General features: G+C 42.1%; 48 protein-coding genes, 2 pseudogenes and 2 CRISPR repeat arrays (1 of these 52 running past the window's edge). Of the genes and pseudogenes, 8 read left to right on the plus strand and 42 right to left on the minus strand.

Annotation, left to right across the window (positions count from 1 at the left end; genetic code table 11):
• Positions 1-212 precede the first annotated feature (212 nt).
• The 6 genes from glf to AC5JM2_RS19755 all read right to left on the minus strand — a co-directional run bounded on the left by glf (position 213) and on the right by AC5JM2_RS19755 (position 7369).
• Positions 213-1334 carry a UDP-galactopyranose mutase gene (gene glf, locus AC5JM2_RS19730; RefSeq protein ID WP_495836548.1) on the minus strand — a complete coding sequence of 374 codons (1122 nt, stop codon included), beginning with the start codon at positions 1332-1334 and terminating at the stop codon, positions 213-215.
• A gap of 394 nt (positions 1335-1728) precedes the next feature.
• Positions 1729-2910, minus strand: a complete 1182-nt coding sequence (locus tag AC5JM2_RS19735) for a hypothetical protein (protein ID WP_495836549.1) — start codon at positions 2908-2910, stop codon at positions 1729-1731.
• A 117-nt stretch (positions 2911-3027) separates the two neighbouring features.
• Positions 3028-3984, minus strand: a complete 957-nt coding sequence (locus tag AC5JM2_RS19740; protein ID WP_495836550.1) for a glycosyltransferase family 2 protein — start codon at positions 3982-3984, stop codon at positions 3028-3030.
• Between the two features lie 41 nt (positions 3985-4025).
• On the minus strand, positions 4026-4637 hold the full coding sequence (locus tag AC5JM2_RS19745) for a serine acetyltransferase (RefSeq protein ID WP_495836551.1): 612 nt from the start codon (positions 4635-4637) through the stop codon (positions 4026-4028).
• Positions 4638-5000: 363 nt separating this feature from the next.
• Positions 5001-5924: an O-methyltransferase gene (locus tag AC5JM2_RS19750; RefSeq protein WP_495836552.1), complete on the minus strand. Its 924-nt coding sequence runs from the start codon at positions 5922-5924 to the stop codon at positions 5001-5003.
• A 380-nt stretch (positions 5925-6304) separates the two neighbouring features.
• Positions 6305-7369: a ParB N-terminal domain-containing protein gene (locus tag AC5JM2_RS19755; RefSeq protein WP_495836553.1), complete on the minus strand. Its 1065-nt coding sequence runs from the start codon at positions 7367-7369 to the stop codon at positions 6305-6307.
• Positions 7370-8425: 1056 nt separating this feature from the next.
• Here AC5JM2_RS19755 and AC5JM2_RS19760 point away from each other — a divergent pair.
• From AC5JM2_RS19760 to AC5JM2_RS19770, 3 genes are all read left to right on the plus strand, one after another.
• Positions 8426-9250, plus strand: a complete 825-nt coding sequence (locus tag AC5JM2_RS19760) for an ABC transporter permease (RefSeq protein ID WP_495836554.1) — start codon at positions 8426-8428, stop codon at positions 9248-9250.
• Positions 9251-9265: 15 nt separating this feature from the next.
• Complete coding sequence (locus tag AC5JM2_RS19765; RefSeq protein WP_495836555.1) at positions 9266-10567, plus strand: ABC transporter ATP-binding protein; 1302 nt, start codon at positions 9266-9268, stop codon at positions 10565-10567.
• A gap of 124 nt (positions 10568-10691) precedes the next feature.
• The gene (locus tag AC5JM2_RS19770; RefSeq protein ID WP_495836556.1) at positions 10692-12236 is read left to right on the plus strand and encodes a glycosyltransferase; all 1545 of its coding nucleotides are present in this window, start codon (positions 10692-10694) and stop codon (positions 12234-12236) included.
• Positions 12237-12761: 525 nt separating this feature from the next.
• Here the strand turns inward: AC5JM2_RS19770 and AC5JM2_RS19775 are convergent.
• From AC5JM2_RS19775 to AC5JM2_RS19805, 7 genes are all read right to left on the minus strand, one after another.
• Positions 12762-13796 (minus strand): amidohydrolase family protein, encoded by a 1035-nt coding sequence (locus AC5JM2_RS19775; RefSeq protein WP_495836557.1) that lies wholly within the window; start codon positions 13794-13796, stop codon positions 12762-12764.
• Positions 13797-13810: 14 nt separating this feature from the next.
• Positions 13811-14068 carry a hypothetical protein gene (locus AC5JM2_RS19780; RefSeq protein WP_495836558.1) on the minus strand — a complete coding sequence of 86 codons (258 nt, stop codon included), beginning with the start codon at positions 14066-14068 and terminating at the stop codon, positions 13811-13813.
• 63 nt (positions 14069-14131) lie between these two features.
• Positions 14132-14596: a nuclear transport factor 2 family protein gene (locus AC5JM2_RS19785; RefSeq protein ID WP_495836559.1), complete on the minus strand. Its 465-nt coding sequence runs from the start codon at positions 14594-14596 to the stop codon at positions 14132-14134.
• Between the two features lie 107 nt (positions 14597-14703).
• Positions 14704-16224: an aldehyde dehydrogenase family protein gene (locus tag AC5JM2_RS19790; RefSeq protein WP_495836560.1), complete on the minus strand. Its 1521-nt coding sequence runs from the start codon at positions 16222-16224 to the stop codon at positions 14704-14706.
• Positions 16225-16403: 179 nt separating this feature from the next.
• On the minus strand, positions 16404-16547 hold the full coding sequence (locus tag AC5JM2_RS19795) for a hypothetical protein (RefSeq protein WP_495836561.1): 144 nt from the start codon (positions 16545-16547) through the stop codon (positions 16404-16406).
• 90 nt (positions 16548-16637) lie between these two features.
• The gene (locus AC5JM2_RS19800) at positions 16638-17042 is read right to left on the minus strand and encodes a YybH family protein (protein ID WP_495836562.1); all 405 of its coding nucleotides are present in this window, start codon (positions 17040-17042) and stop codon (positions 16638-16640) included.
• A gap of 238 nt (positions 17043-17280) precedes the next feature.
• Positions 17281-17769, minus strand: coding sequence for a nuclear transport factor 2 family protein (locus tag AC5JM2_RS19805; RefSeq protein WP_495836563.1), 489 nt, complete (start codon positions 17767-17769; stop codon positions 17281-17283).
• A 287-nt stretch (positions 17770-18056) separates the two neighbouring features.
• Here AC5JM2_RS19805 and AC5JM2_RS19810 point away from each other — a divergent pair, with 287 nt between their 5' ends.
• Positions 18057-18938 carry a LysR family transcriptional regulator gene (locus tag AC5JM2_RS19810; RefSeq protein WP_495836564.1) on the plus strand — a complete coding sequence of 294 codons (882 nt, stop codon included), beginning with the start codon at positions 18057-18059 and terminating at the stop codon, positions 18936-18938.
• Between the two features lie 373 nt (positions 18939-19311).
• On the opposite strand, the pseudogene AC5JM2_RS19815 reads toward AC5JM2_RS19810, so the two are convergent.
• Positions 19312-19395: pseudogene (locus AC5JM2_RS19815) on the minus strand (hypothetical protein); the annotation flags it as partial.
• Positions 19396-19699: 304 nt separating this feature from the next.
• Here AC5JM2_RS19815 and AC5JM2_RS19820 point away from each other — a divergent pair.
• Positions 19700-21319: a glycosyltransferase family 39 protein gene (locus AC5JM2_RS19820; RefSeq protein WP_495836565.1), complete on the plus strand. Its 1620-nt coding sequence runs from the start codon at positions 19700-19702 to the stop codon at positions 21317-21319.
• Between the two features lie 185 nt (positions 21320-21504).
• Here AC5JM2_RS19820 and gap read toward each other — a convergent pair whose 3' ends face one another.
• From gap to AC5JM2_RS19945, 25 genes and pseudogenes are all read right to left on the minus strand, one after another.
• The gene (gene gap, locus AC5JM2_RS19825) at positions 21505-22554 is read right to left on the minus strand and encodes a type I glyceraldehyde-3-phosphate dehydrogenase (RefSeq protein WP_495836566.1); all 1050 of its coding nucleotides are present in this window, start codon (positions 22552-22554) and stop codon (positions 21505-21507) included.
• Positions 22555-23164: 610 nt separating this feature from the next.
• The gene (locus AC5JM2_RS19830; protein WP_495836567.1) at positions 23165-24163 is read right to left on the minus strand and encodes a chlorophyll a/b binding light-harvesting protein; all 999 of its coding nucleotides are present in this window, start codon (positions 24161-24163) and stop codon (positions 23165-23167) included.
• A gap of 142 nt (positions 24164-24305) precedes the next feature.
• Positions 24306-25355, minus strand: coding sequence for a chlorophyll a/b binding light-harvesting protein (locus AC5JM2_RS19835; protein WP_495836568.1), 1050 nt, complete (start codon positions 25353-25355; stop codon positions 24306-24308).
• A 27-nt stretch (positions 25356-25382) separates the two neighbouring features.
• Positions 25383-25622 (minus strand): annotated as a pseudogene (locus AC5JM2_RS19840) (hypothetical protein); the annotation flags it as partial.
• 342 nt (positions 25623-25964) lie between these two features.
• The gene (locus AC5JM2_RS19845; protein WP_495836569.1) at positions 25965-27620 is read right to left on the minus strand and encodes an RAMP superfamily CRISPR-associated protein; all 1656 of its coding nucleotides are present in this window, start codon (positions 27618-27620) and stop codon (positions 25965-25967) included.
• A gap of 12 nt (positions 27621-27632) precedes the next feature.
• Positions 27633-28001 carry a hypothetical protein gene (locus AC5JM2_RS19850; protein ID WP_495836570.1) on the minus strand — a complete coding sequence of 123 codons (369 nt, stop codon included), beginning with the start codon at positions 27999-28001 and terminating at the stop codon, positions 27633-27635.
• A 15-nt stretch (positions 28002-28016) separates the two neighbouring features.
• A complete protein-coding gene (locus AC5JM2_RS19855) occupies positions 28017-28874 on the minus strand; it encodes an RAMP superfamily CRISPR-associated protein (RefSeq protein ID WP_495836571.1) in 858 nt (285 codons plus the stop codon).
• Positions 28875-28897: 23 nt separating this feature from the next.
• Complete coding sequence (locus AC5JM2_RS19860) at positions 28898-30139, minus strand: type III-B CRISPR module-associated Cmr3 family protein (protein ID WP_495836572.1); 1242 nt, start codon at positions 30137-30139, stop codon at positions 28898-28900.
• Positions 30118-31929 carry a Cas10/Cmr2 second palm domain-containing protein gene (locus AC5JM2_RS19865; protein WP_495836573.1) on the minus strand — a complete coding sequence of 604 codons (1812 nt, stop codon included), beginning with the start codon at positions 31927-31929 and terminating at the stop codon, positions 30118-30120. Before AC5JM2_RS19865 ends, AC5JM2_RS19860 begins: the two co-directional genes overlap by 22 nt.
• A gap of 243 nt (positions 31930-32172) precedes the next feature.
• Positions 32173-33174, minus strand: a complete 1002-nt coding sequence (locus AC5JM2_RS19870; RefSeq protein WP_495836574.1) for a CRISPR-associated protein Csx3 — start codon at positions 33172-33174, stop codon at positions 32173-32175.
• Between the two features lie 375 nt (positions 33175-33549).
• Positions 33550-34890, minus strand: coding sequence for a HesA/MoeB/ThiF family protein (locus tag AC5JM2_RS19875; RefSeq protein ID WP_495836575.1), 1341 nt, complete (start codon positions 34888-34890; stop codon positions 33550-33552).
• A 172-nt stretch (positions 34891-35062) separates the two neighbouring features.
• Complete coding sequence (locus AC5JM2_RS19880) at positions 35063-35548, minus strand: hypothetical protein (RefSeq protein ID WP_495836576.1); 486 nt, start codon at positions 35546-35548, stop codon at positions 35063-35065.
• Positions 35549-35624: 76 nt separating this feature from the next.
• Positions 35625-35837, minus strand: a complete 213-nt coding sequence (locus AC5JM2_RS19885) for a hypothetical protein (protein ID WP_495836577.1) — start codon at positions 35835-35837, stop codon at positions 35625-35627.
• 320 nt (positions 35838-36157) lie between these two features.
• Entirely contained in the window at positions 36158-36577 is a 420-nt protein-coding gene (locus AC5JM2_RS19890) for a hypothetical protein (RefSeq protein ID WP_495836578.1), read from the minus strand.
• Between the two features lie 100 nt (positions 36578-36677).
• Positions 36678-37250, minus strand: coding sequence for a LabA-like NYN domain-containing protein (locus tag AC5JM2_RS19895; RefSeq protein ID WP_495836579.1), 573 nt, complete (start codon positions 37248-37250; stop codon positions 36678-36680).
• A 329-nt stretch (positions 37251-37579) separates the two neighbouring features.
• Positions 37580-37813 (minus strand): hypothetical protein, encoded by a 234-nt coding sequence (locus AC5JM2_RS19900; RefSeq protein WP_495836580.1) that lies wholly within the window; start codon positions 37811-37813, stop codon positions 37580-37582.
• A gap of 57 nt (positions 37814-37870) precedes the next feature.
• Entirely contained in the window at positions 37871-38092 is a 222-nt protein-coding gene (locus tag AC5JM2_RS19905; protein WP_495836581.1) for a hypothetical protein, read from the minus strand.
• A 6-nt stretch (positions 38093-38098) separates the two neighbouring features.
• A complete protein-coding gene (locus tag AC5JM2_RS19910) occupies positions 38099-38548 on the minus strand; it encodes a type II toxin-antitoxin system VapC family toxin (protein ID WP_495836582.1) in 450 nt (149 codons plus the stop codon).
• 217 nt (positions 38549-38765) lie between these two features.
• Positions 38766-40253: direct repeats of the CRISPR family, unit length 36 nt; unit sequence GTTTCCAACTAATCCGATTTAACCCAATCGGTAGGG.
• 218 nt (positions 40254-40471) lie between these two features.
• Positions 40472-40747, minus strand: coding sequence for a CRISPR-associated endonuclease Cas2 (cas2, locus tag AC5JM2_RS19915; protein WP_495836583.1), 276 nt, complete (start codon positions 40745-40747; stop codon positions 40472-40474).
• 179 nt (positions 40748-40926) lie between these two features.
• On the minus strand, positions 40927-42135 hold the full coding sequence (cas1, locus tag AC5JM2_RS19920; protein ID WP_495836584.1) for a CRISPR-associated endonuclease Cas1: 1209 nt from the start codon (positions 42133-42135) through the stop codon (positions 40927-40929).
• A 107-nt stretch (positions 42136-42242) separates the two neighbouring features.
• A complete protein-coding gene (locus AC5JM2_RS19925; protein WP_495836585.1) occupies positions 42243-43211 on the minus strand; it encodes a reverse transcriptase domain-containing protein in 969 nt (322 codons plus the stop codon).
• Positions 43204-43803 carry an HD domain-containing protein gene (locus AC5JM2_RS19930; RefSeq protein WP_495836586.1) on the minus strand — a complete coding sequence of 200 codons (600 nt, stop codon included), beginning with the start codon at positions 43801-43803 and terminating at the stop codon, positions 43204-43206. Before AC5JM2_RS19930 ends, AC5JM2_RS19925 begins: the two co-directional genes overlap by 8 nt.
• A gap of 32 nt (positions 43804-43835) precedes the next feature.
• Positions 43836-45491, minus strand: coding sequence for a TIGR03985 family CRISPR-associated protein (locus AC5JM2_RS19935; protein ID WP_495836587.1), 1656 nt, complete (start codon positions 45489-45491; stop codon positions 43836-43838).
• A gap of 16 nt (positions 45492-45507) precedes the next feature.
• Positions 45508-46567: a CRISPR direct-repeat array (repeat unit 36 nt; unit sequence GTTTCCAACTAATCCGATTTAACCCAATCGGTAGGG).
• 286 nt (positions 46568-46853) lie between these two features.
• Positions 46854-47498: a ribosome maturation factor RimM gene (gene rimM, locus AC5JM2_RS19940; RefSeq protein ID WP_495836588.1), complete on the minus strand. Its 645-nt coding sequence runs from the start codon at positions 47496-47498 to the stop codon at positions 46854-46856.
• Between the two features lie 6 nt (positions 47499-47504).
• A complete protein-coding gene (locus AC5JM2_RS19945) occupies positions 47505-48788 on the minus strand; it encodes a valine--pyruvate transaminase (RefSeq protein ID WP_495836589.1) in 1284 nt (427 codons plus the stop codon).
• Positions 48789-49041: 253 nt separating this feature from the next.
• Here AC5JM2_RS19945 and AC5JM2_RS19950 point away from each other — a divergent pair, with 253 nt between their 5' ends.
• The 3 genes from AC5JM2_RS19950 (at position 49042) to fghA (ending at position 52382) form a co-directional block, all read left to right on the plus strand.
• Positions 49042-50154: an S-(hydroxymethyl)glutathione dehydrogenase/class III alcohol dehydrogenase gene (locus tag AC5JM2_RS19950; RefSeq protein ID WP_495836590.1), complete on the plus strand. Its 1113-nt coding sequence runs from the start codon at positions 49042-49044 to the stop codon at positions 50152-50154.
• A 302-nt stretch (positions 50155-50456) separates the two neighbouring features.
• Positions 50457-51473, plus strand: a complete 1017-nt coding sequence (locus AC5JM2_RS19955) for a PDDEXK nuclease domain-containing protein (RefSeq protein ID WP_495836591.1) — start codon at positions 50457-50459, stop codon at positions 51471-51473.
• A gap of 63 nt (positions 51474-51536) precedes the next feature.
• Positions 51537-52382, plus strand: a complete 846-nt coding sequence (fghA, locus tag AC5JM2_RS19960) for an S-formylglutathione hydrolase (protein ID WP_495836592.1) — start codon at positions 51537-51539, stop codon at positions 52380-52382.
• Between the two features lie 26 nt (positions 52383-52408).
• Here the strand turns inward: fghA and AC5JM2_RS19965 are convergent, their stop codons facing one another.
• The 3 genes from AC5JM2_RS19965 to AC5JM2_RS19975 all read right to left on the minus strand — a co-directional run.
• On the minus strand, positions 52409-53905 hold the full coding sequence (locus AC5JM2_RS19965; protein WP_495836593.1) for a multicopper oxidase family protein: 1497 nt from the start codon (positions 53903-53905) through the stop codon (positions 52409-52411).
• 52 nt (positions 53906-53957) lie between these two features.
• Positions 53958-57170 carry a DUF4347 domain-containing protein gene (locus AC5JM2_RS19970; protein WP_495836594.1) on the minus strand — a complete coding sequence of 1071 codons (3213 nt, stop codon included), beginning with the start codon at positions 57168-57170 and terminating at the stop codon, positions 53958-53960.
• 230 nt (positions 57171-57400) lie between these two features.
• Positions 57401-57671, minus strand: the final stretch of a protein-coding gene (locus AC5JM2_RS19975) for an amino acid adenylation domain-containing protein (protein ID WP_495836595.1). It continues 6503 nt past the right edge of the window; only the last 271 of its 6774 coding nucleotides appear in the window; its start codon lies off the right edge, out of view — the gene reads right to left on this strand; the stop codon is at positions 57401-57403.

Genomic DNA, 57671 nt, shown 5'->3' on the forward strand with positions numbered 1-57671 from the left:
AGAAAGAATTAGAGACTAATCATTTGTATCAAGGATTTCGTGAAATGGTATAACAGGGCAAGGTGAGGTTTCGCCTGAATGATACCGTGTACACACCAGATCGTTTTCACCTCACCCTCGCTTGAATCGGCGCTAAAATCTTTCCCTCTCCTTAAAGGAGAGGGATGCCCGACAGGGCAGGGTGAGGTTTTGCGGGTGGGATGTTTCGGAATTTATAAGTGATTAAGCGAACTTGATATCAGTACCCGTTGAACAAGCTGGGAGTAGACTGTTAGTGCCTGAGCGACAACTTGATCCATATTGTAATACTTGTAGGTTGCCAACCGTCCCACGAAATGCACGCTTGGGGTTGCGTCAGCTAGTGCCTTGTATTGTTTGTAGATTTCAGCGTTTTCTGGGCGCGGTATGGGGTAGTAGGGATCTCCTTCCGCTTGCGGGTACTCGTAGACAATACTAGTTTTAAGGTGTTCCTGTCCCGTCAGGTACTTGAACTCAGTGACGCGGGTGTATGGATGTTCGTTGGGGTAATTTATCACTGGTGCAGGCTGATGCAGAGGTTTGTTTAGCGTTTCATGCTTGAACTCTAGGGAACGGTAGGGAAGTTTGCCATAGCGGTAATCGAAGAACTCGTCGATGGGACCTGTGTAGATCATTTCGCGGTAGGCGATTGCCTCTTGAATCTCGCGATAATCGGTGTTGAGCATAATCTTGATGTTGGGGTGAGACAACATCTTCTCAAACATCCGCGTATAACCATGTAGAGGCATTGCTTGATAAGTGTCTGTGAAATAGCGATCGTCGCGGTTTGTGCGGGTAGGTACACGGGCGGTGACTGATCTGTCGAGTTCCGATGGATCAAGTCCCCATTGCTTACGGGTGTAGCCACGGAAAAATTTCTCGTACAATTCTCGACCAACTTTGCTCACCACCACATCTTCAGAGGTGCGAATGTAGTCTTTTTGCTCAGCGACTGAAGCGAAGAACTCATCCAGTTGGAACGAGGTGAGATTCAATCCATATAACCGATTGACAGTATCAAGGTTAATCGGGATGGGCACAAGTTGACCATCTACGCTAGCCAGAACGCGGTGTTCGTAAGGTCGCCACTCGGTGAAGAAGGAAAGATACTCAAAGACTTCGCGGGAGTTGGTATGAAAGATGTGGGGACCGTATCTGTGTACGAGTATGCCTGAATCGTCGTAGTGGTCGTAGGCGTTGCCGCCAATATGAGGACGTTTGTCAACAATCAGAACCTTTTTTCCAGACTGACTTGCTAGTCTTTCGGCAAGGACGCTTCCTGCAAATCCTGCGCCAACAATTAAGTAATCAAACATTTAAATTCCACCTTTTTTGTATTTGGATATCTATAAGCACCAAGCAATGATTTGCAAGTTCAGATCAGCGTTTTGTGTTTAGAGAGAATAAAAAACCGCAGAGGCGCAGAGGACACAGAGGAAGAGATAGGCAGAGGGAAAGGGAAAATTTTCTGTATGAATGCAACGTGCATATCAACTTTTATTTGCCACGACTTACGCAAAAACTCTTCTTAACCTCTTTTCTATGCGCTAAGGCGCACGCTACGCGAACGTGTCCTTTGCGTTCTACCCTGCGGGAAGCCGCTCCGCGTCTATGTGGTTCGTTTTTCCATAACTTTGCGTAAGTCCTGAATGCAAATCATGAGTTACCGTAAACTCATGAAAATGCCCATTTCTCTTTCTTTTGAGAAAGTCAGTTGGCGATGGGGGGTGCTAAGGAAACTCGTGGAGTCCCACCTCCACCGACACTCTTCGGCGCGTTGTTATCGACGATGTAAAGTGCTTTAAATAATTTCATAAAGTCGTCGTAAAATTTCCCACCAGTAGTTTGGAAATCATAACCATAAGTGGCGCGGAATTCTTCAAGAACTCCTTTTTCTAGACATAAGTAATGTGCGTCCCAACCTGCATCATCAACAACGTAAGCACCATAGTCTTGTAACGCTCGAAACAGCTTTTGAGCTGCTGGTGTTTGCAGCTTTAATCTTGCGGCAGTGACATTGCGGGGAATTGCCAACAGCGTCCCTTGCACTAACTTGGGGTTAGTACCGTGATATTGATTGGCGGCTTTGCTATCGGCAATGTAGGCAGGCCAACGATATCCTGGAACAGCACGAGAGTAGTAAAGGTATTTTTCCCCCCAAAGAATAACTTTTAATGCATGGCGGATTGGTTGATTTTTTGTGAGTTCACCTTTGCGAATAGATCCACCAATAGAAGAGAGACCCGAACCGAGGTGTCCGCCTTTGATACCGTCGCCATAAATATCAACGCCACCCCAAGGGTTACGCCACCCATGAACAGATCCTCCTGCTGTACAGCGTGCTAGTGGTTCAAACTGCTCAAGAGTTTTACCATCGGGCATGAGAAAGGCTGAGGCGTTGTTGGGTGTATAATATGGCTGACTTGTGGCATCTGGAACAATTAAGTTGTCTGGCACAGGTAGTGAAATTCCCATAGATTGAGTGCCTGTACAGCGTCCAGGTCCAAAATTGCCAGGACTGTAAACTGGACGTTGGGGATCGCTTGTCTTGAGCTTGTAAAAGTATTCCTCATCTGCTAAAGCATTTTTTGCCTGTTGAATATTTGCTGGTCGATAAACTGCGCGGGAGCCAATCGGCATATTCCATATTGAATTGGATGCGAAAGGCCACAGCCATTTGTCGCGTTTGCCTTGAGTTGTGGTAGATTTGGCAATGTGGTTGGTGTTCTGACTCATACTCATAATGCCGCTGCTAGAACCATAACTTAGATACAACAGCAAGCTAACCAAAAATATCGTTAAGAAAACCCGCGTTACATTGCTTAAGTGACGCTTATTCTGCCCTAGTTGTCGTAAAAATCTCGTATACTTACGAGCTTTGTTGATCGTCAAGTGAGTATGCTCCTTTACTGCTAACAACAACTAGGATAGTTTGCCAATACGCAGGTCAAGTTATAAAGACCAGTGTTCGATATTTTGTAGTCACTTGATCCAAAAAGTGCGGTGTTGTTAGGTAAGACTTAATATGCGTCGGCGCAAAGCGTAAAGTAGCGACAGTATTTTAGTGTAAGCGTTAGAGCCGAACCATTGCAGCATTGCGATCGCCAAACTCAAGCGAAAGTACTCGCCCGAGAAACGTAGCGAAGGGAAGTGGGCGATCGCTTGTTCCTGAAAATGAATCGCCTTCTTGTAGTCTCTATTACCACTTTGTACGGCTTTCCAAGCTAAAAACATGTTGGCATGACCATAGCTTCGGCTTTTTAAATACAGTAGTTCGGGGGGTGCACAGCGGAATGCTTTCTCAATAATCATCTCAAAAGCTTCTTCCACCACTTGCCAGTTTTTGGTCATATTGTTTAGGTGCATTCGATAGTGCATTAAAGGTTCTTTGATTACTGCAAAGGGATAACGAGCAGCAATGCGAATCCACATATCCCAATCATCAATATTGCGTAAATTTGGGTCAAATCCCCCAACAGTGTCAAAACAACCACGACGAACCATGACTGAAGAGGAAGGTACTGTATTTTGTACAACTAGTTGTTTCCAGACATCACCTTCAGCATTTGAGATCATGACTCTACCTGTAGGCTGACTTTGTGCATCAATGACAGCCATCCAAGTATGCACCAAGCCTACTGTAGGATTATTTTCCAGACAACCCACTTGTTTTTCTAGCATGGTCGGCTCCCACAAATCATCAGCGTCCAAGAATGCTATATACTCTCCTTGAGCCTTAGCAATACCTTTGTTGCGTGCTAATGGTACGCCCTGATTTGTTTGGGAAATCAGTTTCACTCGTGGATCTACTAGCTGAGAAACCCATTCGACAATGTTGTCTGCGCTACCATCATTAATAATTAATACTTCAAAATCATTAAAGGTTTGCCTCAGAATACTCTCCACAGTTTCAGGGAGGTAGGTCATCGCATTATAAGCCGGAATAACAACAGAAACCTTGACCATTTTCGATATTCCTTAGCATTTTGCTAATCAAAAATAGTAAATTATTTATACAGACTATCGGTATTAGAGTGATTTGATACTGATGTCAGTTCTGAAGCTTGGTGTAATTCGTTGTTCATCAAAGATAAAGGGGTATTGAGTGTGCGAATAACTCTTGCTGGATTCCCTACAACGACGCTACGATTAGGAACGTCTTTCACCACAACAGAACCAGCTCCAATCACTGCATGATCGCCAACTGTAATCGCTCCAATAATCACAACATTGGAACCTATTTCTACGTTATTTCCAATTTTTGGAGAGCCACTGGGTGTACCATCTTGCAGCATCTTATTTCCAATAGTGGTTGAATGCCTCAAGGTACAATTCATACCTATTATCGTTTCATGATTGACGACCAAACCGTGAGAATGAAAGAGCTTTAAATTTTGTCCTACTTGTGTATCCCAAGGTAAGTCAACTCCTAATATCCACTCAATTAAAAACTGATATAAAATTCTATAAAACTTAGAAAAAAAAGGTAAGGGCAGATTACCAAGTATTTTTGTAGATCTAAACATCAATAAGATGAAACGTGACTTGGTGCTTGTTTCTTTATTTACTTGCCAATCTTGCAGTATCGAATTAAGAAAAATAATCATTACTGATGACATCTCCTTACTCCAATAATAGGGAGTTTAACCGTATTTGTAGACTTAAAATACCTAGTTCTAAAAAAGTAGAAATAAAAAAAACTTAAATCACAAGCTTTTCGCTCCTGCTTTTTGACAATATCTTCAGAGCCATCGTTTGGACAAATTTTTATCTGAAGGATGAAGTGTGAAATATTAAGTATTAGATGAAGTATATCGTATTTCATTCTTCATCCTTTAGACTTTAGACTTTATTCGGTCATGTATTATGACGTAGTTTTCAAAACATGATTTTTTGTCTATAACCTTACTTTTGTGTGAATATATGAACTTTAGAATTCTTTTTCTCAAGAAGTTGCCTCATGGCTTATCTTTAATTCTTTGCTAAATACCTACATTTGTCAGTTGACTTCGCAATAAAAGTGTTCTGTCTTCAGCCAATTTGCGAATAACAGCCATACCGTAATTAACTGGATTGGTTCTAATTTCGAGTAAATCAAAATGAGGAGACTTTTTAATGAATTTATCAATAATGTATCTTGGATCGTCCCAACCACAATATTTTGGGTTAATATCATGCAAAACGATATATCCACCAACTGAGACATGTGGATAAAAAAGCATAAAATCATTAAAACATCCTTCTACAGTGTGGTCTCCATCAATGAAGAGAAAATCAATAGGCTCACTGAGAAATTCATGAATTTTTTCTCCTACTTCTTTAGAATTCTTTTTATAAAACTTGACTTGATGTGAAAGTTGAGCAGCATCTACAGATTTCTGGGCGTATTCAAGGGGATTAGTTAAATATCCACGATGATGAGGTAGGAGTGGAATAATATCATTAAATAAATCAACCGAGTGAACAGTGCCTTGACTTCCTATTTGCTTTAAACCAGCAGCCAACCAAATTGTAGACACACCAGTAAAACAACCAATCTCTAAAATATTCTTCGGTGCAACATTACAAACTAAAGCTCTGAGAAAATCTCCTTGCTCTGGTGATATGGAGTCAGGGCAAGTAAATTTGTCTTGATACATTTTGACTAATGTAACCGCCCAAGGAGATGTGCAGTTTTTTAAATGTTCTGGTATTTCATAATATTGATATGAAATACCTAAAGATAGCCAAAGCTCATTTATAAAATTCTCAAAGTCATCTTTTTTGATATACACTTCACCATTTATGCTTTGTTGCTCAAGTTCTTTTTCTGTTAAAATTTTGATGATGTCCTCCTGTTCTACTTTCAACAATTGATATAGATCTTTGGAAGAAAATAAAACTTCTTTTTGTTGAGAAAAAATCATAATCAATATTTTTGTAATTATACTCATAATACATAGTGTACGAAAATATCTTGAATAGTCAACTTCTCCACTAAAATATTTACTTATCTTTATAGCTATTTTTAGAAAATTTAAAGTACTGTTTTTCTATTTATTTTTTCTAATCGTTGTTTATGACAGAAGAAATACAAAAATTAATTGTCAAATTGGTAATAATTGTTTGATATAGATTTTGGCAAATTCTCCAGTCATCTATGGATGTCTTCTCACATATTGTACCAATAAAACAATTGGAAAAAACCCCGTAAAACTTTACGAGGCTTAAGTTCGAGAGTTTATCGAGCAATGGGCTAAAATTGGTCTACAATCTGACAAAATTGGGTAAATTTGTCTTGGTTTAGCTATAATTGTGCATCTGCACAGGTGTATCTTTTTGTTTCTTGTGACTCTATGCCTACAACAGCATAACTCTTGTGAAAGTATTCCTGTTGGTTTCCCTCATTGAGCGCTTGTTTAGCTGCTTCAATGATTGTTTTGAGATGAAATTTACTCAGCCCATTGCTAGCAGATGTGGAGATGATTTTAGTCAACTGCTCTGGAGACAGATGTATGATTTCCATTGCAATTTTATTAATTATTATGTCTTGAAGGTTAATCGTTTCTGTTGAGGGCGTAGCGTAAGACTGATGTTCAAGTTGTTGGTGTACATTATTTAACGGTTGTTCTTTGAATAGCTGTACCTCCGACTCTTTAAAGCTGGAAGTTTGTTCATTATTAGCAAGGTACGTGCTACTATCAGGCTGCCCTACTAACACGTCAATTTGGTGATCACATTGACTTTGTTGAGGATTGTCTGTACATATAAGCACCCGTTCGCATTCGTCCTCCGAATGTTGCTTTGAAGATTCTGCAATATTTGTCGATGTCATTCCCTCGCCAATGTGAGTGGTGTCAAGTGTGTAAGTTTTTCCTTGGCGTTGTACAGTGCGTTTTTTGGTATCTGCGTTTTTATCGCAGATAGATTCACGCATTTGACGAACCATAAATTCGGAAACGCCACAACGTTTGGCAATCTCGCGATTACTCCAATGATTCCACTCCTCATCTTGTAGCATTATATTCACCGCACGGCGTTTATCTGCGTTAGTACGTCGTAAACCATGATTGGCATTGGCTCCCACTGAGTACAGCAAAGCGTCGCGGCGGTTACCCTGGTGTATTTCTACGGCAATCTCCTGACGCCCAGCTTTTTTAGTTGCATGCAGCCGATGGAAACCGTCTGCCAGCCAGTAGTTCTTGCCGTCGTAAAAGACTAAAATCGGGGGAAAGATGGCATCCGACGTTATCGCTTCCGCATATTCTGCAATGACATCCCAGTTGAGTTTGACGCGTGACTGAGTACCACCATTGATCAAAATGTCTGCAATCGGAAGGTACTCGACTGTTGGGATAGATATAGTCGTCATAACTATTGTGTTTTAGGAGCTTTAACAGACATGGGTGAATTCTAAGAGCTACCAATAAAAGCTAAAACCCAATTCTTTATCCACTGGAAAGTGACATATTTTTAAGCAACTCCCTGAATCCATAGAAAACCTTAAGTAACAATTACTTTGATCTTAGAGATTTTTCAATCCGCCTATTTATACACTTTTCTGTACTAATTTTACAATTCTATCTAATTGGATATAAGTGTAGGTAAAATTGAAAGTAATCTCAGATACTTTTTTTATTTGTCAAGATAACTTAATGCATATAAATTTTCAGACTTTCAAGATACTTTTCTCAAAAAAATGTTAGTTGTTTATCTAAAATACTTTCTAAAAACCAGGATTATTGCTGCCACTACTGTTTGCTCTGCGCAACGTTGCTCATGAAAAGTTTATAGTTAGGTTTTATCAGTTCACCGGACTCATAATACTAGCTTCTGTTTTCTTAGGAAAATTCTAATTTTTACCAAATTTGTGTGTTGAAAGTTTAATTATGCTATATACTCGGAACTAAGAGCTTTCAATATACTTAAGCATATCAATACTCTAGGCAAAGCTGCGGAGCTTATGGATACCCAAATTCACACAAGTAGCCAACTGGGGGCAATATCGAAAATTTTTCTCTGATACAGACTTTCGGTTATCTCTCTAGACTTGATACCTGTAAATCGACTGGTATAACTAACCATAATACCTTCCTTAAAGGAATGGCTCAAGGAAAGAGGATTAGCCTAAATCAGCCACCTTAACGAAATAAGTCATGTGGAGCAGAGATTTTACTTCTAGTGGTTTAATTTATGTCAGTATCAAGGTAGCTTTTTCATAAGGCTCTTGCATTAAGGTTTGAACCAAAAGTGTCAATGTCGTGTATGCGTCTAACACCTGTTTAATTGTTAGTTTAAATCATGATTTAATTACCCAAAGTCAAATCGGAAGTTTTGTGATGGCGTGTATAAACCATCTCAGGAATTTTTCCGCTTTGCAGAAGTCTAAATAGTGTTTACATAGCTAGCATCCAACAGTTATTTGTAAATGGATACTACAAAAACTCTTATCAAAGCCGGTCGAACTGAAAGCCTGTATTGGAAAGATTTGTGGCGCTATCGAGAGCTGTTTTACTTTCTAGCTTGGCGCGATATTTTGGTGCGGTATAAGCAGACTGTGATTGGGATTGCCTGGGCTTTGCTTCGACCATTTTTAGCAATGATTATTTCCACTGTGGTGTTTGGCAATCTCGCGAAGTTACCCTCGGAGGGTGTGCCATACCCAATTTTAGTATTTGCAGCAATGCTACCCTGGCAATTTTTTGCTAGCTCTTTAACAGAGTGCAGTCTCAGCTTGATCCATAGTAGTCACCTCATTTCTAAAGTTTACTTCCCTCGCTTGATTGTGCCAGTCAGCTCAGTGATTGTTAGCTTTGTAGATTTTCTTATTTCTGGCATCATCCTGTTAGGATTGATGGCTTGGTATGACTTTGTACCTGATTGGCGTATCTTGACGCTACCGTTGTTTATTCTGATTGCCTTTGCAGTGGCGATTGGAGGGGGGCTTTGGTTAGGAGCGCTGAATGTCAAGTACCGTGATTTCCGCCATATTGTACCGTTTCTTGTGCAGTTTGGCTTTTATGTATCTCCAGTCGCTTATAGTAGCAGCGTGATATCGGAAAAGTGGCGCTTACTCTACTCTTTAAATCCAATGGTAGGGGTGATTGATGGCTTTCGTTGGGCAATTTTGAGCGGGCAGTCAAAACTCTACTTGCCGGGATTCATTCTATCTATGGGATTGGCTTCTCTGCTTCTTGCCAGTGGTATTTGGTACTTCCGTAAAACCGAACGCACGTTTGCAGATGTTATTTAAGTAGGGAGTGAGAGTATGTCTGATAATGTAGTCCAGGTTGAAAATTTAGGCAAGAAATATACAATTAGCCACCAAAAGCGGGGAGCTAACAGTACTTTGCGGGATGCGATCGCCACTAGCAGCAAAGCCATCAGTCGTAAACTCCTAACACCCTTTGGCAAAAAAATACCCAACCCAACTCATGAGGAATTTTGGGCGTTAAAGAATGTTTCTTTTGATATTAAGCAGGGCGAAGTTGTTGGCATTATCGGTCGCAATGGGGCAGGAAAATCAACTCTTTTAAAGATTTTAAGCCGAATTACTGAACCCACAACAGGACAAATTTTAATTACCGGAAGAGTTGCAAGTTTGTTGGAAGTGGGAACAGGTTTTCACCAAGAATTAACAGGACGAGAAAACATTTTCCTGAACGGTGCTATTTTGGGTATGAGCAAGGCTGAGATTAAAAAGAAGTTTGATGAAATTGTATCTTTTGCGGAAGTCGAGAAGTTTTTAGATACTCCTGTAAAGCATTATTCATCTGGGATGTACGTACGCCTTGCTTTTGCCATAGCAGCACACCTAGAACCAGAAATTTTGATTGTGGACGAAGTACTAGCAGTGGGGGATGTGCAATTTCAAAAGAAATGTCTGGGAAAGATGGGTAACGTAGCGAAGGAAGGGCGAACTATTTTATTCGTGACTCATAACATGAGTATGGTGGAATCTTTGTGCGATCGCGGAATTCTTCTTGAACAAGGCACACTGTGTGTAGATGGGACTTCAGAAGAAGCTGTTAGGGTTTACCTAGAAAAGTCTTACAGTCTGGCTCAAGAGTTACCCTTAAACCAGAGAAGAGATCGCACTGGTTCTGGAAGAGTCAGAGTTTCTAGTTTTAGAATATTGAATGAAAAAGGTCATGAAGAGCAAGTTTTACAATCTGGAAAAAATTACTATTTTGAAGTAGGATACTCAAACTATATAGGAAAGCGTCTAAGTAATGTAGTTGTAAGTATTGCTTTCGCCGATGAAAGAGGTACCTTTGACTTGTTATTAAGGAGTAATTTCACCAACAATTATCTGACTCTTGATTCTGATCAAGGTTATATTCTTTGTGGCATAGGAAATTTGCCTTTAGTGAATGGCTTGTATCTAGTTTCGATATATCTATCACATGCAGATAGTGAAACGCTAGATGATATTCAAGAAGCTGTATCTGTGGTTGTAGATGGAGGTGACTTTTTTGGTACTGGTAATCCTGGTTTGCCAAACTTCTGTAAGTTTTTAGTTAAAGCAGACTGGTCTACATCACACGCTCATTTATTCTCCCATATGTAATTTTATTTTCATAAACTAAACATTCTGTTTACAAGTACGAACAGAATAAAACAAGATTGAAATATTTTTTCCTGTCATTTCAATATTAGCTTTATCAAGCTGACTTTCATTACTGGAGGCTAAGATGTCATACAAAATTCTTTATTACAATTGGGATCCTTACTTTGGAAAACCATCTTTAGGGGGAGGTGTATCAATATACTGCCGGAGTTTGATTGACTATTTTAGTCAACAAAGTGACTATGAAGTGAATTTTCTTTATAGTGGAGTTGACTACACCTTTTTCGGAAAACAACCTTACATTAAACAGGTTAGTAACAGTCGTCATCCTAGTGTTCCAACCTTTTCAATAGTTAATTCTCCTGTTTTCTCCCCTTCTCACTTTTATTTTCATAACCCTATAGGAAATGTTGAAAATCCTGAGTTAGAAAAATACTTTCAACAGTTTTTAACAGAACATGGACTTTTTCAAATTATTCACTTTCATAACTTGGAAGGATTAACTGCTACTTGCCTTAAGATAGCTAAAGAGAGCGGCGCTCGGGTGGTATTTAGCTTACATAACTATTGGTCGGTTTGCCCTCAAGTTAATTTATGGAAATTAGAAAGTAGCCCATGCTCAAATTATCTTGAAGGAAGAGCTTGTGTTTCCTGCCTAGACACAAAAATACATGTAGATTTAGAACTGACTCTTAGAAAACTAAATCATTTAGGAAGCTTGCTAGGTCAGGATCAGCAATCACTTCCTGTGGCTGTAGCTAAAAAAATTTACAGGGGGATCTACAGCCAAATTTGGTATCAAGTAATAACTCGTACAAAATCTCCCTTGAACAAACCTCTTGAGATGAGTAGTACAGATATGCCTCGACAAGCCGATTTGTACCGCTATCGGCGAGAGGAAATCGTTTCTCTTATAAACCGCTATGTTGATGTAGCACTGTCTGTTTCTGAGCGAACCACTTCCATTTATAACCAATACGGAGTTAACCCAGCTCTATTGACGACAAAATATATAGGCAGCCAATCGGCTCAGTTTCAAGTACCACCCAGCAACCCAGCAGCCTACACCCAAGGGCAGCCCTTTAAATTAATCTACATGGGACCAGCAAGAAGAGATAAAGGATTCTACTTCTTGTTAGAAGAACTACGTTCTTTACCACAGGAAGAATTGAGTTCGCTTGAGTTGGTTGTAGCAAGCCGAATTTATGATTCGGTCGAGTTGGGAGCGTCAATTGAGCAGAAAGGACGGTTGTTATCTCTGGCTCAATCTCTTCACCGTTTCCGTTTCTACCCTGGGTACAAATACGAGAATATTCCCAGTATGTTGGATGGAATCCACTTGGGAGTTGTGCCATCACAATGGGAAGATAATCTCCCACAAGTTACTTTTGAACTCATCGCCTGTCGCGTGCCAGTACTCTGCTCAAATCGAGGAGGTGCACAGGAGTTTGTTCGCCATCCAGCTTTCATTTTTGACCCTTCAAAACAAGGAGACTTCGAGTACAAACTCCGTACTATTCGAGAGAACCCGCACTTACTCACCGAGTTTTGGCAAGAGGCGCGACCAGTCAAAACAGTAGAACAGCATTTTCATGAATTAAACGAAGTTTATCAGACGGACATCGAAAAATCGCTTTCTCTTGTTGGCGCGAGTTTTAGTGCTGATTAATGATAGTTATAGCAGTCCTAAATCCTGAGCCGCTGCGGGCACGCTACAAAGAACGTGAACAACAAGATTTCCGACAACTTTTGCGAAGTCGGAAATCTGAGGATGCAGAATTTATGCGCTAGCTCCTGCGGAACCGCTACGCGATCGCGCAGGCACTTTCACACAAATCAAATAGGATTGCTATATCAGTAACCACTAACAACTGATAACTGTTAAGCTCGACTTTATCCATTTTCCAGCAACGCGCTAACATACGCTAAAACCCTCATCCAACCTAGACTTTGACTTTTTCGATCTCGACAAAATTAGTGATAGATGAAAAAGTTTTTGCCACAAAGCTACAACTTTTGCCAGATAACAAGGTTTACGCTGCTTAATTGGATAAAGTCGAGTTAAGAGGATGTTTGGAAAGTCAAAGCTGGTCAAAAATCATGCGAGTCGTCGAACCATAATACGTATCATCGCAATATCTTGGGTTAGTTCTGTCGGCGAGATGTGACAGTTACGTTGTGTTTACCTAAGCTGTCAGGAGCCGAAGCCAGCTGCGACCCGTTCGGGGAGAGAATTGAGGTTCAAACAGAACAGCTTGTTCGCGTTTTCACGACCGACCTTCAGCTTTGTGGCGTTCTCAAGCCGCATGTCGTCGAACCACCGGCCCCCCATGTCCATCTGCTCATAAGGGTAATCCACGGAGAAGAGCACTCGGTCCTCGCCCATCTGCTCAATGGCTTCCAAAAACGGCTTGGTGTGGAAGTGACCGCTCGTGGTAATCCAAAAGTTGTTGCCAAAATAGTAGCTCGCGCGCCGCTTCGCCTTGGAGCCTTTCTCACCTTCGCGCTGCTCATCGAGGCGATGCTGCATGCGCGGCAGCATGAAGGGGAGACCTTCTCCCAGGTGACCCAGGATCACCTGCAAATTGGGGTACTCGTCGAAGAGTCCGCTCAGCATCAAGCGAATGGCGTGGCTGGCGGTCTCGTAAGCGAAAGCCCAGGCGGAGCCAACCAATTCAGGGTAGCCCTTGATCGCGCGGGTTTGACTAGGCAGCGGTTCGCGTGGATGTAGATACACTGGGACGAGGAGCTTGGAGACGCGCTCCCAGAACACCCGCACCGGCTCCTCGTCCAGGTATTGGACGTGTTCGTCAGAGCCGATGTTCGAGTAACCGTTGATCAAAGCCCCCTTGAGTCCTAGTTCGCTCACAGCCCGCTCCAGTTCGTCTGCGGCACCCTTCGGATCCTGAAGTGCCACCGCCGCAAAGGAGGCAAACCGCCCAGGGTATTTCTTGATGAAAGAGTGCGCGTAGTCGTTCGCAGACCGCGCCAGCTCGGTGGCTTGCTTCGGATCGATGACCCCCTGCACGCCAGGCGAGGTGAGCGACATGATGCAAAGCTCGATGCCAGCGCGATCCATCTCAGCGATGCAGAGTTCAGGAGCGAGCAGGCGACGCTCGATGTCCTGAGCGTAAGCGCGGCCATTTCGACCCTCCTCGCCCTTGGCATCCCAGTGCTTGTTGTTCAACTTTGTAGAGAAGTGTTCTTCGAGTGCGATTTTGCCTTCCATGTTTTTCTCCTTGGTTAGTGATTGGTTGTTGTTTGTCGCAGCGTTATTTCTCCCCCTGTTTTGGCTACATGGTGAAGGTGTATGGGATGATCTTCTCGATGACGGTATAAAGCGTGGCGTTGCAAAGTCGCCACGCTAGGGTCGGCGGAGTAGGTGAAAGCCCCGCTCGGTCCACTGTCTTTGCCGGGAATGGACGGTGAAGCCAGTGCGACAGTCGGACAGACGGCAACAAGTAGCGAGGCGACTGCGACGCGGGTGGAGAATTCGAGCATAACGGCATCTTTGGATTGACCGAGCGGCGGCGGTGAGGCGTAAGCAGATCGGGAAGGGGGCGCTTAGACCTCGATTTCTCCACCTGCGGGGTTACTCTGGAACTTCCATGTGCCGCTTGAGCGGAAGGTCGAACCTGTGCCAAAGGTGTCCTCCATGTACTGCATGTAAGTGACCAAGCCATTCTTCACCTTCGCCAGGACAGAGAAGGGAGAGATGAACGTTTTATCGAGTTTCACCGAATGGACGGTGAAGCTGCCGAAGACAGCCACGTTCTCGCCCTCGCCGAAGATCTGCTGGATATCGAACTCCTCGATGGTCCAAAAGGTGTTGACATCCTGGAAAGTTTTGAGGATAGCTGCCTGGCCATCTTTGTGCGTGCCCGCCCAAGGCATGAGCTTTTTCAGGTCGGGATTATCGTAGCTGAGCGACACGTAGATGGCGTCGGGGGAGACAAGCCGATTGACGACCTCAGGGTTGGTGGGGTCTTTGAGGAGTTCCTGAACGATTTCTACGGGTGTACTTGACATATGTACTTTGTATGTGATCAGAAAATTTTAGTTGAGAAATTTTGTAACTGAATTAAATCGTTGTGAGGCTTATTTACGAAGACCTCAAGACTCGGGTTAAAGCTCAACTATTGGACAGAAATGCCAACACCTGGGATTATTCCTGAGTTGAAGGCGATATGTTTGTACTCTAGGAATTCATCGATCGCTGTCAAACCATTCAGTCTGCCATTACCGCTGCGCTTGAATCCGCCTTCTTCAAACTCGTCCCAAACGATCGCCCAATCGTTGATCCAGATGGTGCCCGCGTCTATCTCTCGGGCGACGCGCAGTGGACGGTCAACATCCCGAGTCCAAATGCTCGCGGCCAAGCCATACTCGCTGTCGTTTGCGAGCTGCACCGCTTCTGCCTCAGTATCGAAGATCTGCATGGTGAGGACTGGACCGAAGACCTCTTCTTGAACAATCGTCATTTTCGGATCGCTGACTTCAAGCAGGGTCGGACGGTAAAATGCACCGCTAGCTAGTGGACCTTCGACAATTGGACCTCCGCGTACAAGCACCTTAGCGCCCGCTGCGATCGCCTCCTCCACCATCTTGTCAACACGAGCGACGTTCGGCTTATCAATGAGAGGTCCCATATCACTGGACGGATCAGACGCAGGTCCTGTCTTAACGTTCTTCAGTCGCTGGCTGATAAGCGTGCGAAACCGATCAGCAACAGCACGCTGTACCAACAGGCGAGAACCCGTCATGCAGAACTGACCCGCGAAGGTCGTGAGTGCCTTCTCAACCTTTGGTGCAGCCGCCTCCAGATCGGCATCCTCGAAGATGATCATCGGCGTCTTACCACCAAGCTCGGTCTGAAACAGCTTGAGCGTCGAAGCCCCTGTTGCGGAAATTGCTTTCCCTGTCTTCGTGCTTCCCGTAAAGCTGATCACACGAATATCCTTTGACTCCATGAGAAAGGACGATCCACCTCTCCCTTTGCTTTCGCTGAAAACGTTGATGACGCCTTTTGGCAAGTCGGCAGCCTCAGCAAGTACTTTACTAAAGAGATAGTTGATCTGCGCTGTGTTACCGGGCAATTTGAGCACAGTGGTGACGCCAGCAGCGAGAGCAGGTGTCAGAGAACGCACGGTGAGCACGAGCGGTGAATTAAACGGTGCCACGATTCCAGCTACGCCGATAGCAGACCGGGTGACAACCGAGAGGTGTCCTGGCAAAACTTCCAAAGCCCGTCCGTAATTCGTCAGAACGACAGATGCCCAGTAGCGAAACTTGCTGGGAATCATGTCAACTTCAAACGCTGCTTCGGCATGGATTTTGCCGTTTTCGAGCGAGAGAATCTCGATCAGATCCTCTCGCCTTGCTTCAAAGCGGTCTGCTATCTGATTCAAAACTCGCGCACGCAGAGCGCGATTGTCCTTCCAGTCTAATTCCCGAAAAGCCTGCACCGCCGCGTTGGTCGCTTGAACCGCCTCTTCGCGCCCGCCATCCGCATAAGTGCCAATGACCTTACCTGTCGCTGGATCAATGCTATCAGTATGCTTCTCCGAATCGACCCACTCGCCATTAATCCAGTTCAATGCTGGCGTCCGCAGGTCGATGTTCATTGTTGAGTTTTTCTTGTCCGTCGTTGTTGACATAGTAGCCGCTTTTTCCTTTTCTTCTCGATAACTAAATCCCTACTTGGAGTCAAAACCCGACACATTTTGACCTTGTTCGGTTAGTTGGTGGTACCGTCTTCATCCCATCATGTTCATAATTTCATACCCCTTTATTTGTTCGCATTGCCATGTTGAATGAGCCGAACCTCATCCCTGATTTAGACTAATCGTTTTATTCCCTGATAGTCTTGCTCAACTCGATTATTCAGATACTTATTCTGCGCGGCATGGATATGATGAAACAAAGCCGTAAAACCGACGATCAGCGATCGCAATAGCAATGCAAAGATGTAGACACGCATTGTAGAAGGAGTAGAACCGAACTGAAGCTACCACAGCCTTTGAAGATGTCTCGCGTCCCCTCACCAATAGTAAGTCCTCTGCTTGTGTAGCTACTGAACTCCCTGCTCCGGCTGTGTCGTAAAGGTATAGAGAATGATCTTCCAATCACCAGACTCTTTGCTAAGCACGAAGATCTCCCTATTGAAGTCCAGTTTTGTCGAACCGTCCTTAAGGTTCATTTCCGTCTGCCCTTGGGGATGATGGGTTCGCACGATCGCTATCGATCCATGGATGTCCACCGCGTCGTACTGGAAGTCTGTCGTAAACTTCGTCTCTTGGAATAGCTTTTTGTACGGTTCTTCCATTGCCGCGACACCGACGACCGTAGCTTTGTTGTTCCACTCAGCGATGGCATTCGGAGCGAAAAGCGTCCGGATGGTATCGAAGTCAGAGTTATTCAAGGCTGTCTGGTAGGTTTCCACGACATGCTTCGCGCGTCGCTGTACAGCAGCCACACTCGCCGTCTTCGAGTACGTGAAAGCTCCGCTCGGTCCACCGTCCTTGCCTCCTTGTGCACTCGCATAGCTACTGACGGACGTTAGAACGAGAAGGATAGCTACTACCATTCGCTTGTGCATTGAGTCTCCTTATTGCTTTGCATTTTGAGTCAAGAGCGACCGTCGTGCGTGAACTTCGCATTTGCTAGAACACCGATTCAGTAATCGGAATCATGACGATACAAAAGTCTGACTATCAGGACGCTTTGAAGGTGATGTCTGCCTGATCGAGGAAGGGCTGGAACAAGTCTACCGGCCAGTTGGGATCGCTCTTGGAGGTGCGCTCTAGACACTTCCATACGCCATCGCGACGTTCAAAGATGTCGTCGTAGGTACCACTCGAAACGGTTCCGACGTGTTCAGCCTTCCAGGACACGAACCATCGCCAGTGCGCTTCGGCCCTGTCACCCGAGCCGGAAATTTCAAACGCGCCCATAGAGTGGAACCACTTGTCCATCGGAAAGACGCTGTGTGCGTAGTCGAACATCTGCTTCATGCCCTCAAAACCCTCGAAGGTTGAAGTACGTAGATCGTAGACGTGGAATTTAGCCTCTGGCCAGTAAAGGCGGTTATAGAGGTCGGCCTGCTCGCGCCCCCAACCCTTGTCGATGCACCGCTGATGCATGTTGAGCTGCTCGAAGATAGTAAAGCGATCAATCACCGTGAGTTCGTTGTTCTGAGACATTGAAGTTCTCCTCTACGTTGAAATTCTTGCGGGCGGTCGATGAGTTGATAGTGTTCTAGATTTGTTGTTAAAACTCCTGAAACGTCCAATGCATAAATTCTTCAGGCGAAGAGCAACAAATATAGAACACCACCCTTTGTTGGTTCAGTCATAGCTATCTCCTTGCCTAGTTAGTTGATAGTACCTTGTTCATCTCATCATATTTATTTCTCATTTGTTGAACAAGTATCATTTTATTGATAGTATGTTTCTTCTTAGTAAACTTTAGAACCACGATGGACACGTTAATGAGTATGAAAGTGTTGCGTCAAGTGGTGGAATCGGGAAGTTTTGTGGCAGCCGCTGAGCGGCTCAATTTATCCACAGCCATGATCAGCAAGCATGTGAAGCACTTGGAGCGAAACCTTGGCGCACGTTTGTTAAATCGAAGCAGCCGACACTTAAGCCTAACCGAAGCAGGAAAAATCTATTACGAGCAATGCCGGGAAATGCTTGATAACTTGGAAATGGTGGAGGCAGCAGTGAGGCGATCAGCCGTCGTCGCGCGTGGCGTACTCAAGATCACCGCCCCGGTTTGGTTCGCCAACCCGTTGTTTACCAAAGCCTTGGCGGAATACCGCTTTCGCTATCCAGACGTTTTGCTGGATCTGAATCTGAATGATCGGATGGTGAACTTAGTGGAAGAGGGATTTGACTTGGCGTTACGTGTCACGCATGATCAGCCCCGTTCTTCACTGCTCACGCGACGCATTTGCCCCATTAAATTCATGTTGGTCGGCTCACCAGACTATTTGCGAAGAAATGGACACCCAAAAACCCCCAACGAACTGTCAAAGCATGCAGCCATCAGCTATTATTACTCGCAGTTTGCTGATGAGATGTTCTTTGATGGTCCCAACGGACGGCAGACGGTCAAACTAGCAGTCTCGATCCGCTCCAACAACACCATTATGGAGTATCAAGCGACTTTAGCCAGCATGGGGTTGGCGGTTTTGCCAGAGTGGTTGGTTGAAGATGATCTTACCAGCCATCGATTGGAGGTGGTGAAGCTGGACTACACCTTGTTAACCGCATCCCTTTATGCTGTTTACACGAGTCGGCAATACCTATCACCCAAAATAAGGACTTTCGTAGATTTTCTAGCTGAGTATTTTTCTGGCGTTGCATAATGGCAGTATGATTGAACTCTCTGCATAGAGCCAAATCACAAGGTGTTAGCATAAGCGAAATGATTGAAATATGGATAAGAAGCTTTGACGCTGAATAAATTCAGCACGTCGTATTTCCGCCCCGATTTAAAAATACGGGGCTACCATACTCCCACATGAATCACCGTGTGATTCATTGAGTAGAAATCAAACCCAAAACAAAGGGTTCTGAAGGATTAGTCGCAAGGTAATAAACCTTGACAACTGAAATGAAGCGGCAGAGCACCTTTTGAAAAGATGGAAAATCGCCCTGCACCTATCCCTGTTTGGAGTCTTTTACAAGAAATTAATGCTACCAGGAAGAATGGTTGAGTCGATGGGTGATATTATCCACGGCAGTTTTAAAAGTCAAATCGACTACCGAAACATCAGGGGTAGGAACCCGAAATGCCATGCCAGTCAACTTGCCCATAATTTGAATTCTGGAGATAAGAGAAATTTTTTCTTTATTAAATCTCCCTGAAGTTTCCAAGAGCGCGGGGAACCCGCGCTCTTGGAATTTCTCTGCGGATTTAATCCGTGGGGATATTCTGCGTTGGTGCGTTCTGCGTCCTTCTTAAGCTTCTTCTGTCCAAGTTGCCGTCAAAAACCGTATATTTACGACGCCCGTATCTTGTAAATAAAGCTACATTTGACTCAATATCTCTCTTTAATAACTGAAAAAACAGATAAAGTCTGTATTTTCAATCACTACTTTATGAAAGAATGAGAAGGTCAAATTGATGTATAACAAGGTCCTTCCTCCAACTTGGTTACGGTTTTTACTCATCGTTTTATTAATACTGGGCGTATTTTTTCGCTTCGTCAATCTTGACCGAAAAATCTACTGGTATGATGAGACTTTTACCTCATTACGGATTTTTGGCTACACAATGTCAGAAGTGGTGGAGCAAGTTTGCAATGGTAAAGAAATTGGCGTTGAAGATTTACAGAAGTATCAGCATCCCACTCCTGAAAAAACCTTAACAGATACTCTTAAATCTTTAGCAGTAGAAGACCCTCAGCATCCACCACTATATTACGTAATCACGCGATTTTGGGTGCAATGGTTTGGCGGTTCAGTAGCGGTAATAAGAAGTTTATCTGCCCTGAGTAGCTTGCTGGCGTTTCCGTGCATCTACTGGTTATGTCTAGAATTATTTGATTCGTCGCTCGTGGGATGGGTAGCAATTGCACTGATAGCTGTGTCGCCATTTCATGTGTTATACGCACAGGAAGCGCGAGAGTATAGTTTGTGGACTTCGACAATTTTGCTATCAAGCGCAACACTATTACGAGCAATGCGACTAAAAACAAAGCTCAGTTGGGTAATGTATGCAGTTACTGTGGTATTAGGACTGTATACATTTCTGTTTTCTGGGTTGGTAACAATTGCTCATGGTATCTATGTAGTTGCAACTGAAAAGTTTCGATTCACTAAGACGGTTATTGCTTATCTGCTTGCGTCTTTATTAGGGTTTTTAGCCTTCATACCCTGGCTTTTGGTTATTATTATTAATTTTGCACAAGCTAGTACTACAACAAGCTGGACATCTGATGCAGCAGTCTCCCAGTTAACTTTAATGAAAAACTGGATTATTAACCTTAGTTATTTTTTCTTAGATTTTGGCTACGATTTAGGCAGTTACGATCATGATCCTAGATTAAAATTTATAACAAAATTATTGATTCCTTTTGTCTTAATTTTGGTAGGATATTCGATTTATTTTCTTTGTCTTAAAACTCCAAAGCGGGTTTGGTTGTTTGTCTTAACATTGATTGGTGTGACAGCGCTACCTTTAGCAATACCAGATTTAATTTTTGGAGGGGTGCGATCGCAGACTCCTCGGTATTTAATCCCTTTCTATTTAGGTATTCAGCTAGCTGTTGCTTACCTCCTAGCCACTCAAATTATTCCCGTCTCTGTTAACATCTGGAAACAAAAGCTCTGGCAGGTAGTTATGGTTGTGCTGCTTACATCTGGAGTCCTATCCTGTGTAAGTAGTTCTGAAGCAAAAACTTGGTGGCTTAAGTACCAAAATATTTATACTCCCCAAGTGGTTGAGGTCATCAACAAAGCTAACCAACCACTTGTGATGAGTTCCTGTCAAGGAAGTTGGTCTCTTCTGGCTGATAAATTCTCTCTGATTGACCAAATTGATCCAAAAGTACGCTTTGAATTGATCAATAAATCAAAGGTACCGCAAATTCCTAATAATTTCAGGGATGTGTTTCTATACAATCCTTCCCACAATTCTTTCCTCCAAGCAGTGCGATCTAAGCTTGAGAACGAGCAACATTACAAGATAGAGGAGAATATTTACCCTAAGAAGTTAGAGCTTTGGAAATTAGTAAAAAAATAGCATTTTCATAAGTGAATTACCCTTGTTTGCGCGAGTCCTAGTGCTGATTAGACCAATGCGCAAAAGTGAGATTTTACGAGGTTCTGTTAAGAGTTAAGCGTTCCCTACTTATGTAAGAAGTCCATTAATGATAGTTATCAGTAACCAGTAACAACTGATAACTGATAACTGTTAACTGTTAACTGTTAAGCTACAGTAGCAAGTACACGCTCCAACAGACCTTCTTTCTGTGCGATCGACAACATGAGGTCAATAACACGATTCGAGTAACCCCACTCGTTGTCATACCAAGCAACAACCTTAAAGAAGTTAGAGTTGAGTTCAATACCAGCACCAGCATCAAAGATACTAGAACGAACATCGCCCTGAAAATCTGTGGAAACAACTTCGTCTTCTGTGTAGCCTAAAATACCTTTAAGCTCTCCTTGCGAAGCTTGCTTCATAGCAGCACAAATGTCTTTGTAGCTAGTAGCTTTGGCAGTTTTAAAGGTTAAATCGACTACCGAAACATCAGGGGTAGGAACCCGAAATGCCATACCAGTCAACTTACCTTTTAACTCTGGCAAAACAAGTGCTACCGCTTTTGCTGCGCCTGTAGAGGAAGGAATAATATTCTGCGCCGCACCGCGACCTCCTCGCCAGTCCTTTTTACTCGGACCGTCTACAGTAGGTTGAGTGGCGGTCATGGCGTGAACTGTGGTCATCAGCCCTTCGGTTAACCCAAAGTTATCGTTGATGACTTTAGCAACAGGAGCCAAACAGTTTGTGGTACAGCTGGCATTGGAAACGATGGTGTCTTTTGCGGGGTCAAACAGGTGATGATTAACACCTACCAGTAAAGTAGGAACTCGGTCTGGATCTTTGGTGGGAGCTGAAATGATAACCCGCTTTGCTCCTGCTTTGAGGTGGTTTGCAGCTCCTTCATGGTTAGTGAAAAGACCTGTAGATTCAACTACATAATCTGCACCCAATTTACCCCAGGGCAATTCTGCTGGATTCCTGATTGATACACAAGGAATGAAGTGTCCATTGACAACGATACCATCATCCTTTGCCTCAACACTGCCCTTATAGGTTCCATGAGTTGAGTCGTACTTTAGTAGGTAAGCGAGATTATCCGGTGGTACCAAGTCGTTAATTCCGACAAACTCGATGTTGGGGTTGTCGATCCCAGCGCGAAACACAAGACGCCCGATACGACCAAATCCATTAATACCAACTTTTAGCCTAGTCAAGATGAAACCTCCTGTTATCGGAGACTAAACAAAGGGAGAAAGTCAAAAGAAATTATCTTTTACTCTTTACTTCCTAATCCTGACAGTCCCGGTACGCTAAGGCGTATTTACTTGGCATCTTTTAAGATTTTTGCTATTTACACAGCTTTCTGGGTCGCTTTTGGTTAGCATTACAACAATCGGTCTTTGGTTCAAAGTCAAGACAGCCGAGTGCTTCTAGGGAACATGCTTTGACTGGGTGAACTGTGCACTTGAGGCGGTAGTCATTGGTAAAATATTCACAACCAGAGCAAGGAATTTGGTGCAAAGTTTTGAGATGACTTGCTCCTGTTTTCAAAGTTATCCAGACATTCCAAATCAAGAACATCAGAATGGCCCATCCCGAGACAGCGCAAAAAAGTGTAAGCATAATTGTAAAGCCCCAAAAATAACCTTAAAAAATTGCCCGCAGCCAACTCCTGGTAACTACAGGCATGAAACATTTATTTAGCTGTAGTTGAGAAAAATTCCATTAAGGTCACGCTTGACCAAAACGCGCGGGTGTAGGGGTAGTCTAAAATCACCTTGGTATCAGAGCAAGCACTGATTTATTCCCTACACCTTTAGATCCTTACACCCTTTGTTCTTGACGCGATCGCCCCTTGGGCGGCTCCCCTTGGGAGCATCGCCAATAGTGCCAAACAAAACCTGAAAATGCCAATACACCCAAAAAGAACTGGATATCTGCCGAACCAAGACGGTCTGTTCCGTAAAACTCTGACGGAAAAACTGTCGTGTTATACCCAACAAACACGGCAGAAATGAAACCCATCAAAGCCAAACCTAGTAAACTGTAGGAAAGAATTTCTTCACCATTTGCAATTGGGAAAATTCGCCGAACCCAACCAAAAGGTGCCACAACAATGTGCCACGCACCACCCGCAATTAAAATTAAACTTATCCAAATGTGACCACCGATAACATCTTCTAAGTTGTCAACACTTGCCATTCCTAAAAGTGTCCTGGTGCTATCTTTTATGCCAACTAAGTAGCCGAAGATTGTCTTTGGATCAAGAGTAGGATTGGTAATCAGGCGGACATTTCCAATGTTGGTGTCATAAATTCCACCAAAAAACATTGCTTTGAGCACCAGTAGCAATGCACCAAAACCTAGAAAAATCAGATGATGACCTAAGATGAAACCCAATTTCTTGGGATCGTTCCATTCATAATGAAATTTTGCTGCCCGTCCTCCAGCATCCTTCAAGATAGCTGGGGCGCGAAACACATGAAAAAGTCCCCCTGCGCCCAAAACAGCAGATGCGACTAAATGCAACATTCCAATGACAAAGTAAGGATAAGTATCGACAACTTCACCCCCAGCACCTACTCCCCAACCTAAAGTTGCCAAGTGGGGTAACAAAGTGAGTCCCTGCTCATACATTGGTATGCCTGGGATAAACCGTACCACTTCTAATATGGTCGTTGATCCTACCCAAAACATAATCAAGCCTGTGTGAGCCACGTGAGCGCCCAAAAGCAGACCAGATAAGTCAATTAAACGAGCATTGCCAATTAACCAGGGGGAATCTGTGTATGCTGCAAAGGTTTTATCAGTAGAAATTGCCACAATTAAATTCCTTTGTGAACATTCTGAGATTTTGGGAATCTAAATGACTGGTGTCTGACCCAAAAATTACCTGTTGAAGTGAAGTAAGGTGGGCATGGGCAATGCCCACCAGTACTACCAAAATCTTACAATCTATAAAGTTTTACGATTCGCTGCGAACAGTATCACTACCAACAGCATTTAATGCTTTTTCAACTTGTTTGAAGTCAACGCCAATGGCTCGCAGTGCGTGCCACAGATGTCCTTGCAAGAAGAAGAAAGCTAAGAAGAAGTGGGCGTTTGCCAACCAAGCACGAGATGTGTAAGCGCCATTCGCCAACTTGACGCTATCGGCAAAATAGGGTGTTACACCAAACTTGAGTTCTAAAACAGGACCGTAAAATTCCACGGGATAGGCTAAGGTGTTCACTGCACAAAAGTAAGCTGCAACAAATCCTGCTAAGGCAATACCACCCAAAGAGTAGGAAAGAATGGCTTCACCAGAGAAGATTAAAAGCTTCTTCGCCCAAGCAAAAGGCTCTGTGAGGATGTGCCAAATACCTCCACCAATGAGCATAAAACCCACATATATATGACCGCCAACTAAATCTTCTAAGTTGTTAACGCTGGCAAAGTGGGTTTGATAGCCGTAGATAACAAATGGGTTGAGGGTAGGCTCACTCACCAGTCGGACATCATGAATTGTGGAGTCGTAGAGTCCTCCCCAGAACATTGCTTTGCCCACGAGTAGTAAAGCCCCTACTCCCAAGAAAATCAAGTGATGTCCTAAGATAAAGCTGAGTTTTTTGGGATCATCCCATTCAAAGTGAAATTTACGAGCGCGACCAGAGGCGTCTTTCAAGTTCCGAGGACCTTTGAAGGTATGGAAGAGGGCACCTGCACCTAAAACAGCAGATGAGATCAGGTGCAAAACCCCAATCACGAAATAGGGGTAAGTATTCACTACCTGACCACCTTCTCCCACACCAAAGCCTAAAGTCGCTAAGTGGGGCAGCAAAATCAGCCCTTGCTCACCCATCGGTACCGCAGGGTTATATCGAGAGAGTTCAAACCAAGTAAATGCACCCGCCCAGAGAGTTGTTAGTGCAGCTTGCGCCACATGTGCGCCGATAAATAAGCCAGAGAGATTGGCAAAGCGAGCGTTACCAGCCCACCAGTCATATTTGACGTTTCGATTACCGTATGTTTGCATTGCTTTTATCTTGATAAGTTGTTGCTACTAATCATCAATTTTGTTGATTGCCAGTTGGCTTTTGAGTTGAGGAAAGGGTTTCCCGCTCTCGATCGCGACTGGCTCACCACCTAACTGGCGTGAGCCAGTTAGGCTTACCAGGTGCGGCAAAAAGAGAATCAAGCCCTGCTCGTACATGGGTTGTGCAGTATTGAAGCGAGCCAGTTCAAACAAGGTTATCGCTCCTGCCCATAAGACAAATCTTGCCTGCATGAGCACATCCGCAGCTAAAAGTCTTCCTCAGAGGTTGGTTAACCAGGTATTCGCTGACCACCAAGGAATCAACATAGGAGTTTGAACAGCCATGTTAGTCATGACTTTCTCTCCTGAAAAATTGTCAAAACAACTGGAATACGCATCAAGGTTAATGAAGAATAATCTCAATAATCGTTGGGTCTATCGTATCAGACTTCTTGGAAATTATTCTCAAAAATATCTGTGAAATTTTGTAAATTTATAACCTGAGATTCTCATCTTTGTTAACAAAACGACAAATTAGCCCATCACACAACACCCTCAAAAAGCTAGTTTTGAAGGTATTGTGTGATGAAAATAGAGATTTCCAGATGGCTATTTGGGTTCTTGTCCCCAAGATAATTGTAGCCCTCTGTGTTTTAGACTATTAATGAAGGGTATGAGTTGATCTCGCCAAGGAGTGCGATCACCATGAAACACTGTGACAATTTCTAAGTATTTATTTCCGTTAATAGGTAGCATTCGATGCCAGACAGAACTGACAAATTCCAGTTTACTCTTTTTATTTTCGTCTCTACTGGGGTTTCTACCTCCAATGGCTGGAGTATGTTTAAAAGGGTCTTGATGAAATAGTTCAATAGCTTGAGATTGAGCAACGACCTGGCTGTAAATAGCTACTCTTTGAGGATGCCATGCTTCTCGCCATTCTCCGAGAAATATAGGAGAATCTATAGAAAGGTATTGCTGGCAGTTCTTATAAAGTTTTTCAAGAAAATCAGTTAAATTCTGTCTACTATTGATAGGTTCAAAACTTGTACATGTGCCAATCCAGTGACAACCAATAGCAAAGTTATTTTGGTGATAACTCCGGAAAAAATGTTCATGAGATACCCGACGCCAAGTTTTTCCAAAACCACCCATAACATAAGCGAATTGAACAACTTGTTGAAGAAAAAGTTTATTTTTTGGGGCATATATATGCACAATACCTTGTGTGCTATAGGTTGGATTTTTTCCTCCTGAGTTATGGTGAGGTTTGCGTTGTTGCTCCCAAAAAATCTTTACTTCTCCTAAATTATCAGAACTACCAAATAATTCATCTGTTTTTTGTTTCACAAGTTGTTCATCATGACACACTCCTGCGAAAAGACGACTAACATGGCTTCTTAATGAGGCTTTAAAAATATTAGGTCTAAATTCTGATTTTCCCTGTCCTTGAGGTTCGTTACCAAACCAATTTCTAGGTAAATCAACCTTTCCTTTAAGTAATGTCGAACTGACACCAGAACCACTCAAACTTAAATGAATAGTTTCGGGAAAAGTCACAAAGTCTGGTTTTCCAGAAATACCATAACCATTGCTGGTTTTTCCTCCAATTCCTTGCTTTAAGGCTGTTTCCAGCAATTTTTTAACTTCTTGCCAATCAATTTTCCTATCGCTATTGTTATCGTTACTACTAAATTCAAAAACTAAAGTTGGTTCAAACAAACTAATAAAAGTGTTAGCGTTGGTTGTTTCTTGTCTTTCTACTTGCTTTTCTTGTTGAGGATGAGCAATATCTAAAATAGTGTAACAAGTTTCAGATAATCGCTCTCCATTTCGTATAATAGGAAATCGTACTTTCCCTGTCCAATCGCCAATTGGATAAGCACCATTAAATCGTAAACATCCTGGTTTGTCTGGACTTCCGCAGTAGAAAAGTTTGTCTTCATCATTACAAACACGACGAAATAATCCTTTAAGACTACTTCCGGAAATAAAAGGAATTCCCTTTTTTCCAAATGGAGGACGTTGAATACTATCATCTTGTCCACTATTTGTAAAAACTCGATAGGGAAATTTGATTCTTATTCGATAAGTTGAACCGATAATACCTTCTGGTTTAGAAACAAGGGAATGCTGATAAACATTTCCATTTCCTTCTGGATCTATCCATTCTTTTAACCACTCATCTCTGTCTTCAGTTTTAGGAACAAATTGTAATTGACAACGTTCTTCCCATTGTGCGCGGTACATTCTTGGAACTTCCATAAAATCTCCAATTTAAAGTATATTTTTATAGCGTTGTGTCCACCAAACTAGGGAATCACAAAGTTGAGTTAAAACGGCTAAGGCTATTTGTTGCTCTTCACGGGATAATTTCCATAACTCCTCTTTTTTTGGATCGATACTGTTATGTTTGGGGATATCAATATCTGCACATGCTAGAATTTCTACTAGTTTGTCCCAAGTTTCCTTCCAAAAAGCTGCTTTTTGTGGTTCTTTTTCTAAACGTAAACCTTCTCCCCAAAATCTTTCTAGTCCATAAGCAACTGCTGTCCGCATTTTGTGAGATTCTTTGATCGATTCTTGAGTTTGTTTTTTAATCAGTTGTCGAGCAATATCATCTAAGCCATAAAACTGCCATGCCATAATCAATTCTCCTTCTTAGTTAAAGTATTCACCGGTTAAAGTTACTTGACATCGACCAAATCCAATTGATTCTAATCCGCCAAAGTACAATTCTTGCGACCAATTTTTAGGAGTATATTTTGATTGTTCCCATTTACTTTCGTCTAATCCCAATTGCCAATAACCAGAATTGTTTTCTTGTTCTCTAACAGCCACAGGAAAAACTAAAATGCTACTTTCTGGTAAAGCCTCAACGTTAAAAAAGCCTTTGTCATCAGCAATTTTTTCTTCACATTTTAAACGGACTCGACTCTGATGATAGAGTGCCATTTCGTGAATAATTCCTATGTCATTATCATCTACGACTACTAAATTTATCGGCGAATCTTGTAAGCTTTGAGGGGTCGGAATCCACTGTGATAAATTATCAACTTGTTGCAATCTGTCGAGAAAACCTAAATTAAAAAATAGGACACTACGACGGTTTTGTAGTTGGACTTGATAGGGTCTAGGTAAGTTATCGGTAGATGGAGTTTTAGTAATTTTCTGGTAGCGACGTAGTAAGCGAGGACAAGTGACCCAAACAATAGGCTGACCAGGACAAAATACAGGAAGCCAAACCAGAGATGCGTATTCAAATTTGATGAAAGCTTCAGTAGTACTATTGGGATTATTTGGTTTTGCTTCGTGTCCGTAAAAGTGATTAGCTAAATCTTGATTGTGCGATCGCATATCCGCCCTAAACCTACCCCGAATCGAACTCCCAGGTATTATCCCCGTCTTAGTAAACTGGTCGCGGAAAATCAGGTTTAAGTTACCTGTTTCTTCCCCCGCACTCGCTCCAACGTGCAGAGGTGCTAAAGTTTCAATAATCCCGTATGCTTTTTGGTACATTTATATAACTCCAAATTCACTCATTAGTTAATTGCACTTGGTAAAGGTAGTGCTAACCCACATCCCCAGCGTTTGAAAGAGGGACCTTCTTTAGGGAACCAGCTATCATCCCACTCTTGCCAAGATTTTTTTATTGGTTCTTTCAACACGTAAACAGTACCTGCAGGAACAGCATAACGTCCGCGAGACAAGAGTTTAGGCGGTTGAGAGTGCTGTATTTTGTCAGAATTCTCTTGCTGTTCTTCTTGCAACTGTTGATTCTCACGATTTCCCAAACGGTGACGCAAGGGTATAGGACGTTCTGTGATTAAACCTTCTAGTGACCAAACTTTTCTCTCGTTGCTTTCTGGATTTTCTTGTTCGTATTTTTGCTTATTACCTTTTTCCAAATAAACAGGTTCTCGTTTAGATAAGCGATTGGAACCCCAAACTGCAGGTGTAATTAATGCAAAACTGCGTCCCACATGTTGGTTGAGTAAATCTTGGACAGTATCGGACAAGTCAAGACAACGAACATCCACCATGTGTCCCTCTCCTCCAAAGCGATACCAATCATCTTTGAGTTTGGTATTGGAAAGGTATACTAAACAAGCATCAGGATTTAGTTGCACGGCATTTTCTAAAAACAAACTACCGCGTTCTAAATCTTGATCAACTCTGCGTTCATCTTCTTTGAGTCGGGGGTGTAGGTGGGGAGTATATTCCCAAGGAGAAAACTCAACCGCAATTTCCACAGGTGGACTAGGTAAACCAAATTGAATTAATTTCCAATCTTGAATTGCAACCCAACTTCCCTTGTCAAACTTACCAGATACACAGGGCAGCCAAGAACCTAAACTTTCTTCGTTATCGTTTTGTTCTTGACTTTTGTGCCATTTTAGTTGTTGTGTCACTGTACCATTTTTGACCAATCGATTGAAAGGAGGACGTTTGGTCATGCGGCTTTTTATCAAGCAATTGAAAGGAGTAGGAACGTAAAAGTTCTGTGGATTTTCACTCCAAGCCCAAAATGGACCTGCGAGTTGTAAATTCTTGAGGTATTTTTCATCGCCTTTATAGTATGCTGCAAATAATCCGGATAAAGCCGCAGCACTAGGGGGAAAACTACTTCCTGAACGTCCGACTAAGTTTTCTGGTGATAGGAATTTCCCAGCACTACCGTAGAGAAAACCTAAAGGTTCGATGACTATCAAATATTTGAATGCAGGACGAGAAGAATTGTTTGATGATGTAGAGTCTTTTTCTACTGTTTCGATTCCTGACATAGGTGAAATCCCACTTTGGCAAGGTTAATAATCCAGTCGTTTATAGCTTTGTTGACTTTGGTCTGATTTAACTCACCAGTCTCGGTATTATTTGTGGTGTAAGGAAGGCGATCGCCTAAAATTCCCGTTTTGATGAGTTTCTTATCTGCATCGTACTTATTCCACCACTTCTCTGGTTTCAGTTTGTCTGTCTGGGTGGGAAAATATATCTCGAACAAACCCGAAGCAATATCTATACTGTTATCGTCACCCTTATCGTCAAAGGCGTGACGTGATTCCAGAACTGCGACATCGTTATATATATGCGTCCAGTTTGGTTTCTCTTGATTGTCTTCTCTATCCCGATAACTCGACAACAAACCCGCTTCTAAAAGCCACCAAGGACACACCCATTCTAAGTGATTACCGTTATTAAACAAAACCCGAAAAGCAATCCGATCTCTTCCATTGCTTTTCGCTGATTTTTCAGCTAAACGACAATGTTGGAGGACATCGCGTTGTGGAATATCGGGACCAGCCCAGACAAAACCAACGCTGACAGTAATTTTCTTTTTTTCCTCTGACTCAACTTTGCCCTCATTCCAAGTATCAGTTTTAAATCTAGAGAAAAAATTCACACAATCGACTGCATATTTTCTGTTATAAAATACACCTAAAAAATCATCACCCCCTGCGTAAACAACACGCCAGTTCGCAATTGTTTTACTTTCGGGTAACTTTTTAAAGTCATCACCCCATTTCCTCATTTCCGTACTAAACTTTGTAATTTCCTCCGCTTCTGTATCTTTATTTGCAAAACTTTTCAGGTATTCAGCAGCTTTATCACCATCTCCTTGAAACCAACCAGTCCAAAATTTTTCTTGCTGTGTTTGTTCACCAGTGCGCTTGTTCTTGTTAAGTCGGCTTAAGTCGGTAAAGCTAGTGGGTTTTAGGTCTTCTGATAGCCGTTTTATTTGCTGAGAAAGGCTTTTAAAAATTACCCCATTATTTCCAAAAAACTGTTTGAGTCGTTCAGTTAATCTGTCAGTAATTTCTTTATGAGTAATCAGTCGCTTGATTAATTCTGGAACACTCAATTCTTCATCTGGATCGATAAAAGATTCCCCGTACTCTTTGCTACGTTCGCTGATTTTCTCGTCAGGAACTTTTAAGCCAACTGACTTTATGAACGATTCTCCTAGTTTCTCACTAAGTGCTTCGTAGAAGGCTGTGATCTCTTTTTTTTCTTGTTGGTAATTGTATTGACGAGGGTCGGAATTTTTACCGAGTCTGGGGTAGGCGATCGCATCCGCACCAGAAAGTGTAGAACTCTCACCCTGCCAGTTTATCCCAGTCCAATCACGCCAATATTTTTTATTATTTAAGCGCTGACGAACATCGCTAATGCTTTCATTAGGTTTTCCTTGAACCCAGAAAAATTCCCATGCATATTTTGTCCACAAACTCCAACTTCTTTTCCAAGATGTATATTCCCATTCACCCTTAACATTCTCCTTAACCCACTTACGACAAGTTTCTGTGACACATTCCCAAGCGGTATCAAAGGCTGATTTTGCATCCTCTTCTGGGAAATTGCCTTCAATAATAATCTGGTTGGGCATTCCTTGGGTCATATTTGGTAAAGCTGGAGAAATAACTCTACAGCCTTTACTTTCGGCAGCATTACAAATCATCCAAGATAAATAAGACAGCAGATAGGAACTCCCATATAAATCTCGCAACTTCCGCGATTTCTCGATAAATCCCTGCACAGGGGCAAAGGTAATGACTGTGTAAATTTTGTGAGTCATATTCAATAAAAAATAGCTGCCTTTTCCTTACTGAATTCTAATCATGGTAAATTTTGTCATACTGAATTTGTCAAGTCTGCAAATCTTCTTGTCTTGTCAAACAAGCTCAAAGCAAATATTCTAGCAAAGACAAAAAAAACGTACCAGTAAATACCCATATCTGATAAAGTTTTTTATAACACAGTTATGGATACGCTACCTTAAGGATTCTTTCCGATATGACGATGTAAACTTTAACAAACCTTAACATTTAGTCAAATGAATCAAGACATCAGCCAGTGCTTTTATCATTGGACGAGTAGATAAATCCTCTGCGCGTTCTAACCGATGAACGCTACCCGTCAGTAATGGTGCTGTTTCTAGCAGTTCGTTGGTGTTTTGCTTCCAGTCGTCAGCGAGAATAACCTCGTCTTCAGTTGCATCTAACTGGCTGTGAATCTTTGCAACGATTTTGAGATTTAATTTTTGACAAAATTCTTCCCACTCTGCAAACTTGGTTGTATCACCTGCAAGGATAACTGCGTGGGATGCTGGCTGCATGATTGTCTCATTTTCTGGGGTGATTTTCCCACCAACATCAACAATGTTAATTAACTGGTTAGCATTTTTGACCCATTGAGCGGCTTCTTGTGCAAATTCTGGGGTAACATTAGATCTCTGACAGTATTTGTTATCGGTCGCTAATTCCTGATTTTGTTCGTAAGTTTTTTGATACCATGAGCCTTCTCCATCGGGACAAGCGGTAATAACATAGGGATAAGGTGCGCCCAATGTACCTAAAATTGACTGTTTTAAACCTTCGCGTAAACAGGATTTGCCTGATTGTGGTGGTCCGCACAAGACTACTTTGATAGGTGATCGCTCGTTTTGGGATTCTTTTGTTTCAACCAAATCTCCCACTTTAAATTCTGGGGAACCGTGTGCAGAAGTGACTATATAGGTTTTGTATCTGATAGCACCTGTTGGTGTACCTATTTTACTACCTAGTTTCGGATCGAGGACGGCAACTATTTCATATAAATGCACGAGTTTGTGAGAGAGAACATAGGCAACGGGGACAGATTGCGCACCGTCAATTAAAATACGTTTGCCTCCAGTAATTTGTCCGGAATCAATCATTTGGTTTAAGACTTCTAGGGCATCTTTAATGATGCGATCGCCCTGTGCAGGTAAAGTCCGATTAAACCCTACTCGCAATACCTCACCTTCTAGCGTCATTTGGTAGCTGTACATATTATTCTGCATTGACCGTGTTCCTTTAGCAACAGCTTTAACAGTTATCAGTTATCAGTTATCAGTTACCAGTTATCACTGTTTACTGTTCACTGTTCACTGTTCACTGATTTAATATGGCATGGGAGTGGAATAGGCGTTTTCCACTTTGGTTGTCCCCCTTCTCCTTAATAAGGAGAGGGGTCAATACGGTTCGGTTAACGTTTTAAGATTTTGAAGATCCCCCCAACCCCTTAAAAAGGGGGGCTTATAACCCTCTTTTACCCCCTTTTTAAGGGGGTCGCCGCAGGCGGGGGGATCTTAACCGAACCGTATTGGGAGAGGGGTGCCCGTAAGGGCGGGGGTGAGGTGTAAGTCATGAATACAACACGCGTAACCACCTTCTACTTAAGAACAAAAGTAACAATCATCAGTCCGGAAATATTTAGTATTCGTTTTGCGCCAATCACTACCAGGAAACTCATAAATCCAGTCAATCCCGGAATCTACATTTAAAAAACCACTCACCATCCCGTGAATCACACCAACACCCGTACTTGCACAGATACTGTTTAGCCAAAAAACCGCTGGATCATTCACACCCTCTAAATAACCCGCACCCGCAGCCATTTGATGAATATCAGAAGGTGCAGACTCTAAAGCCGCCAGTTGCAGATTGATAATATTACCGCACATCAAACACCAACCACCTCCCAGAGGAGGAACAGTCACTCTGCAATACATTCGTGGTGTTTTGTCTGGTTTCACATCAATATGAGTACCCAGACATACCAAAGGACGCATATATTTCAACGCCAATTCTTGAGCAGTTTTTCGAGAAAGATGATTGTCTGTTGCAACCACAATTAAATCGCAAGTTGCTATTTCTGGTTTCGCTAATTCACTTTCAATTGAGGTTGGTATTGTTTTAACACAAGAACCTTCACGGTAAATTCTTTTGATAAGATGCTTGACATAATGCACTTTATGCCATTGTTGTTCTACCATTTCTTGTGTAGCACCAGGCATTCGGTTGAGATTCACTGTTTCTAATTTATCGGGGTCGATTAATACCCAATTTTTCACACCCAAACGCCCTAATAATTCTGCAAAAATTGAACCAATACCGCCACAACCAATTAATGCTACTTTAAGCTGATTCAATTGCTTTTGATTCGCTTCTCCAAAGATTTGTTGACGGGCAAACATTAAATCTGTATTATCCATTATCTCTCTATTTTCCGAGATATGAAACAAGGAATGACATAATTTCACACTCTCAAACTTTTTTCCTTTTCTATCCCAAATCCTGAATTGACAAGATTGTAAATCCTCGTCAAATACACCCGAAATCAAGCGAGGTTTTTTAGGAAAATCAGAAGTAAGAAACCGTGCATATTCCGACTCATAGCGGTCATCAATACAGGAAAAATCAGGGATGTCTTGACCTGCATGAGTATGAATGTGAATGACATCTAAACCTTCTTGAAGATGATTTTCTAGTAAATATGAATGAAAGTGCTGTTTTAATACCAATCCATTCATCGATTGATGTTCGTAGCAGTCAGAAGAAGGAACAACCCAAGTTTTCGGAATATAGCGGATTTTGTTTTTGAAAACTTGATGACGCTGACAAAAGAAAAAACCAATGACTTCTTCGTTAAACATGCGAGACTTGAGCATAGAATCACGAAATTCAGACCACATTTTTGGTGGTATATGCAGAGAAACTTCAGCAGATGTTTTCATATTTTTGAATTTTGTAAGCCCAAAGGCATATTTTGAATTCGAGCATATGGCGGTTTTCTGTAAGGTGGGCATTGCTCACGAATCTTTCAAGTGTTGATCATGTAGACTTTTTTGAGCAATGCCCACCCTACGATTTGTGGTCTATTCATATGAAAACCGCTGTAAGCAAGGGTCAATCTTCACTATTAATCGCGTGACGTGCTGTGACAAACAAAGTCGCAAGATTATGACCTTTTTCAGGATTATGACTAGGTCTCCAAGAATTCGACCATACATCCTGATTAAATCCTCCTCCTAATCCCACACAATACCAATACCATCCTTGTTCACTTAAAAACGGCGCACCATAATAACTCTGTCTGGTAAAGTGATGATCTCCCTCTCCCACCGAATTCCACGGATAATTTAGATAACAACCAATAGGAGGAAGTCGTGGATAATCTGATGGTAATAAAAACAAAATATCTGTGTTAGAAACAGTGAACTTTTTTGAAGATAAAGGCATTCCTTTGATAAGAACAGCCGTATATTTGATGTCGCCAACTGTTTTGCTACCAACAATGACTTTTTTGGCGACTTTTTCTAACAGCTTGAGTTCTTCTATGATTCTCGTACTCGGCTGAAAACCCGATTTATCTTGGCTAATTGTAACTGTCATACTTCACCTTTCAAATAGTCATCAGTTATGAGTCATCATTTTTTTTGATAACTGTTCACTGTTCACTGTTCACTGTTCACTGTTCACTGCATTGCCCTTTCACAATTTTGGGCACAGTCCAAACCTTTGAACCTTCTTTGAGTGCTTCGTTATTTTTTAGAGGACGAGTACCACTAAAACCCTCTTCCATCACATCATCCTGACCAATTTCTGGCAGTTTTTTTCTTAGCTCTTCTACAGTTGTACCTTCTGGTAAATCAACCAGTTTGCCATTAATAATTGCTCTCATTCAATTTCCTCAATGTCTTTTCACGAATTTGATTGATTGGTAGAGATATAACCGTCGCTTCGCTCCAATTCAAAAATCAAATAGGATTTCTATAGAAGCGAAGAGGTTATGCAATACGGTTCGGTTAAGGAGGTTATCTCAAAGGAGATCCCCCCAACCCACGCCAGGTGCTACAAGTCGGCAGAGCCGCCCAACGCACTGGCTCCCCTTAAAAAGGGGGGCTATGTTACCCATTTACCCCCTTTTTAAGGGGGTCGCCGCAGGCGGGGGGATCTTATCCGAACCGTATTGAGAGGTTATGTGTCAAGTTTCTACATGAGTCAATGTTTTTTATCCCTAATATAATGTTGTTGACTTGAAGCAAAATCTAACTCTGTAGATTCTGTATGTTGTTGAGACTGATGGTTGTTATATTCAGGTAGATGATTTGTGCTAAACATAAACGACAAGCCTACCAAACCGACAACACTGCTAATCTTGATAAATAGCAACTGTTTAGTTTGCTTTGATGTCATCTCCTCAAAAAAGCCAATTCTTTTATCAAGATTTTGTAAATAGAATTTAGCACTATTTACCTCCTGATTTACCTTTTGCAAATATTGTATGTAGTCTTGTCTGCTAAGATCAGTCACTTGAGATTCTAAAAACTCACAACGTCGAATTATTGTTTCAGTCTTTTGTGTCAGTTCCTCTAACTGACTTTGTTCTTGATTAATTAACTTGCCATTCACTGTGTTCATAAATAAGTCCTTTGTTTTTACACTTATCAGTTTCATCATTTGGTAACGCTTCCTCCACGATATGTCCTTGCTAACTAAACCACGAGCACGCTCAAATTCATTAATCAAAAACATTAGAACTACCTATCCTGTAAAAATTTTGGTTAGTATCATGCTGGTCAAATTTATCAAATACCTCAGTTAAATCGACCACACTATTAGCGGAATTTTTTAACTCACTTCCTAGAGATTGTTCGACTGAAGCAACCTCAACTCGCATTCCCCTTCTTCTGAGTTTTTCTGCTAAATAAGCAAAATCAGAATCTCCTGTCACCAAAACAACAATATCTGGTTTAACTTCTAAAGCCAATTCAATGGCATCCATCGCCATCACAACATCAACATTATTCTCGTATTCATCTCCCTTAGATTTACCTTCTTTAGTCACAATTAAGAAACCATTACTTCTTGCCCAGTAGATAAATTTTTCTTTGCTTTTGCGCTGTTCCTCAAACCTTTCTTTTGCAGGAGGTAAACCAAGATAAATCACCATATCTATTAGTTCTCTCCCCTCTTTTGGATCTGCTAAATATTCCCGCACTTTATGCCAGTTGATTTTGCGATTAAAATTTTGTGCTGCCATAAAGGTGTTATCGCCATCCGCAAGAATCATGACTCGACGAACATTTCCCATACACTCTCACCATTTCTTTTGGGTTTGTGTTTTCTTATTTATGATTAAAACTCATGGGTGGAAAGTGCTATTTCCTCTTTCCTCAGATTCCCGACAACTTCGCCAAAGTTGTCGGGAATCTTGTCTTGTTCGTATGCCCCGCATGGGAATGCCTAAAAGGACGCTTAGTTCGCGTGCAAAAAACCCGGTTTCTTCAAGAAACCGGGTTTCTGTCCGGGTGCTTAAGTGTTATGCGTAACTAATATCAAATTATTTGCTAAAGCGATCGCCGCAATTTGTAAATCATATATTTATTAAGCGAATGCAAACATTTGAATCGAGAAGATAGGTCAAAACAATGGCTCTCTGGTTTCAAATTCTCCTTGTTCTGGTCTTTGTAGCGGTTCTCCCACCCAACCGCCGATGACTTCTTCAAAAAAACCAGGCATCCAGCCCTGTTGTTGTGGTGTAACTTTTTGAATTGTTACCGTAACTTCGATTTCTGTATCTGCCAATTCTACTGGAATATCAAGATGTAATACTCTATCAGAGCCTACACGCGAACGTATTTTGATACTTTTCATAACACTTTATCTTTTTGAGAGTCAGAGGAAGCAAAGATGCTCGTCAAATCGTTGCAGTTACGATGCTTGGCTTGGCTTACTGCGTTCAATCTCATTGCAAATGTCCGCAACCGTCATATTTCCAAACAGTTGCTCTTTCACCTTCAGATAATCGACAGGCTGCGACATTGTTTCTCGAATGAAGAACGCAGCCTTCCCAATTCCCAAACGTTCAACCAACGCTTGAATCGCTTCACACCTAATTTCATCATTCTTAGGCACAGATATTGCTTGAGTCATAGTTCTTTAAGGCTCCTGATTTTCTGATTTAATTAAAGCCACAGCCAACTCAGTCGGAGTTTTCATCGCAACTGTGCCGCTATACTTCTTAATGATTCTGTCATCACAAGTAACGAAACAGTCTGCCCCTACTACTTCCGCACAGGCAAGATGTAGCGCGTCTACCCCTTTGATTCTATCGCGAGCCTCTATGTCCTGGGCTGCTGTTGTTACGGCGTTGGAGATTTCCTGAAAGTACTTTGCTTTCTGAAGAACTTTCCGGACAAAGGTTTGACGCTCACTGTAAGGATTTCTATCTGTCTCAAACACTAAAGCGTCTGAAGAAATCAGTTCCACTGATTCATACTCAATCAACAGAAAAATCAGCTGCATTGAGGTTGCTTCTAGATAGATTCGTGCTTGAGACTGATCATCAAAAATCCGGTTGAGAACACTAGTGTCTAAATATATTTTCAAAAATTTACCTATCAATTAAATATAACGATTATGGCTTTAGATTATAAGCCAATACGGTTCAGTTAGAGCCAAAAACCTTAAACCGCGTAGGTTGGGGAGCCAGCACTGCAGGAGGGTTTCCCTCCGTAGGTGTCTGGCGTTTGAGGAACGAAACCCAACATTTTTAACCCAATCGGTAGGGGGTGCATCGTAAGAATGTTCAAGTTTTATGACGAGAGTTTCCAACTAATCCGATTTAACCCAATCGGTAGGGTCAACTTTAGAATTTTCGGCTCCAGACTTATCAAGTGTTTCCAACTAATCCGATTTAACCCAATCGGTAGGGGGACGCCAAACCAATGTTAAAAGTGGGTGTATCATAAAGTTTCCAACTAATCCGATTTAACCCAATCGGTAGGGTTGCTTTGTCGTTTACTAGTTCTCTCAGGGTTTCTCTCGTTTCCAACTAATCCGATTTAACCCAATCGGTAGGGTCTATAATTACTACATGTTTCCAATAGACAACGAAGGTTTCCAACTAATCCGATTTAACCCAATCGGTAGGGAGGGTCTTGAACAATGGCAACGAGAAGATAAAGATATGAAAGTTTCCAACTAATCCGATTTAACCCAATCGGTAGGGCTTGCGCCTAAAAATGATGACACCAGCTTGTTTCTGTTTCCAACTAATCCGATTTAACCCAATCGGTAGGGCATATATTCAAGGTTGGCAAGACGGAACTGTTACATTAAGTTTCCAACTAATCCGATTTAACCCAATCGGTAGGGTTTTGCTATACTGTCAATACCATCTTGGAAAAAGAATGTTTCCAACTAATCCGATTTAACCCAATCGGTAGGGTTTTCTCTTCTTTATATACGAAAGGGAAAGAAAGTTAACGTTTCCAACTAATCCGATTTAACCCAATCGGTAGGGTAAGTTTAGGCATGAATTTTCGTAAAAGTAGTATTTTTGTTTCCAACTAATCCGATTTAACCCAATCGGTAGGGTTTTTCTTTAGTTTGTAGTAGTAAAACTACTTTAGGTTTCCAACTAATCCGATTTAACCCAATCGGTAGGGTTTTCGGTTCTGAAGTTTTAGAAAATGGTTCAAAAGTTTCCAACTAATCCGATTTAACCCAATCGGTAGGGTGAAAGCAAGCAACAAAAACATCGTTATTAATGGCGTTTCCAACTAATCCGATTTAACCCAATCGGTAGGGAAAACTGTCTATACGAGGTAAACATGAAAACCCGTGTTTCCAACTAATCCGATTTAACCCAATCGGTAGGGCTTTTGGTTTGCTGGCCGCTGGTTTGGTGCTTTCTCCTACCATTGTTTCCAACTAATCCGATTTAACCCAATCGGTAGGGGAAACCGGGACATCCTGGGATATCACGGTGTTTCCAACTAATCCGATTTAACCCAATCGGTAGGGCATTGGCTTCTCCAGCTTGGATGCCGTCTTACAAGTTTCCAACTAATCCGATTTAACCCAATCGGTAGGGGTTACATTCTGCAACTGCCGGAACTATCAATGACCCGTTTCCAACTAATCCGATTTAACCCAATCGGTAGGGTTAAAGATTTTACCCCTACCAGTGAGGGTATAGAAGGTTTCCAACTAATCCGATTTAACCCAATCGGTAGGGAATAGAGAGCTGCGTTCGCCAGGATATTACCCTTGGGTTTCCAACTAATCCGATTTAACCCAATCGGTAGGGAGTTCGTCTAGCAGCCCTTACCCAGTGAGGGTTTCAGCCGCCAAATCGACGCACCTCTGAAAAGATCATATATTTTTTGCAAAATAGAAGCAAAACACATACCTCAAATCCTTATCCAGCAAGCAATCGACGCACCTTGACGAAAAATATAGGGTTTCGGCGATTCTCCGAGGTGCGTCGATACACCATCTAAAAATCACCCCTAATCTTCCTAAAACCTAGATAACATAATACTTTGGCGGTGGTTGGGGAGACTCACCACCAATTGTTAACACTCTGGAAACCGCTTCCTGCGATATCCAGTAAAACCGCACATTATCCTCCACTGGTTTCACTAACTTTTTCACCTTTTCATGAAGTTCTCGCATTTCCTCCAAACTTAGAAAACATTCAAACACAGAAAGTTGGACTCTTCGCCCATATCCCTCTAGGAAATTAGATAACTTCGTGCGTCTTTTGTCCTCAGGAATATCATATACAATAAGCACCAGCATGCAACAATTAAATAATATAAATTCATGAAAATACAAGTTTTTTAGGATAATTCAAAACAAAGCAAGCATATTAAATGTGTAAGTTATATCGAACTTAGATGATTACTTGTGTGTGGCGATCGCCACACACAAACATGTTTTTATAAATTAGGATACTCCCAATTCAAAATCTCAGAATCTTAAACTGCTCTTAAAAAAGGTTCATAGGGAACCCCCGACAACAAACACCGTTTATATCGTCTTACTTGTAATTGAATCGCATGGCGATAGGTTGTTTGAGATTGCAAATCTGGATGAGAAACTTCTTCATTCATGCGGGTTTCAAATTGTTTAAGAAAGACTCGTCTTGCTGATTGATTTAAATAGACTCCTCCTGTGCTAGAAACTATGTCAAAATCTTGTGGGTTGAGTAAAGATTTATTAATAATCTTTAAAACAAAGCTATCAACAACAACAGACCTCATTTCCTCCATTAAATCAAACGCTAAATAAGGTTTTTGTTTCTCCCCATAATGAAAATTTCCTAAATAAGGAGAAAGTCCCTCAGCGACAAGAAAACTTAGAACATTGTTAAACAATAGCGTGTAACCAAAACTCAATAAAGAATTGACTGGATCAGTGGGAGGTTGACGGTTACGCAGAGAAAATTCAAACTTAGAATTAGTAATTAATTGACCAAAAGCCGGAAAATATCTCGCAGCAGCTATTCCTTCATAACCGCGTAACGTATCTAAATTATCTACTAAATCCAGCGAGTCGATATCTTGACTGATTCCAAAAATAGCTTTTTCCACTTCTGTGACTTTGCGCTTGCGATTCAATCGCAATAATAGCTGCTTAGAATTCATCAATTTACCGAAAACGATCGCTCTCGACACCTGAAATTGAAAATAATCATCTTGGCGTCTTTCAATCTGGATTAATTGATTATCTAAATTCGTTGACTCTTCACTCCATAAATGACCGTGATATTGACCACTTTGACTGAGAAACAAGACAGGAATTTGTTCTTGTAAACAAGCTTGAATCACCGGAGTGGACAGTTGAATATTGCCAAAAACGAGAATTTGCTGCACTTCTCGAATCGGGACTTCAAGTTTTGGTTTTTCAGAAACATGAATGATAAAGCGTTGGTAATCTTTATAAATATTTGTGCCTTGTTCGATCAGATAAATAGCTGCCATTTCTCGATGCCAAATATTTTTTTGAAAAGGACTGTTATCCTCTTCAGTTTGAAGAGGTGATTCTGTCTCTATTTCTGCGAAGAAGGGTTGATGTAGAGTCGCAACATTTTTTAAATACGCGATATCCTCGTTCCCAGGCTCAAGGTTAGAAATAACTTCAGAGATGTATTGCTTCTCGTCACCTGGAGGTAAAACCTCCCACACTGCATTCCCATCCTCTGGATGGGAACGAGGGGAAGGATGGGAACGAGGTGAAGTCCACGTAGGCGGACTTGGTTTGTGTAGCAGCGAATTCCATTCGCCAGATGTTTCTACAATATCTTCCTTACCTTCCTTGCTTGCGTCCCCAGATTTGGGACTTTTTTTTTACTGCTATTTTGAGATTGATTTTGTTTTTCTATAGCAGATTTCAACTTCTCCTCATTAACATTAACGGGGAAAATTGCATTCTCCAAAAAACCATGACCTAAAAACCGAAACCCACGCCCAAAATTAGTAATTTGGGTTTTCTCAGCATTCATCGTCAATCCCATCGAATTCAACAGATTGATAATTTCTGACTTCGCTGACAAAATTCGCTCTTGAGTACGCGATAAAACCAAAAAATCATCTGCATAACGCACGAGTTTTAAATCAGTTGCGCTCACGCATTCATCAAATTCATGTAGATAAATATTCGCCAACATCGGAGAAATCACAGCACCTTGAGGAATACCTTTTTGCGGTAAGACTAACCCCTCTGCAGTGAACACCCCAACTGATATCCAAGACTTAATCAAACATAAAATTCCCGGATTATCTATATATAATCTGACTTCTTTTAATAACCTGTGATGGTCGATATTATCAAAAAATCTGGTTATATCCGCATCCAACACCCAATGATATCCCATATCTCGCCAATCAGCGATTTTTTCTACCGCATTAAGATAAGATAAATTGGGACGATAAGCAAAACTAGCAGGCGAAAATTTATCCTCCATTAACGGATACAGTATATTCAACAAAGCCTGCTGCACAATTCTGTCCCGTACAGTTGGTATTTTTAACTCTCTTTGAGTGCCATTTCTTTTGGGAATAATCACCTGCTTGCAAGGACAAGGTTGATAAGTACTATTAGCAACAGCATTTAGTAATTGATAAATATTTACAATTTGATTGCGAGCAAAACTATCAATCGTTTCTCCATCTACTCCTGCACATCCGCGATTTTCTGCTACCTTTTGCCAAGCATTTTGAAAATTCTTAATATCAAGAAATCTGCTAGCAATATCAATCATCTTTCACCTTCTCAAATTCACGAACAATACGATTTAATTCCTCTACCAACCAGGAACGATCATCACTTTCTAAAAACACTGCCAGCAAAGTACGGTAATACCATAAAGTTCCATCTTTACCACCCTTGAACTTTTGCCAGGTTGCTTCTCCTTCTTGATGTAAATCATTCAAAATAGAACGAGCATTATGCAATTTATCCGCTAGGGCTACCCTACGAATCGAAGCTGAAGCATGACGCAATTTTTCAATATATTGCTGTTTGCGTTCTTGCCAAGGTGGCTTTGGTATCGTATCTGAATCAGTGCAACCGTCAACTATTTCACAGACTCTTTCACCAAACATATTTAAAATGACTTGGCGGGTAGCTTCGCCTCCTTGATCTTCGATCGCATCATGTAATAATCCTGCGATCGCCTCATCTTCGTCGCCACCATCTTCTAATACCAGCGCCGCCACACTTAATAGATGACTAATATAAGGTACATTACCTACTCCTTTTCTAGTTTGTTTAGCGTGAAGTCTGGTAGCGTAAACCAAAGCTTGTTCAAAACGATGAGTTAATTTTGATGTTTCTGTTGGGTTTGAGTTCATGGTATGATTTCCCTGATAATTTACATATCTTGTTATTTATAAAGTCTGTAAGTCGCTTCCATATCTCTTGTCATGCGATCGCGAAAATGCCAAGGTAAGATAACCTCCACATTTGGTCCCCAAGCCCGCAGACGCATCACGATGTTATTATCATTAACACGATAATCGACTTTGCAATAAATATCTTTTTCCGAACGAGATTGTAAGGTTGAAACCAGATATTTTTGTTCTACTGATGCTAAAGGAGTGTAAACCTTCACTAATTTTTCAACCTGTTGGAGAGAGATTTGTGTAAACATTTCCTCGCGTTCCGTTCCTTTAATGTTATTTCCATAAAAATACTGGTCAAATTTCAAAACTAATAACTCCTGTGGTTGATAGATATCAAAACCCCAAGCGGCTGACATTTTTTCTTTAATATCGTCAGGATTCGGTGGAAATTTACCCTGACATTTATTTATAAAGTGTTTGGGAATATTTGCATCATCTACATTTTTTGGCAATTCATCTAATTCGAGAATTCGGTCAAGACGATAATCATACCAATCTATTTTGCTCCAACTATTATCCTCATCTTGCTTAGGAGTTTGACCGTAAGCAAATAGATAAGGTGCGCGTTGATAGTAGTAAATACAAACCGGATAAACAATACAATCAACTGTATCATGATAGAGTTTAGCACTTTGATAAGTTAACTTCACCAACGGTATCTTCTCTTGTGCCCAAAGATTTTTCAACTGCTTTTGCAGCAACTCAATGCGCTCATATAGCCGGGAATGAACGATGTATTCTGCATGAATAAAAAATCGCTGAATACCATTAATGGGTTGAGAAAATGAATTATTGAAAGCAGACAATTCTTCATTGGTAAACTGTTCTGAAGGAATTTCTTTCTCTTCCAGACGTGCTAAGAAAAAATCTGGAAAATTATCTACTTTCAAGTATGTAATTTGATTGACTTCTGCTTGACTCTGTGGTTTTTTTAACCATCCCAGATTGACTAATGACTGAAAGTCATATTCTTTCAAATTTCGACTAGTGACAGCAAATAAACGCCCATCCGACAACGATTTAGAAAATTTCTGAGATTTTTTGCCATTGCTAGTCGTCACTGATGCGTTATCTTGTTGACTATTTATCAGGGAATTAGTAATTATCCCCGTCAACAGCAAACTTTCTAATTCATCAAATTGAATACAATAATATTTTTGAAATGACTGAGACCATTTCTTTTTATCAATAGTTAAACTGGATGCAAACAACCACTCAGTTAATTTTGTAGCGCAGCGACATTCTTGATGATGTAAAATTGGAGCCTTGTCGCGTGAATGTTGCTTGGTCGCATCCAGAAAAAACAAATCGCGCCATTGAAGAAAAGTAAATTCTTCTTGTAATTCTAATTTAATTTCATCACCGTCATCTCCATAGATAGAACGTAAAATAACCCATAATCTTACCGCTTTCCCTAAGTTTTGTTTTAAGGAACCCGGCGTTAACAACTTTAAGACTTCTACACTGGGAGGATAGTTAAAAACTTCTCTCTTCATAATGCGTCCTGCTGCTTGTGGAGTATGTTTCCAGATTAACAGCAGGTGGAAAATGCTATTTCCATCTTTTAAGAAATACAGGGAACAGGGAATATAGCGCTTCTCGATGGCGTGCAATACGCGGCTGTAGAGACGTAGCATGCTACGTCTCTACATTATGCCTGGCTAATCCGATTTAACCCAATCGGTAGGGTACCTTGATTTTTTCTTGCGCCAAAAAGCAGACGTAGCGTTTCCAACTAATCCGATTTAACCCAATCGGTAGGGACTATACCCTATTTATGCTTCTGGATTAAATATATTCCAGTTTCCAACTAATCCGATTTAACCCAATCGGTAGGGGGTTACAGTTGGATGAACAAGAAGGGTATACCAGTTGTTTCCAACTAATCCGATTTAACCCAATCGGTAGGGGTTCTGGTTTATTGTTTAGGAAATAAGGAGAATCGTTCAGTGTTTCCAACTAATCCGATTTAACCCAATCGGTAGGGGTGGTATTCAAGCTAAACACAAAGACAGGAATGTTATGTCACGTTTCCAACTAATCCGATTTAACCCAATCGGTAGGGTTTAATGCGCAATGCGCAGCAAATGTAGGACTGCAGAGTTTCCAACTAATCCGATTTAACCCAATCGGTAGGGCGTTATAACAACGTCACATCGGCTAAAGTATCAGGTTTCCAACTAATCCGATTTAACCCAATCGGTAGGGGCATAGCTATCGTACTGGAGATGTTGTCTTCAGTTTCCAACTAATCCGATTTAACCCAATCGGTAGGGACTCCTTCAGAAGAGTTTTACGTTTTTCCCAAATGGCCGTTTCCAACTAATCCGATTTAACCCAATCGGTAGGGTTTGAATTTCAGAATCAGCTCGAAAAAGTGCTGTGGTTTCCAACTAATCCGATTTAACCCAATCGGTAGGGCAGAATTGAAGTCATAGGCTCTAGAAGCCGATGGTTTCCAACTAATCCGATTTAACCCAATCGGTAGGGGCAAACGCAAAAGTTACAGTTAAAGACCGTAGAACAGGGTTTCCAACTAATCCGATTTAACCCAATCGGTAGGGCATCATCAGTTCCAAAAGAAAAAGTGGAGGTGATAAATATTAGTTTCCAACTAATCCGATTTAACCCAATCGGTAGGGTGGGAGTATTTAGGTTGATTTTGGGCGCATACTTCGTTTCCAACTAATCCGATTTAACCCAATCGGTAGGGAGTTCGTCCAGCAGCCTTTACCCAGTAAGAGTTTCAGCCGCCAAATCGACACCACTCTAAAAAACATTATACCAGTTGTGCAAAATTGAGCAACACACATACCTCAAACCCTTGCCCTACAAGCAATCGACACCACTCAACGAAAAATATAGGGTTTCAGCGATTTGGCGAGTGGTGTCGATGCAGATCTAAAAATTACCCCTAATCTTCCCCAAACCTAGATAACATAATACTTTGGCGGTGGTTGGGCTTATCAAAGCGAATTTGGTATTATGAAACATCAGTACTACAGTTCCAATAACCCATCTGGTGGTGTAATTTCAATGCGACCAGCTGCCAAATCTACCACTGGCACTATAGCTTTCACAAACGGAATTAAAATATTCTTTTGACTTTTCTCCCCAAGTTGTCCCTCTTGATGCAACTGCACTTCTAATAAATCATGACCAGCAGGAAGAATATCCACGACTGAACCAAGAAGTTCCCCAGATTCCTGGATAAAAACTGGTAAGCCAACCAAATCTATGACGTGATATTCATCTTCTCCTAATTGAGGGCGATCGCTCTGTTGAACCATCAACTTACACCCGCGCAATTCCTCCGCTTGGTTGCGATCTTCCACTCCCTCCAATTCGATGATGTACAAATTTTTACCCGGTATATAACGTCCTGATAGTAATTCTACGGTTTTCGGTTCCGTCTGCTCAGGACGCAACAACCAACGTATTCCAGGCACCTCAAAGCGTTCCGGGAAATCCGTATCAGGATAAACCCGCATCTGTCCATCCAACCCTTGAGGTGCCACAATTGTGCCAATTTCCAGCCAGCCTTCAGGAGTGGAGAATAGGGAGGATGAGGAAGATCTTGCTCTGCTATCTTCCTTATCTGCCTTCTTCGTGATCTTTTTCTCTACGTTCTTGCGGTTTGTCATACTCAACTAAGCACTAACAGCAGCACGTTGATAAACCTGTTGTACCACTTTTGCCAAACGCTGCATACCCGTGGCAATTTCCTCATCACTTCCAGTGAGACTAATACGGACACACTGGTGCTTGTGTTCCCACTCTTCGTGCAACCCAGGGAAGAAACTACTACCAGGAACAACTATAACACCTACTTGCTTGAGTTCTTGGTAAAACTCCCAGTCTGTTATTGGCAAGTCTTGCAACCACAACCAAGAAAAAATTGCCCCCTCACCACGATGGAGGAACCAAGGTAAATCATCGGGCATCGCTTCGTTTAACGTGTTTTCCAAAACTGTAAACTTATTCTGATAAAACGGGCGAATAACCTGCACAGAAATATCTGCCAGTGCACCAGAGTTAATAGCACGCGCTGCGATCGCTTGTCCGTAGCGTGAAGCGTGGATACAAGCATTTGTTTGGAAACCCTCTAGAACTTGAATCACCCGTTCATCCCCAATCGCAATCCCAATGCGTTCTCCTGGCAATCCAGCTTTTGATAAACTCATGCAATGGATAATATTATCACCAAAGATTGGTGTCATTTCAGTAAAGTTCATCGCTGGGAACGGGGGGGCGTATGCCGAGTCAATGAACACTGGTACATCATAAGGCGCTGCAAGGGCGGCGATTTTTTTCACCTCATCATCCGTAAGGACATTACCAGTGGGGTTGCAGGGACGAGAGAAGATAACGCAACCAGTTTTCTCTGTAATCGATAGTTTGCTAAAGTCGGGGCGGTATTTAAACTTATGTGCGGCTGCGTCGATATCCAATGTAGGTTTGTAAGCAATTAAGGCTTCTGGCACTAGACATACACCACCGTATCCTGTATAATCTGGGCTGAGTGGCAGAACGATTTGCTTAAGTTCACCGCTGGTAGTGTACCCGCCAAAAGCATTCGCAGCATAAAAGTAGAGAGTTTGACTTCCTGGGCTGATAAGGATGTTGCGTTCAGTCAAATTCAAGTTATATCGCTGATTAAAATCCCTAACAATTGCTTCAATCAGTGGTAAATAGCCCTGACTTGGTCCATAACGACAAACGACTTCACCATATTCTGGGCTAGCCAGCAATTGTGCCGTGCAATCCCGCCATAACTGTTCCACTTCAGGCAAAATCAACGGATTACCAGCACTCAAATTTATCAATTGCTGCCCTGTATGAGCTCGTAAAGTTTCAACAATGTCCTTCATAATGGCTCTAACTCCAGTCAGGTTGGACATCTGGACGCCGAATTGAGTCAGGGCAGGGTTCATAGGCGATGAAAAAATAAACGTAATCTAATGGTGGGCAAAAAAGCTGCTAGCGCTTATATCCAATGTAACTACACAATGGCACTATCGTGTACAGCAATACCAAAAATCGTAGGGTGGGCATTGCTCACAAAAGCTTATGTGATAGACATTTGAGATAGTAATGAGCAATGCCCACCTTACAGAAAAACGCTGTAAACTAACTTGTAGCGTCCCTGTAGGGCAAATTTTGAATTTCTGATGAGGAGAACTGATTTTGAAAGTAAAAGCAGCAGTAGCTTACAATCCGGATAAGCCGTTGAGTATTGAAACAGTTCAACTAGAAGGACCATCAGCTGGGGAAGTGATGGTCGAGATTAAAGCTAGCGGAGTTTGCCACACCGATGCTTATACTCTTTCTGGTAAAGATCCTGAAGGTTTATTCCCAGCAATTTTAGGACACGAAGGCGCAGGTATTGTTGTAGAGGTGGGCGAAGGGGTTACTAGCGTCAAGCCAGGAGATCATGTTATTCCTCTATATACCCCAGAATGCCGTAGTTGTGAATATTGTCTCAGTCTCAAAACCAATCTTTGTCAGGCAATTCGCACGACTCAAGGGCGCGGTGTTATGCCTGATGGTACCAGTCGATTCTCCATTGATAAGCAGATGATTCATCACTACATGGGGACATCCACCTTTTCCAACTATACGGTACTGCCAGAAATCGCCGTCGCAAAAATTCGTGAGGATGCGCCGTTTGATAAAGTTTGTTACATTGGCTGCGGCGTGACAACAGGAGTTGGTGCAGTCATCAATACGGCAAAAGTCGAACCAGGAGCAAATGTGGTGGTTTTCGGTTTGGGTGGTATTGGCTTAAATGTCATCCAAGCGGCACGGATGGTAGGAGCAAATATGATTGTGGGGGTAGATCTCAATCCCAACAAAAAAGCTCTGGCAGAAAAATTTGGCATGACTCACTTCGTCAACCCCAAGGAAGTTGAAGGAGATTTAGTTCCTTACCTGGTTGACTTAACAAAAGGCGGTGCTGATTACAGTTTTGAATGCATTGGTAATGTGAATATTATGCGCCAAGCCTTGGAATGTTGTCACAAAGGTTGGGGAGTCAGCGTGATTATCGGCGTTGCTGGTGCTGGCGAGGAAATTAGCACCCGTCCTTTTCAACTAGTGACTGGGCGTGTGTGGAAAGGTTCAGCGTTCGGTGGTGCAAGAGGACGAACTGATGTACCAAAAATTGTTGATTGGTATATGCAGGGCAAGATAAATATTGATGATTTGATTACCCATGTGATGCCAATTGAGCAGATAAATGATGCCTTTGAATTGATGCACAAGGGCGAGTCAATTCGGAGTGTAGTCACGTTTAATTAGTTAAGGAAGCACACAGAAATTTTCCTGGTTTACCTCGTTCCTCTCGTTCCCAGCCTCTTCCCTCGTTCCCTCGTTCCCTCGTTTCCCTCGTTCCCTCGTTCCCAGTCTCTGGCTGGGAATGCATTCCATGAGGCTCTGCCTGTTGAGATTTGTATACTATGAAATCATGCCACGCATCTTTGAGAACATAGATTTGCAACTGCTACCGATTTCGCGAGAGACGCTGAAGATGTCGTATCGGGCAGATTTTTGCGTTGGCTACTTCAATTCTATAATTGTAATTCATTTATCAAAAATTCCCTATGAGTGAACTCAATCTAGAGAATTATAGTAAATGGCTAATTGCTGTTAAACAGCGTATTCGTGCAGCCCAGTATGAAGCGTTAAAAGCAGTTAACAAAGAATTAATTGCTCTCTACTGGGACATTGGGAGGTTAATTGTTAGTCGTCAACAGGGGGAAACTTGGGGGAAGTCGGTGGTCAAAAATCTCTCTCAAGACTTACAAATAGAGTTTCCTGGCATACAAGGATTTTCAATTGCCAATCTTTGGCGAATGAAACTTTTTTATGAAACTTATGTGAATAATGAAAAACTCGCACCAATGGTGCGAGAAATTGGCTGGACTCACAATCTGGTCATTATGGAGAAGTGTAAAGACGACCTCGAACAAGAATTTTATATCCGCATGACGCGGAAGTTTGGCTGGACTAAAAATGTTTTAATGAACCAGATTGAAAATCAAAGTTATGAGAAAACTTTACTCAATCAAACTAATTTTGACCAAACTGTTCCAGAGAGTATTCGTAACAAAGCAAAATTAGCGGTTAAAGATGAGTATACATTTGACTTTTTAGAACTAGCAGACGAACATAGTGAGCGTCAGTTAGAGCAAGCTATTTTGACGAAGGTGGAACCATTTCTTGTAGAAATGGGCGGAATGTTTACATTTATCGGTAGTCAGTATCGTTTAGAAATTAGTGATAAAGAATATTTTATTGATTTATTATTATTTCATCGCCGCTTGAAGTGTTTGGTGGCTATTGAGTTAAAAATCGGTGAATTTTTGCCAGAATATGTGGGTAAAATGCAGTTTTACTTGGCAGCGTTAGATGACAAAGTAAGATTAGAGGATGAAAACCCTTCGGTGGGTATTATTCTCTGTAAGTTGAAAGATAAAACTATTGTGGAATATGCGTTGAGGGAGTCGAATAAACCTATTGGTGTGGCGACTTATCGGATAGTTTCAACGTTACCGCAAGAGTTACAGGATAAACTTCCTGCACCGGAACAGGTAGCAAAATTGTTAGAAGGGTTTTAAAGTCTCAATTACCACAAAAGAAGTGAGTTATGAGACAGTAAAAGTAACCAAATTTCAACACTCATGACTAACCCCAACCTCACCTCAGAATATAAATCCTTCGGTGGTAAACTCGGCTTCTATACTCATCCCTCCTCTACCTGTAACGGGGAAATGCGCTTTGCTGTCTACCAACCACCGCAAGCCACCCAAAAACCAGTACCAGTTCTTTATTTCCTCTCTGGTTTGGCTAGCACAGAAGAAAACTTTATGATTAAAGCTGGGGCACAGCAATATGCGGCAAAATACGGTTTAATGCTGGTTGCACCAGATACTAGTCCCCGCAACACTGGTATTCCTGGTGAGGATGACGACTGGGACTTTGGGACAGGTGCTGGCTTTTATGTGGATGCAACTGTTGAACCTTGGGCGTCTCACTACCGAATGTATAGCTATGTTGTGCAAGAATTGCCTGCTTTAATTGCCGAACATTTTCCTGCACAACCAGAGAAACAAGGCATTTTCGGTCATTCAATGGGGGGACATGGTGCGCTTGTTTGCGCTTTGAGAAATCCCCAGCAATACAAATCAGTCTCAGCTTTTGCACCCATCGCCGCACCAATGCGCTGTCCTTGGGGTGAAAAGGCGTTTAGCCGATACCTTGGTGAGGATAAGGAAAGTTGGCGTGCTTACGATGCCAGTGAATTGGTCAGGCAAACACGATACCACAGTCCGATTCTCATCGATCAAGGTACGGCTGATAAATTTCTTAGTCAGCAGTTGCTACCTGAGGTGTTAGAGCAAGTTTGTGCAGCAGTTAACCAGCCGCTAAACTTGCGTTATCAAGATGGCTATGACCACAGTTATTATTTCATCGCCAGTTTTATTGAGGATCACATCCGTCACCATGCGCTTTCATTAACGGTTTGACACTCCTGGCTTGAGGAAATATAAATTTAAAGCGGTGGTGCTGGAAGCGGTCTGGCTGGGGCTGACATCGGATTTATCCCGCCTTGCCCCACTTGAAACTGACTCATCATGTCGTGGTCTTCATGAACCATGTTGTGGCAATGGTACATAAATTTACCCGCAAAAGGTCTAAACCTCCCAATCACCCGTACTGTCTCATTTTCACCAACGTAGGCGACATCCTTCAGACCAACCTCATAAGGAAAAGGCTGTTGACCATTACGGTCAAGTATTTGAGCATCAATGAGGTGGAGGTGCATTGGATGAAACGAGAGATTTGCGGTGTTGCTAAATGTCCATATTTCCACGTCTTCCAGTTGAGGATTTGCATCCACTCGATTTCGGTCCCACCCATTACCATTGATCACCCACATTCCATTACTATTCTGCTCCACTGTGAAGTTGCGAGTTCGTACAGCTGAGGATTCTGGAATAAATTGAATATTGCGTAGTGTGCTAGGAACAACGCTGTCATCTGTTTCAGAACGCACTACATCAAAGCGCATAATTTTGTCTGTGTTGGCGAAAACAAGGTTATGTGGTAGTGGAAGATTTTGCAGTTCTACCTGAGTCCCTAAGGCATATTTGGAGAAATCGATAATTAAGTCATAGCGTTCTGCCGGAGCAAGACGTATGTTTTGAGTATTCACTGGTGCAGACATTAACCCACCATCAGTACCAATCACAGTCAACGCATCACCTGTACTCAGAGCAAGTCCATAAGAGCGGGAACTTGATGCGTTTAACACTCGGAAACGGTACTTGCGGTTAGCTACCTCCATACGGGGCCAAGGTACGCCGTTGACTACAATTGTGTCACCCATCACACTGGTCTGATTTCGATTATCAAAAATGAGTGAATTATCAGACGCAAATTGCCTATCCTGGATGATCAGAGGAATATCATAATTTCCTTTGGGAAGTGGCAACCCAAGTTCTTGATCATCTTGGACGATATACATTGCAGCTAATCCCATATACACATTTTTGCTAGTCTGAGCAAGCGCGTGGTCGTGGAACCAGAAATTAGCAGCTCGGGAGTTGGAATAAACGTAATCTTTGTAATAACCTGGAGAAATGAAATCCAAAGTGTAGCCATCGTACTGGGGCGAAGATGTCATTCCATGCAGGTGAACTGATGTATTCACATCAAGATTATTGATAAACCGTACAGTTGATACCCGGTTTGCACGCTGTTTAATTATGGGACCGGGAAATATACCGTTATAACCCCAAACCTCGGTAGTGCGTCCAGGTAAAATGTCTACTTGACCCTTCTGCATTTTAATTTGGTAGTAGTCAGTTGTTGAATCGCTACGTACTGGGTTCAACACTGGTGGTGTGCGAAAGGAAAGTGTAAATGGCGCGACTGTTCCACTGACTGTTTGAGTGTATCCTCGATACTGAAGTCCTACAGGAAGTAAAACGGTACCTCCCGCAAGGGCTACGATCTTCATTGCTTCACGTCTGCTGATTCTCTTCATAGTCACATCTCTCTAGTTTTTTGTATAATTTAAACTATAATAATGCGTATAATCACGCCTTACTCAAATTGATTCGCACAGTTACATCGTTGTAATCCTTGTCACCGCCATTAACCAGATCCTCAAAACCAAAAACGTTATCTCCCAACAGAGAAACATGATCCGTTTTGTCAGAATTAGCACCCAAGAATGAAAAATAAACTTGTGGATCGTTATTGGAATTACTATCTAAAAGTGCATCAGGTTTCCCATTGACGATCATGAACGGGGCATACAGCGAACCACCATTGAAAATTCCAGTGAAATTTGCTGTTGCGTGGTTGTTCACCGTCAAGTCAATGCCAGGAACACGTCCTTTAACAGCAGCTTGTGCATAACCAGCATCTCCTGGACGGAGGTCAACAATACCGTCACCATTGGTATCAATACCACCCTTGTCATCTGCTATTTTGTAGAAACCAATAAAGTCACTAAAAGCAGCTTCTCTGTTGAGAACAAAATCAGCTTTGACTTGAGTGTTAACTTGTCGCAAGTCGATTAGTTGATCTTGCGGTTTTCCTTGCAGACTGCTACCTAAAGAAAATTCTTCATTTGTTGCTTTCACGTTGATTCCCAAAGCATTGAAGTCACCATTTTGATTTAATGGATCTTTCCAAGCCAAAGAGAACTCTCCGTTGTTCAAGCTTTCGACTTTGAAATTTGCTGCAGATGGAAACACCACTTTTGTTGAAGAGGTATTATCAAACAACACTGAATCTGTGGTGCTGTCAGGTACTAAATAAAATCTCAAGTTGGCATTTGAGTCGAACGCCAATTTACGTGTCAGGTCGGTATCAAATCCATTTGGGGTATTAGCAAGAGCAGAGAAAATAACCTGAGATCGATTCAAGGCAGCTTCGCTGTATCCAGCGCTACCAGGGAGAATACCGTTGATTCGACCTTGTGCATCGTCAACAGTAAATACTCCTACTTCATTGACAAGTGAAGAACTATGATCTGTGAGCTTAACTGAAAGTTTGGTTTGACTACTATTACCTGTAATGTTGAAAACATCAGAAGCAATTTGAGTTAACTGAGGAGTTGTTGTGGGTTGAGTAGGTGGAACAGAGGGATTACCCTTATCAACGCCCTTATCAACACCCTTATCAACGCTCTTATCGACGCCCTGATTGACGTTGATAGTGAACTGTCTGTCAAAGTAGAGTCCACCGTTGTCAGTAGTACGGGCGCGGATGTTGTAACTAGATTTGCTTGCAAAGTTGGGGGAATTATTAATGAGTAGTTTGTCGCCATTAATAGTAAAGACGGCATTATCAGTATCGCCCGTCCCCGTCACTAAGCTGTAAGTGTGCTGGTCGTTTGTATCTGGATCTATGCTAGTGAAAAGGCCAATTTGTGTTGCCGCAGGCACCTTGTCATCTACGCTAGTAGCACTCAACGCCAAGTTTGTTGGGGCATTGTTGGTTATAGTGTCGTAGAGGAAGATGTCACGGCTGTTATTAGTGTCTCCTGTTACTAAGTTGCTGGCATATGACTCATAGGCGACATAACGTCCCGAACCGGAGATGACGGAGTTGTAGGATAAGTCATTTCCCTGATTGTTTTGTGAATCTATAGAAACACGTTTGGTGGTGCGTGTTTGAGTGTCGTAGACAAAAATGTCGGCAGTGTTATTAGTGTCTCCTGCTACTAAGTTGTTAGCATATGAAGCATATGCCACATAACGTCCATCTGCCGAGATGCTGGGGGAGAAGGATTCGTTATTTCCCTGATTGCCCTGTGAATCTACGGAAATGCGGCTGGTGGTGCGTGTTTGGGTGTCATAGAGAAAGATGTCACCAGTGTCGTTAGTGTCTCCTGGCACCAAGTTGTTAGCATATGACTCAAATGCCAGATAACGTCCATCTGTCGAAATGACGGGCGAAAAAGATGCATTATTCCCTTGATTGCCCTGTGAATCTACGGAAACGCGGCTAGTAGTGCGTGTTTGAGTGTTATAGAGGAAGACGTCACGAGTGTTGTTTGTATCGTCAGGAACTAAGTTGCTAGCAAATGAATCAAACGCCACATAACGTCCATCTGCCGAAATTGCAGGAGAGAAAGATGCATTATTTCCTTGAGTTCCCTGTGAATCTACTGAAACGCGGCTGGTGGTGCGTGTTTGAGTATCATAGACAAAGATGTCATTAAAGTCATTCGTGTCATCTGCTACTAAGTTGCTGGCATATGACTCAAACGCCAGATAACGTCCATCTCCCGAGATGGTGGGGGATAAGGATACGTTATTCCCCTCATTACCCTGTGAATCTACGGAAGTACGACTGGTGGTGCGTGTTTGAGTATCATAGACAAAGATGTCACTAAAATCATTCGTGTCATCTGCTACTAAGTTGCTGGCATATGACTCAAATGCCACATAACGTCCATCTCCCGAGATAGCAGGACGCCCATTAGCAGCGTTATTTTCCTCGACACTCCCTGAACCTACAGAAACGCGATTGGTAATGCCTGTCTGAGTATCGTAGACAAAAATATCACTATAGTTATTTGTGTCATCTGCTACTAAATTGCTGGCATCAGACCGAAATGCTACATAACGCCCCGAAGTCGAGATGGCTGGGCTCAACGAGTTGTTATTTGTCTGGTTACCGCTTGCACCTACGGAGACGCGGCTAGGGTTTAACACCCCAGTATATGCGACTTGAGTTACAACAGGAAATGCCAACGATATCGTCATTTTCTGTGTACTCACTTCCAGTTTCCAGTTACCGCCTAAAGCTGGATTCCCTGTGGGGGTAGTGGAAGCAGCTATTTTTGCTCCTGTTTTTTGGCGCAATTTGGCTATGAATTCGATGCCGATGTCTGTGGCTGCAATGTTGCAGCCATAGAGCAACAACGAGGGAGTAGAACCCTTTGGAAACCATCCCTCTAAGAGACTGGCGTAGAATTCTAGGGTTTTTAAGTTCAAGCAGCTATTGCCCAGATACAAGCATCCTGGTGAACCGTGTGAAACTATATGGACTGTGGTTATATCGTCTGCTCGCTGAGACAATGCAGTAGTGATTTGCTCGACACCATCCCATTCTGGGTGCAGGAGTATCACCTGTGTGCCCTTCTCCACTCCAGACATTAAGGTTTGATAATCCGCTACGGCTGTGTCTATGAATACTAAGCTTCTAGAAAGAACACTGCTGGGCTGATTCTGCTGTGTTGCAATACTAAAGCGATTATGTTTATTAAGGGTTTGTGTTTGAGTTGGCTGCATGAGTTTTTGTTACAAGCTATCACACTGTGTTTCAATTGTCACGAGATGCATTAAATTCAAAAGTTGATATAGCGTGCTTGCAGTGCATAGTTTGAAGCGGTAGGTTCTGGTGCTCCAACAACTCGGGAACAGCGCAAAGCCTCGGCTATACAAGTCAAGCCTGCTCTGCAGGCTTGACTTGTACAGCCCGTACATTTTGCATCATGTACGGGTGACAGCTATTGTTGACTTCACTGTATTGAATGATACGCCTTTTCTAAGCAATCCTTCAATTTCTCTGCGAGTACCTCTACATGGGGTTCCTCAAGCAGGGTGAGGTGAGATCCGGGAACGTGATGAATATCTATTTCTCCACCGATGACATCGCGCCAGCCAAAGTGAAAATCGTATTGTATGCCTATACCGTCCTCCCGATTCTTATCTTCAGTTCGTAAAAGGGTCATTCGACCTGGGTAAACTTGGAAGATATATTCGTTCTTAGCCTGCACGTTGGCGTCTATG

It is taken from the genome of Brasilonema angustatum (assembly GCF_059505445.1).

What these genes read in the sequence shown, in the direction of transcription:
- AC5JM2_RS19970 (WP_495836594.1), bottom strand. Translation starts at nt 57,170, where the DNA reads ATGCAGCCAACTCAAACACAAACCCTTAATAAACATAATCGCTTTAGT.
- AC5JM2_RS19900 (WP_495836580.1), bottom strand. Translation starts at nt 37,813, where the DNA reads ATGAAAAGTATCAAAATACGTTCGCGTGTAGGCTCTGATAGAGTATTA.
- AC5JM2_RS19765 (WP_495836555.1), top strand. Translation starts at nt 9,266, where the DNA reads ATGTCTGATAATGTAGTCCAGGTTGAAAATTTAGGCAAGAAATATACA.
- AC5JM2_RS19955 (WP_495836591.1), top strand. Translation starts at nt 50,457, where the DNA reads ATGAGTGAACTCAATCTAGAGAATTATAGTAAATGGCTAATTGCTGTT.
- AC5JM2_RS19755 (WP_495836553.1), bottom strand. Translation starts at nt 7,369, where the DNA reads ATGACGACTATATCTATCCCAACAGTCGAGTACCTTCCGATTGCAGAC.
- AC5JM2_RS19905 (WP_495836581.1), bottom strand. Translation starts at nt 38,092, where the DNA reads ATGACTCAAGCAATATCTGTGCCTAAGAATGATGAAATTAGGTGTGAA.
- AC5JM2_RS19785 (WP_495836559.1), bottom strand. Translation starts at nt 14,596, where the DNA reads ATGTCAAGTACACCCGTAGAAATCGTTCAGGAACTCCTCAAAGACCCC.
- AC5JM2_RS19790 (WP_495836560.1), bottom strand. Translation starts at nt 16,224, where the DNA reads ATGTCAACAACGACGGACAAGAAAAACTCAACAATGAACATCGACCTG.
- AC5JM2_RS19865 (WP_495836573.1), bottom strand. Translation starts at nt 31,929, where the DNA reads ATGACTCACAAAATTTACACAGTCATTACCTTTGCCCCTGTGCAGGGA.
- AC5JM2_RS19775 (WP_495836557.1), bottom strand. Translation starts at nt 13,796, where the DNA reads ATGGAAGGCAAAATCGCACTCGAAGAACACTTCTCTACAAAGTTGAAC.
- AC5JM2_RS19760 (WP_495836554.1), top strand. Translation starts at nt 8,426, where the DNA reads ATGGATACTACAAAAACTCTTATCAAAGCCGGTCGAACTGAAAGCCTG.
- AC5JM2_RS19835 (WP_495836568.1), bottom strand. Translation starts at nt 25,355, where the DNA reads ATGCAAACATACGGTAATCGAAACGTCAAATATGACTGGTGGGCTGGT.
- AC5JM2_RS19860 (WP_495836572.1), bottom strand. Translation starts at nt 30,139, where the DNA reads ATGTCAGGAATCGAAACAGTAGAAAAAGACTCTACATCATCAAACAAT.
- AC5JM2_RS19880 (WP_495836576.1), bottom strand. Translation starts at nt 35,548, where the DNA reads ATGACAGTTACAATTAGCCAAGATAAATCGGGTTTTCAGCCGAGTACG.
- AC5JM2_RS19780 (WP_495836558.1), bottom strand. Translation starts at nt 14,068, where the DNA reads ATGCTCGAATTCTCCACCCGCGTCGCAGTCGCCTCGCTACTTGTTGCC.
- AC5JM2_RS19965 (WP_495836593.1), bottom strand. Translation starts at nt 53,905, where the DNA reads ATGAAGAGAATCAGCAGACGTGAAGCAATGAAGATCGTAGCCCTTGCG.
- AC5JM2_RS19870 (WP_495836574.1), bottom strand. Translation starts at nt 33,174, where the DNA reads ATGCAGAATAATATGTACAGCTACCAAATGACGCTAGAAGGTGAGGTA.
- AC5JM2_RS19855 (WP_495836571.1), bottom strand. Translation starts at nt 28,874, where the DNA reads ATGTACCAAAAAGCATACGGGATTATTGAAACTTTAGCACCTCTGCAC.
- glf (WP_495836548.1), bottom strand. Translation starts at nt 1,334, where the DNA reads ATGTTTGATTACTTAATTGTTGGCGCAGGATTTGCAGGAAGCGTCCTT.
- AC5JM2_RS19885 (WP_495836577.1), bottom strand. Translation starts at nt 35,837, where the DNA reads ATGAGAGCAATTATTAATGGCAAACTGGTTGATTTACCAGAAGGTACA.
- AC5JM2_RS19750 (WP_495836552.1), bottom strand. Translation starts at nt 5,924, where the DNA reads ATGATTTTTTCTCAACAAAAAGAAGTTTTATTTTCTTCCAAAGATCTA.
- AC5JM2_RS19845 (WP_495836569.1), bottom strand. Translation starts at nt 27,620, where the DNA reads ATGGAAGTTCCAAGAATGTACCGCGCACAATGGGAAGAACGTTGTCAA.
- AC5JM2_RS19795 (WP_495836561.1), bottom strand. Translation starts at nt 16,547, where the DNA reads ATGCGTGTCTACATCTTTGCATTGCTATTGCGATCGCTGATCGTCGGT.
- AC5JM2_RS19740 (WP_495836550.1), bottom strand. Translation starts at nt 3,984, where the DNA reads ATGGTCAAGGTTTCTGTTGTTATTCCGGCTTATAATGCGATGACCTAC.
- AC5JM2_RS19925 (WP_495836585.1), bottom strand. Translation starts at nt 43,211, where the DNA reads ATGATTGATATTGCTAGCAGATTTCTTGATATTAAGAATTTTCAAAAT.
- AC5JM2_RS19935 (WP_495836587.1), bottom strand. Translation starts at nt 45,491, where the DNA reads ATGCTACGTCTCTACAGCCGCGTATTGCACGCCATCGAGAAGCGCTAT.
- fghA (WP_495836592.1), top strand. Translation starts at nt 51,537, where the DNA reads ATGACTAACCCCAACCTCACCTCAGAATATAAATCCTTCGGTGGTAAA.
- AC5JM2_RS19945 (WP_495836589.1), bottom strand. Translation starts at nt 48,788, where the DNA reads ATGAACCCTGCCCTGACTCAATTCGGCGTCCAGATGTCCAACCTGACT.
- AC5JM2_RS19745 (WP_495836551.1), bottom strand. Translation starts at nt 4,637, where the DNA reads ATGTCATCAGTAATGATTATTTTTCTTAATTCGATACTGCAAGATTGG.
- AC5JM2_RS19810 (WP_495836564.1), top strand. Translation starts at nt 18,057, where the DNA reads ATGAGTATGAAAGTGTTGCGTCAAGTGGTGGAATCGGGAAGTTTTGTG.
- AC5JM2_RS19850 (WP_495836570.1), bottom strand. Translation starts at nt 28,001, where the DNA reads ATGGCATGGCAGTTTTATGGCTTAGATGATATTGCTCGACAACTGATT.
- AC5JM2_RS19930 (WP_495836586.1), bottom strand. Translation starts at nt 43,803, where the DNA reads ATGAACTCAAACCCAACAGAAACATCAAAATTAACTCATCGTTTTGAA.
- cas2 (WP_495836583.1), bottom strand. Translation starts at nt 40,747, where the DNA reads ATGCTGGTGCTTATTGTATATGATATTCCTGAGGACAAAAGACGCACG.
- AC5JM2_RS19895 (WP_495836579.1), bottom strand. Translation starts at nt 37,250, where the DNA reads ATGGGAAATGTTCGTCGAGTCATGATTCTTGCGGATGGCGATAACACC.
- AC5JM2_RS19820 (WP_495836565.1), top strand. Translation starts at nt 19,700, where the DNA reads ATGTATAACAAGGTCCTTCCTCCAACTTGGTTACGGTTTTTACTCATC.
- rimM (WP_495836588.1), bottom strand. Translation starts at nt 47,498, where the DNA reads ATGACAAACCGCAAGAACGTAGAGAAAAAGATCACGAAGAAGGCAGAT.
- AC5JM2_RS19770 (WP_495836556.1), top strand. Translation starts at nt 10,692, where the DNA reads ATGTCATACAAAATTCTTTATTACAATTGGGATCCTTACTTTGGAAAA.
- AC5JM2_RS19875 (WP_495836575.1), bottom strand. Translation starts at nt 34,890, where the DNA reads ATGAAAACATCTGCTGAAGTTTCTCTGCATATACCACCAAAAATGTGG.
- AC5JM2_RS19890 (WP_495836578.1), bottom strand. Translation starts at nt 36,577, where the DNA reads ATGAACACAGTGAATGGCAAGTTAATTAATCAAGAACAAAGTCAGTTA.
- AC5JM2_RS19805 (WP_495836563.1), bottom strand. Translation starts at nt 17,769, where the DNA reads ATGTCTCAGAACAACGAACTCACGGTGATTGATCGCTTTACTATCTTC.